General features: G+C 71.9%; 53 protein-coding genes and 4 tRNA genes (2 of these 57 running past the window's edge). 41 read left to right on the top strand and 16 right to left on the bottom strand.

The features are described from left to right. Window positions 1–27: the 3' portion of a hypothetical protein gene (locus tag AC4BG9_RS06835; RefSeq protein WP_490570333.1), read on the top strand. Its footprint begins 360 nt before the window's first position; the window shows 27 of its 387 coding nt (coding positions 361–387); the start codon falls outside the window, past its left edge; its stop codon occupies window positions 25–27. Window positions 28–103: 76 nt separating this feature from the next. On the opposite strand, the gene AC4BG9_RS06830 is transcribed toward AC4BG9_RS06835, so the two are convergent. Both AC4BG9_RS06830 and AC4BG9_RS06825 read right to left on the bottom strand, forming a co-directional pair. Next, on the bottom strand, window positions 104–1,210 hold the full coding sequence (locus tag AC4BG9_RS06830) for a 2-oxoacid:ferredoxin oxidoreductase subunit beta (protein WP_490570332.1): 1,107 nt from the start codon (window positions 1,208–1,210) through the stop codon (window positions 104–106). Further along, the gene (locus AC4BG9_RS06825; RefSeq protein ID WP_490570331.1) at window positions 1,207–3,156 is read right to left on the bottom strand and encodes a 2-oxoacid:acceptor oxidoreductase subunit alpha; all 1,950 of its coding nucleotides are present in this window, start codon (window positions 3,154–3,156) and stop codon (window positions 1,207–1,209) included. The genes AC4BG9_RS06830 and AC4BG9_RS06825 overlap by 4 nt, the downstream gene beginning before the upstream one ends. 285 nt (window positions 3,157–3,441) lie before the next feature. Here AC4BG9_RS06825 and AC4BG9_RS06820 point away from each other — a divergent pair, with 285 nt between their 5' ends. From AC4BG9_RS06820 to AC4BG9_RS06805, 4 genes are read left to right on the top strand one after another with little or no spacing between them, the layout of a single operon-like run. Further along, entirely contained in the window at window positions 3,442–4,479 is a 1,038-nt protein-coding gene (locus tag AC4BG9_RS06820; protein WP_490570330.1) for a sulfate ABC transporter substrate-binding protein, read from the top strand. Window positions 4,480–4,486: 7 nt separating this feature from the next. Further along, window positions 4,487–5,335 (top strand): sulfate ABC transporter permease subunit CysT, encoded by an 849-nt coding sequence (cysT, locus tag AC4BG9_RS06815; protein ID WP_490570329.1) that lies wholly within the window; start codon window positions 4,487–4,489, stop codon window positions 5,333–5,335. Further along, window positions 5,328–6,143, top strand: a complete 816-nt coding sequence (locus tag AC4BG9_RS06810; protein WP_490570328.1) for a sulfate ABC transporter permease — start codon at window positions 5,328–5,330, stop codon at window positions 6,141–6,143. The genes cysT and AC4BG9_RS06810 overlap by 8 nt, the downstream gene beginning before the upstream one ends. Beyond that, a complete protein-coding gene (locus tag AC4BG9_RS06805) occupies window positions 6,140–7,120 on the top strand; it encodes a sulfate/molybdate ABC transporter ATP-binding protein (RefSeq protein ID WP_490570327.1) in 981 nt (326 codons plus the stop codon). Before AC4BG9_RS06810 ends, AC4BG9_RS06805 begins: the two co-directional genes overlap by 4 nt. A 349-nt stretch (window positions 7,121–7,469) precedes the next feature. Here AC4BG9_RS06805 and AC4BG9_RS06800 read toward each other — a convergent pair whose 3' ends face one another. Continuing rightward, on the bottom strand, window positions 7,470–7,793 hold the full coding sequence (locus AC4BG9_RS06800) for a chorismate mutase (RefSeq protein ID WP_490570326.1): 324 nt from the start codon (window positions 7,791–7,793) through the stop codon (window positions 7,470–7,472). Window positions 7,794–7,806: 13 nt separating this feature from the next. Beyond that, on the bottom strand, window positions 7,807–8,298 hold the full coding sequence (locus AC4BG9_RS06795; RefSeq protein ID WP_490570325.1) for a YajQ family cyclic di-GMP-binding protein: 492 nt from the start codon (window positions 8,296–8,298) through the stop codon (window positions 7,807–7,809). A gap of 138 nt (window positions 8,299–8,436) precedes the next feature. Between AC4BG9_RS06795 and AC4BG9_RS06790 the strand changes: the two genes are divergently transcribed. From AC4BG9_RS06790 to AC4BG9_RS06755, 8 genes are all read left to right on the top strand, one after another. Next, window positions 8,437–8,519 (top strand) — tRNA-Tyr (locus tag AC4BG9_RS06790). Between the two features lie 154 nt (window positions 8,520–8,673). After that, window positions 8,674–9,501: an SDR family oxidoreductase gene (locus AC4BG9_RS06785; protein WP_490570324.1), complete on the top strand. Its 828-nt coding sequence runs from the start codon at window positions 8,674–8,676 to the stop codon at window positions 9,499–9,501. A gap of 25 nt (window positions 9,502–9,526) precedes the next feature. Continuing rightward, window positions 9,527–10,867 (top strand): MFS transporter, encoded by a 1,341-nt coding sequence (locus AC4BG9_RS06780; protein WP_490570323.1) that lies wholly within the window; start codon window positions 9,527–9,529, stop codon window positions 10,865–10,867. Window positions 10,868–10,963: 96 nt separating this feature from the next. Next, window positions 10,964–11,902, top strand: a complete 939-nt coding sequence (locus tag AC4BG9_RS06775; RefSeq protein ID WP_490570322.1) for an ABC transporter ATP-binding protein — start codon at window positions 10,964–10,966, stop codon at window positions 11,900–11,902. Further along, the gene (locus tag AC4BG9_RS06770) at window positions 11,899–12,681 is read left to right on the top strand and encodes an ABC transporter permease (protein ID WP_490570321.1); all 783 of its coding nucleotides are present in this window, start codon (window positions 11,899–11,901) and stop codon (window positions 12,679–12,681) included. Before AC4BG9_RS06775 ends, AC4BG9_RS06770 begins: the two co-directional genes overlap by 4 nt. A 22-nt stretch (window positions 12,682–12,703) precedes the next feature. Next, on the top strand, window positions 12,704–13,921 hold the full coding sequence (locus AC4BG9_RS06765; protein ID WP_490570320.1) for a sensor histidine kinase: 1,218 nt from the start codon (window positions 12,704–12,706) through the stop codon (window positions 13,919–13,921). Then, a complete protein-coding gene (locus AC4BG9_RS06760) occupies window positions 13,918–14,538 on the top strand; it encodes a response regulator (RefSeq protein WP_490570319.1) in 621 nt (206 codons plus the stop codon). Before AC4BG9_RS06765 ends, AC4BG9_RS06760 begins: the two co-directional genes overlap by 4 nt. A gap of 56 nt (window positions 14,539–14,594) precedes the next feature. Then, window positions 14,595–15,392: a GIDE domain-containing protein gene (locus AC4BG9_RS06755; protein WP_490570318.1), complete on the top strand. Its 798-nt coding sequence runs from the start codon at window positions 14,595–14,597 to the stop codon at window positions 15,390–15,392. A gap of 24 nt (window positions 15,393–15,416) precedes the next feature. Here AC4BG9_RS06755 and AC4BG9_RS06750 read toward each other — a convergent pair whose 3' ends face one another. The 4 genes from AC4BG9_RS06750 to AC4BG9_RS06735 all read right to left on the bottom strand — a co-directional run bounded on the left by AC4BG9_RS06750 (window position 15,417) and on the right by AC4BG9_RS06735 (window position 20,041). Then, window positions 15,417–16,094: a histidine phosphatase family protein gene (locus tag AC4BG9_RS06750; protein WP_490570317.1), complete on the bottom strand. Its 678-nt coding sequence runs from the start codon at window positions 16,092–16,094 to the stop codon at window positions 15,417–15,419. A 3-nt stretch (window positions 16,095–16,097) separates the two neighbouring features. Beyond that, window positions 16,098–17,930 (bottom strand): class I SAM-dependent methyltransferase, encoded by a 1,833-nt coding sequence (locus tag AC4BG9_RS06745; RefSeq protein WP_490570316.1) that lies wholly within the window; start codon window positions 17,928–17,930, stop codon window positions 16,098–16,100. Window positions 17,931–18,041: 111 nt separating this feature from the next. Beyond that, complete coding sequence (gene fahA / locus AC4BG9_RS06740; protein ID WP_490570315.1) at window positions 18,042–19,214, bottom strand: fumarylacetoacetase; 1,173 nt, start codon at window positions 19,212–19,214, stop codon at window positions 18,042–18,044. Beyond that, on the bottom strand, window positions 19,211–20,041 hold the full coding sequence (locus tag AC4BG9_RS06735; RefSeq protein WP_490570314.1) for a hypothetical protein: 831 nt from the start codon (window positions 20,039–20,041) through the stop codon (window positions 19,211–19,213). Before AC4BG9_RS06735 ends, fahA begins: the two co-directional genes overlap by 4 nt. An 81-nt stretch (window positions 20,042–20,122) precedes the next feature. Between AC4BG9_RS06735 and AC4BG9_RS06730 the strand changes: the two genes are divergently transcribed. From AC4BG9_RS06730 to AC4BG9_RS06720, 3 genes are read left to right on the top strand one after another with little or no spacing between them, the layout of a single operon-like run. Continuing rightward, a complete protein-coding gene (locus AC4BG9_RS06730) occupies window positions 20,123–21,319 on the top strand; it encodes a homogentisate 1,2-dioxygenase (RefSeq protein ID WP_490570313.1) in 1,197 nt (398 codons plus the stop codon). Window positions 21,320–21,341: 22 nt separating this feature from the next. Beyond that, window positions 21,342–21,869, top strand: coding sequence for an MOSC domain-containing protein (locus AC4BG9_RS06725; RefSeq protein WP_490570312.1), 528 nt, complete (start codon window positions 21,342–21,344; stop codon window positions 21,867–21,869). Continuing rightward, entirely contained in the window at window positions 21,866–22,873 is a 1,008-nt protein-coding gene (locus AC4BG9_RS06720) for a 5'-3' exonuclease (RefSeq protein WP_490570311.1), read from the top strand. Before AC4BG9_RS06725 ends, AC4BG9_RS06720 begins: the two co-directional genes overlap by 4 nt. Here AC4BG9_RS06720 and AC4BG9_RS06715 read toward each other — a convergent pair. Beyond that, the gene (locus AC4BG9_RS06715; RefSeq protein ID WP_490570310.1) at window positions 22,846–23,466 is read right to left on the bottom strand and encodes a methyltransferase; all 621 of its coding nucleotides are present in this window, start codon (window positions 23,464–23,466) and stop codon (window positions 22,846–22,848) included. The two genes, AC4BG9_RS06720 and AC4BG9_RS06715, sit on opposite strands and share 28 nt — an antisense overlap. Before the next feature lie 43 nt (window positions 23,467–23,509). Here AC4BG9_RS06715 and AC4BG9_RS06710 point away from each other — a divergent pair, with 43 nt between their 5' ends. After that, the gene (locus AC4BG9_RS06710) at window positions 23,510–24,799 is read left to right on the top strand and encodes a multidrug effflux MFS transporter (RefSeq protein WP_490570309.1); all 1,290 of its coding nucleotides are present in this window, start codon (window positions 23,510–23,512) and stop codon (window positions 24,797–24,799) included. Here the strand turns inward: AC4BG9_RS06710 and nemA are convergent. Beyond that, window positions 24,781–25,896 carry an N-ethylmaleimide reductase gene (nemA, locus tag AC4BG9_RS06705; protein ID WP_490570308.1) on the bottom strand — a complete coding sequence of 372 codons (1,116 nt, stop codon included), beginning with the start codon at window positions 25,894–25,896 and terminating at the stop codon, window positions 24,781–24,783. The genes AC4BG9_RS06710 and nemA overlap by 19 nt on opposite strands. Window positions 25,897–25,999: 103 nt before the next feature. Here nemA and AC4BG9_RS06700 point away from each other — a divergent pair, with 103 nt between their 5' ends. The 4 genes from AC4BG9_RS06700 to AC4BG9_RS06685 are packed head-to-tail and all read left to right on the top strand — an operon-like array spanning window position 26,000 to window position 28,668. After that, on the top strand, window positions 26,000–26,995 hold the full coding sequence (locus tag AC4BG9_RS06700) for a pirin family protein (RefSeq protein ID WP_490570307.1): 996 nt from the start codon (window positions 26,000–26,002) through the stop codon (window positions 26,993–26,995). A 55-nt stretch (window positions 26,996–27,050) separates the two neighbouring features. Then, entirely contained in the window at window positions 27,051–27,617 is a 567-nt protein-coding gene (locus AC4BG9_RS06695) for a DNA-3-methyladenine glycosylase I (protein WP_490570650.1), read from the top strand. Then, entirely contained in the window at window positions 27,617–27,967 is a 351-nt protein-coding gene (locus tag AC4BG9_RS06690; protein ID WP_490570306.1) for a CidA/LrgA family protein, read from the top strand. Before AC4BG9_RS06695 ends, AC4BG9_RS06690 begins: the two co-directional genes overlap by 1 nt. After that, entirely contained in the window at window positions 27,964–28,668 is a 705-nt protein-coding gene (locus tag AC4BG9_RS06685; protein WP_490570305.1) for an LrgB family protein, read from the top strand. The genes AC4BG9_RS06690 and AC4BG9_RS06685 overlap by 4 nt, the downstream gene beginning before the upstream one ends. On the opposite strand, the gene AC4BG9_RS06680 is transcribed toward AC4BG9_RS06685, so the two are convergent. Both AC4BG9_RS06680 and AC4BG9_RS06675 read right to left on the bottom strand, forming a co-directional pair. Continuing rightward, window positions 28,665–29,180 carry a GNAT family N-acetyltransferase gene (locus AC4BG9_RS06680; protein ID WP_490570304.1) on the bottom strand — a complete coding sequence of 172 codons (516 nt, stop codon included), beginning with the start codon at window positions 29,178–29,180 and terminating at the stop codon, window positions 28,665–28,667. The genes AC4BG9_RS06685 and AC4BG9_RS06680 overlap by 4 nt on opposite strands. 58 nt (window positions 29,181–29,238) lie before the next feature. After that, the gene (locus AC4BG9_RS06675) at window positions 29,239–29,868 is read right to left on the bottom strand and encodes a class I SAM-dependent DNA methyltransferase (protein ID WP_490570303.1); all 630 of its coding nucleotides are present in this window, start codon (window positions 29,866–29,868) and stop codon (window positions 29,239–29,241) included. A 204-nt stretch (window positions 29,869–30,072) separates the two neighbouring features. Here AC4BG9_RS06675 and AC4BG9_RS06670 point away from each other — a divergent pair, with 204 nt between their 5' ends. The 8 genes from AC4BG9_RS06670 to AC4BG9_RS06635 all read left to right on the top strand — a co-directional run bounded on the left by AC4BG9_RS06670 (window position 30,073) and on the right by AC4BG9_RS06635 (window position 35,154). Further along, complete coding sequence (locus tag AC4BG9_RS06670; protein WP_490570302.1) at window positions 30,073–31,251, top strand: hypothetical protein; 1,179 nt, start codon at window positions 30,073–30,075, stop codon at window positions 31,249–31,251. 55 nt (window positions 31,252–31,306) lie between these two features. Beyond that, window positions 31,307–32,707 (top strand): amidase, encoded by a 1,401-nt coding sequence (locus tag AC4BG9_RS06665; RefSeq protein WP_490570301.1) that lies wholly within the window; start codon window positions 31,307–31,309, stop codon window positions 32,705–32,707. A 49-nt stretch (window positions 32,708–32,756) separates the two neighbouring features. Further along, window positions 32,757–32,829: transfer RNA gene (locus AC4BG9_RS06660), tRNA-Thr, on the top strand. A gap of 42 nt (window positions 32,830–32,871) precedes the next feature. Next, a tRNA-Met gene (locus tag AC4BG9_RS06655) sits at window positions 32,872–32,945 on the top strand. 80 nt (window positions 32,946–33,025) lie between these two features. Next, window positions 33,026–33,196 (top strand): 50S ribosomal protein L33, encoded by a 171-nt coding sequence (rpmG, locus tag AC4BG9_RS06650; protein WP_056682466.1) that lies wholly within the window; start codon window positions 33,026–33,028, stop codon window positions 33,194–33,196. Window positions 33,197–33,279: 83 nt separating this feature from the next. Continuing rightward, window positions 33,280–33,684: an FAS1-like dehydratase domain-containing protein gene (locus AC4BG9_RS06645; RefSeq protein ID WP_490570300.1), complete on the top strand. Its 405-nt coding sequence runs from the start codon at window positions 33,280–33,282 to the stop codon at window positions 33,682–33,684. Beyond that, window positions 33,681–34,106 carry a MaoC/PaaZ C-terminal domain-containing protein gene (locus AC4BG9_RS06640; RefSeq protein ID WP_490570299.1) on the top strand — a complete coding sequence of 142 codons (426 nt, stop codon included), beginning with the start codon at window positions 33,681–33,683 and terminating at the stop codon, window positions 34,104–34,106. The genes AC4BG9_RS06645 and AC4BG9_RS06640 overlap by 4 nt, the downstream gene beginning before the upstream one ends. Then, a complete protein-coding gene (locus AC4BG9_RS06635) occupies window positions 34,099–35,154 on the top strand; it encodes a UDP-N-acetylmuramate dehydrogenase (RefSeq protein WP_490570298.1) in 1,056 nt (351 codons plus the stop codon). Before AC4BG9_RS06640 ends, AC4BG9_RS06635 begins: the two co-directional genes overlap by 8 nt. Here AC4BG9_RS06635 and AC4BG9_RS06630 read toward each other — a convergent pair. Beyond that, on the bottom strand, window positions 35,146–36,165 hold the full coding sequence (locus AC4BG9_RS06630) for an adenosine deaminase (protein ID WP_490570297.1): 1,020 nt from the start codon (window positions 36,163–36,165) through the stop codon (window positions 35,146–35,148). The genes AC4BG9_RS06635 and AC4BG9_RS06630 overlap by 9 nt on opposite strands. Window positions 36,166–36,176: 11 nt before the next feature. Beyond that, window positions 36,177–37,412 (bottom strand): pyridoxal phosphate-dependent aminotransferase, encoded by a 1,236-nt coding sequence (locus tag AC4BG9_RS06625; protein WP_490570296.1) that lies wholly within the window; start codon window positions 37,410–37,412, stop codon window positions 36,177–36,179. Window positions 37,413–37,531: 119 nt separating this feature from the next. On the opposite strand from AC4BG9_RS06625, the gene AC4BG9_RS06620 reads away from it, so the two are divergent. From AC4BG9_RS06620 to rplA, 5 genes are all read left to right on the top strand, one after another. Next, window positions 37,532–37,604: transfer RNA gene (locus tag AC4BG9_RS06620), tRNA-Trp, on the top strand. A gap of 56 nt (window positions 37,605–37,660) precedes the next feature. Next, window positions 37,661–37,927 carry a preprotein translocase subunit SecE gene (gene secE / locus AC4BG9_RS06615; RefSeq protein WP_490570295.1) on the top strand — a complete coding sequence of 89 codons (267 nt, stop codon included), beginning with the start codon at window positions 37,661–37,663 and terminating at the stop codon, window positions 37,925–37,927. 69 nt (window positions 37,928–37,996) lie between these two features. Beyond that, the gene (gene nusG, locus AC4BG9_RS06610; protein WP_490570294.1) at window positions 37,997–38,782 is read left to right on the top strand and encodes a transcription termination/antitermination protein NusG; all 786 of its coding nucleotides are present in this window, start codon (window positions 37,997–37,999) and stop codon (window positions 38,780–38,782) included. Window positions 38,783–38,873: 91 nt separating this feature from the next. After that, window positions 38,874–39,302: a 50S ribosomal protein L11 gene (gene rplK, locus AC4BG9_RS06605; RefSeq protein ID WP_489964422.1), complete on the top strand. Its 429-nt coding sequence runs from the start codon at window positions 38,874–38,876 to the stop codon at window positions 39,300–39,302. Window positions 39,303–39,387: 85 nt separating this feature from the next. Then, window positions 39,388–40,107, top strand: coding sequence for a 50S ribosomal protein L1 (rplA, locus tag AC4BG9_RS06600; protein WP_490570293.1), 720 nt, complete (start codon window positions 39,388–39,390; stop codon window positions 40,105–40,107). An 89-nt stretch (window positions 40,108–40,196) separates the two neighbouring features. Here the strand turns inward: rplA and AC4BG9_RS06595 are convergent, their stop codons facing one another. Next, window positions 40,197–41,180, bottom strand: coding sequence for a DnaB-like helicase C-terminal domain-containing protein (locus AC4BG9_RS06595; protein WP_490570292.1), 984 nt, complete (start codon window positions 41,178–41,180; stop codon window positions 40,197–40,199). Between the two features lie 282 nt (window positions 41,181–41,462). Here AC4BG9_RS06595 and rplJ point away from each other — a divergent pair, with 282 nt between their 5' ends. The 6 genes from rplJ (at window position 41,463) to AC4BG9_RS06565 (ending at window position 53,578) form a co-directional block, all read left to right on the top strand. Next, window positions 41,463–42,110 (top strand): 50S ribosomal protein L10, encoded by a 648-nt coding sequence (gene rplJ, locus AC4BG9_RS06590; RefSeq protein ID WP_490570291.1) that lies wholly within the window; start codon window positions 41,463–41,465, stop codon window positions 42,108–42,110. An 81-nt stretch (window positions 42,111–42,191) separates the two neighbouring features. Beyond that, the gene (gene rplL, locus AC4BG9_RS06585; RefSeq protein ID WP_490570290.1) at window positions 42,192–42,581 is read left to right on the top strand and encodes a 50S ribosomal protein L7/L12; all 390 of its coding nucleotides are present in this window, start codon (window positions 42,192–42,194) and stop codon (window positions 42,579–42,581) included. A 523-nt stretch (window positions 42,582–43,104) separates the two neighbouring features. After that, window positions 43,105–46,650, top strand: a complete 3,546-nt coding sequence (rpoB, locus tag AC4BG9_RS06580; RefSeq protein ID WP_490570649.1) for a DNA-directed RNA polymerase subunit beta — start codon at window positions 43,105–43,107, stop codon at window positions 46,648–46,650. An 88-nt stretch (window positions 46,651–46,738) separates the two neighbouring features. Further along, complete coding sequence (locus AC4BG9_RS06575; protein ID WP_490570289.1) at window positions 46,739–50,617, top strand: DNA-directed RNA polymerase subunit beta'; 3,879 nt, start codon at window positions 46,739–46,741, stop codon at window positions 50,615–50,617. 145 nt (window positions 50,618–50,762) lie between these two features. Beyond that, complete coding sequence (locus AC4BG9_RS06570) at window positions 50,763–51,614, top strand: DUF429 domain-containing protein (RefSeq protein ID WP_490570288.1); 852 nt, start codon at window positions 50,763–50,765, stop codon at window positions 51,612–51,614. A 47-nt stretch (window positions 51,615–51,661) separates the two neighbouring features. After that, window positions 51,662–53,578, top strand: a complete 1,917-nt coding sequence (locus AC4BG9_RS06565) for an LTA synthase family protein (protein ID WP_490570287.1) — start codon at window positions 51,662–51,664, stop codon at window positions 53,576–53,578. A gap of 6 nt (window positions 53,579–53,584) precedes the next feature. Here the strand turns inward: AC4BG9_RS06565 and ggt are convergent, their stop codons facing one another. Further along, entirely contained in the window at window positions 53,585–55,414 is a 1,830-nt protein-coding gene (gene ggt, locus AC4BG9_RS06560; RefSeq protein ID WP_490570286.1) for a gamma-glutamyltransferase, read from the bottom strand. A 111-nt stretch (window positions 55,415–55,525) separates the two neighbouring features. On the opposite strand from ggt, the gene AC4BG9_RS06555 reads away from it, so the two are divergent. Beyond that, window positions 55,526–55,556: the start of a geranylgeranyl reductase family protein gene (locus tag AC4BG9_RS06555; RefSeq protein ID WP_490570285.1), read on the top strand. The gene runs 1,217 nt beyond the window's last position; only the first 31 of its 1,248 coding nucleotides appear in the window; it begins with the start codon at window positions 55,526–55,528; its stop codon lies beyond the right edge, outside the window.

Below are 55,556 nucleotides of genomic sequence, written 5' to 3'. Positions count from 1 at the left end.
ATCGGCGTCATCCTGAAGAACCGCTGACGCGCCTGCCCTGAACAGCCCGAGAGCCCCACGCCATCGGCGTGGGGCTCTCGTGCTGTTGACGTGCGGAGTCTGCTCAGACCACGGTCCAGGTGTCGCCGCCGCCGATCAGCGAGGCGAGCCGGGCCTTCGGGTCCTCCTGGGCCGAGGAGCCGCCGGCGAGGGTGAGCTGTTCGCGGGCCTGGTCGTCGTAGGTGGGGCGTTCGACGGCGCGGAAGATGCCGATGGGGGACTGGTTGAGGTAGCCGGAGTCGGTGAGGCGGCTGATGGCGAAGGCGAGGGTGGGGTCGGGGTTGTGGGCGTCGTGGATGAGGATCTGGTCTTCTGCGACGTCGGTGGCGAGGGCGGCGCGGACGCCGCCGGTGACCTCGTCGCGGATGAGGACCTTGGTGCCGTGGCCGTTGTCGTCGTGGGGGCCGAAGCGGATCTGTTCGCCGTGGACCAGGGGGATGATGGCGTCGGCCTTGGTGTCGGGGTTCTTGATGGCGTCGAAGGCGCCGTCGTTGAAGATGGGGCAGTTCTGGTAGATCTCGACCAGGGAGGTGCCGCGGTGGGCGGCGGCGGCGGCGAGCACTGCGGTGAGGTGCTTGCGGTCGGAGTCGATGGTGCGGGCCACGAAGGAGGCTTCGGCGCCCAGCGCCAGGGAGACGGGGTTGAAGGGGTGGTCGAGGGAGCCCATGGGGGTGGACTTGGTGACCTTGCCGGCTTCGGAGGTGGGGGAGTACTGGCCCTTGGTGAGGCCGTAGATGCGGTTGTTGAAGAGCAGGATCGTCATGTTGACGTTGCGGCGCAGGGCGTGGATGAGGTGGTTGCCGCCGATGGAGAGGGCGTCGCCGTCGCCGGTGACGACCCAGACGGAGAGGTCTTCGCGGGCGGTGGCGATGCCGGTGGCGATGGAGGGGGCTCGGCCGTGGATGGAGTGCATCCCGTAGGTGTCGAGGTAGTAGGGGAAGCGGGAGGAGCAGCCGATGCCGGAGACGAAGACGATGTTCTCGCGTCGGAGTCCGAGGTCGGGGAGGAAGGACTGGACGGCCTTGAGGACGGCGTAGTCGCCGCAGCCGGGGCACCAGCGGACCTCTTGGTCGGAGGTGAAGTCCTTGCCGGTCTGCTTCTCGCCCTCGGCGATCGTGGGGACGCCGGCGGTGCCGGTGGTGGGGAACGGCAGGTCGGTGGTGGTGCTCATCGCAGGACTCCTTCGACGGACTCGGTCAGGTCGACGGGGGTGCCCTCGACCTCGCCGACGAGGCTGCCGATGACCTCGGCGAGCTCGGCGGCCTTGATGGGCATGCCGTTGACCTGGTTGTAGCCCACGGTGTCGACGAGGTACTCGGCGCGCAGCAGCAGCGAGAGCTGGCCGAGGTTCATCTCCGGCACCAGCACCTTGTCGTAGCGGGCCAGGACCTCGCCGAGGTCCCGGGGGAACGGGTTGATGTGGCGCAGGTGCGTCTGGGCGACGCGGCCGCCGGCCCGGCGGACACGGCGGACCGCGGCGCCGATCGGCCCGTAGGTCGAGCCCCAGCCGATGACCAGCACGTTGGCTCCGCGCCCTTCGGCGGCGCCGGGGTCGTCGACCTCCAGCGGGGGGAGGGCGTCGGCGATCCGCGCGATCTTGGCGGCCCGGGTGCGCACCATCAGGTCGTGGTTGGCCGGGTCGTAGGAGATGTTGCCGTGGCCGTCGGCCTTCTCCAGGCCGCCGATCCGGTGCTCGAGCCCTGCGGTGCCCGGCACCGCCCAGGGACGCGCCAGGGTGTCGGCGTCACGCAGGTAGGGCCAGAAGTCGGTCACCTCGCTCTGCTCGCCGGTCTTGGCGTCCTTGCGGGTCGAGGTGTGGTTGGGCTCGGTGGCGAAGCGGGGCTCGATGGCGGCCAGCTCGGAGATCTCGGGGATCCGCCACGGCTCCGAGCCGTTGGCCAGCATCCCGTCGGAGAGCAGCATCACCGGGGTGCGGTAGGTGATCGCGATCCGGCACGCCTCGAGCGCGGCGTCGAAGCAGTCGCCGGGCGACTGCGGGGCGATCACCGGCAGCGGCGACTCGCCGTTGCGGCCGAACATCGCCTGCAGCAGGTCGGCCTGCTCGGTCTTGGTGGGCAGACCCGTGGAGGGGCCGCCGCGCTGCACGTCGACGACGACCAGCGGCAGCTCGGTCATCACGGCCAGGCCGATCGCCTCGGACTTCAGGGCCACGCCCGGGCCCGAGGTGGTGGTCACCCCGAGGTGACCGGCGAACGAGGCGCCGATGGCGGAGCCGACGCCGGCGATCTCGTCCTCGGCCTGGAAGGTGGTGACGCCGAAGGACTTGTGCTTGCTCAGCTCGTGGAGGATGTCGGAGGCCGGGGTGATCGGGTAGGAGCCCAGGAAGACCGGCAGGCCGGACTGGACGCCGCCGGCCACCAGGCCGTAGGCCAGGGCCAGGTTGCCGGTGATGTTGCGGTAGGTGCCCGGAGCCATCGTGGCCGGCTTGATCTCGTAGGAGACCGCGAACGCCTCGGTGGTCTCGCCGAAGTTCCAGCCCGCCTTGAAGGCGGTGATGTTGGCGTCGCGGATGTCGGGGACCTTGGCGAACCGCCGCGAGAGGAACTCGACCGTGGTCTCGGTGGGGCGGCCGTACATCCACGACAGCAGGCCGAGGGCGAACATGTTCTTGGCGCGGGCGGCGTCCTTGCGGGAGAGGCCGAACTCCTTGACCGCCTCGACCGTCATGCCGGTCAGGTCGAGGGGGTGGACGGAGAACTCCGCGAGCGAGTCGTCGTCCAGCGGGGAGCCGACGTAGCCCGCCTTGGTCAGGTTGCGACCGGTGAAGTCGTGGGTGTCGACGATGATCGTCGCGCCCTTCGGCAGGTCGCCCAGGTTGGCGCGCAGGGCGGCGGGGTTCATCGCCACCAGCACGTCGGGGCGGTCGCCCGGGGTGAGGATGTCGTGGTCGGCGAAGTGGACCTGGAAGGACGAGACGCCCGGGAGGGTGCCCTGGGGGGCGCGGATCTCGGCGGGGAAGTTGGGGAACGTCGCCAGGTCGTTGCCGAAGGCGGCCGACTCCTGGGTGAACCGGTCACCGGTGAGCTGCATGCCGTCACCGGAGTCGCCGGCGAACCGGATGATGACGCGGTCCAGCTGCTTGACCTGCTTGGTCACTGCGGGCCTTCCTTCTGCATCTGCTGTGTGCCCTTGCGTGCGGGGGGGCGGAGGTGGGGTTGCCTCCGCATGCACGCGCCCCCGGGGGGAGGCGCGCGGATTCAACACTAACCCCGAGGCAAGCCGCGCGTCGTCGCGTCTTGAAGTCCCCCACGCGCAGAGATGTGACGCCCGACACGTGACAGGTAATGTCTCATATGCTGAGTAAGACACTAAAGTGCAGTACCTTACTCCTCAAACACCAGTTCACGCCGCCGCGAGGCGGCCGCCAGAGGGAGCAGCAACATGAGGTCGAGCACCAAGGGTCGAGGCATCGCCGCAGCAGGCATCGGGCTGGCCATGCTGGCGCTGAGCGCCTGCGGCGGCGGGTCGGACGCCGCCGATGGGGACGACAAGACGCTCAGCATCGTCGGGTTCGCCGTTCCCGAGGCGGCCAACAAGGCCATCGGCGAGGAGTTCGTCAAGACCGACGCCGGCAAGGGCTACCGGTTCAAGACGTCGTACGGCGCCTCGGGCGACCAGAGCCGCGCCGTCGAGGCCGGCCTCGACGCCGACTACGTCCACTTCTCGGTGGCCAGCGACGTGACCCGCCTGGTCGACGCCGGTCTCGTCGCCGACGACTGGGACGCGGGGGAGAACAAGGGTGTCGTCTCCCGCTCCGTGGTCGTCTTCGGCGTCCGCGACGGCAACCCCAAGGGCATCGAGGACTGGGACGACCTGATCAAGCCCGGCGTCGAGATCGTGACGCCCAACCCGGCCTCCTCGGGGGCGGCCCGGTGGAACGCGCTCGCGGCCTACGGACAGGTCATCCGCAAGGGCGGCACCGAGCAGGAGGCCACGGAGTACGTCGACAAGTTCTTCGCCAACGTCGTCTCCCTGCCCGGCAGCGGCCGGGACGCCACCACCGCCTTCCTCGGCGGCAGCGGCGACGTGCTGATGGCCTACGAGAACGAGGCGATCCTGGCCGCGCAGAACGGCGAGGAGTTCGAGTACATCATCCCGGAGACCACCCTGCTGATCGAGAACCCGGGCGCCATCCTGACCGAGGCCGACCCGGCGGCGGAGGACTGGCTGGAGTTCGTCCTCAGCGACGAGGGCCAGCGGCAGTTCGCCCTCACCGGCTTCCGCCCGATCCGCGACGACGTCGACTACGGCGGCACCGTCGAGGGTGCCAAGGACCCGTCCGACCCGTTCCCGGTCGTCCCCGACCTGATGACGGTGGCCGAGGACTTCGGCAGCTGGGACGACCTCTCCACCAAGTTCTTCGACGAGGAGGACGGCCTTGTCACCAAGGCCATCGCCGCGTCGGGCAAGGGCGAATGACCACTCCATGACGAGTGTCTCCATCGAGGCCGCTGGCCGGTCGGCGCGCAGGCGCCGGCCGGCCCTCGGCACGAACCTGACCGCCACGTCCGGCGTCGGCCTGGGCGTGGCCATGATCTGGTTCAGCCTGCTCGTCCTCATCCCTCTGTGCGCCGTGGTGGTGACCGCGGCCGAGGGCGGCTGGGGAGCGTTCTGGACCACGATCACCAACGAGCAGACGTCGGCCGCCATCAAGCTGACCGTCTCCCAGGCGGCCCTGGTCACCCTGGTCAACGTCGTCATGGGCACGCTGATCGCGTGGGTGCTGGTGCGCGACCACTTCTGGGGCAAGGGCGCCCTGGAGATCCTGATCGACATCCCCTTCGCGCTGCCCACCATCGTCGCGGGCCTGGTGCTCCTCTCGCTCTACGGTCGCGACAGCCCGTTGGGGTTCGACGTGGTCAACACCCGGGCCAGCGTCTTCCTGGCCTTCCTCTTCGTCACCCTGCCGTTCGTCGTCCGGATGGTGCAGCCGGTGCTCGCCGAGCTCGAGAAGGACGTCGAGGAGGCGGCCGCCTCCCTCGGGGCCAGCAGGATCACCACGTTCCGCCGGGTCATCCTGCCCAGCCTGGTGCCGGCGATCGCCGCCGGCGCGGCGCTCTCCTTCGCCCGCGGGGTCAGCGAGTACGGCTCGCTGGTCCTCCTCTCCGGCAACCTGCCCTTCAAGACCGAGGTCACCTCGGTGCGCATCCTCGGCAGCATCGAGAACGACAACGTCGCCGCGGCCGCGGCCACCGCCACCGTCCTGCTGATGATCTCGCTGACCGTGATCGTGCTGCTCGACGTGATCCAGAGGAAGGTGTCCAAGCGTGGTTAAGTACGTGCTCCGGCTCGTGGTCGTCGCCTACCTGTTCCTGCTGGTGGCGTGGCCGGTCTCGTTGGTCGCGATCAACACCTTCGACGGCGGGCCCACCGCGCTGGTCGAGGTGCTGCAGGACCCGGACGTCCAGGTGGCGCTGCGGCTCACCGTGGTCGCGGCCCTCACCGCGGTCCTCATCAACACCCTCTTCGGGGTCGGGATGTCCCTGCTGCTGGTCCGCTACACCTTCCCCGGGAAGCGGATCCTCAGCGCCCTGATCGACCTGCCCCTCTCGGTCTCGCCGATCGTGGTCGGCCTCGCGCTGGTCCTGGTCTACGGCGGCCAGGGCGGCTGGTTCGGCCCCTCCCTGGAGTCGGCGGGGTTCCAGGTCATCTTCTCCACCCCCGGCATCATCATGGCCACCGCCTTCGTCGCGCTGCCCCTGGTGATCAGGGAGGTGGTGCCGACCCTGGAGGAGATCGGCATCGAGCAGGAGCAGGCCGCCACCAGCCTGGGCGCCAGCGCCTGGCAGACCTTCTGGCGGATCACCCTGCCCGGCATCAAGTGGGCGGTCGTCTACGGCGTGGTGCTCTCACTGGCCCGGTCGCTCGGCGAGTTCGGCGCCGTCAAGGTCGTCTCCGGCAACGTGCTGGGGGAGACCCGCACCGCCACCCTCGTGGTGGAGGAGAAGTACCTCAACTTCGACCAGCAGGGGGCGTACGCGATGGCCTTCCTCCTCGCCATGGTCTCGGTCCTGTGCATCGTCATCGTCGCCATCCTCCGTCCCAGCAACGAGAAGTCAGCAAAGAAAGGCGCACGCGCATGAGCATCGAGGTCAAGGGTCTGCACAAGAAGTTCGGTGACTTCGTCGCGCTGCAGGACGTCAACGTCTCCATCCCCACCGGCCAGCTCACCGCGCTGCTGGGCCCCAGCGGCGGCGGCAAGTCCACCCTGCTGCGGATCATCGCGGGCCTGGAGAGCGCCGACTCCGGCACCATCGAGATCGAGGGCGTGGACGCCACCCGGCTCTCGCCGCAGAAGCGCAACGTGGGCTTCGTCTTCCAGCACTACGCGGCGTTCAAGCACATGAGCGTGGCCAAGAACGTCGCCTTCGGGCTGGAGATCCGCAAGCGGCCCAAGGACGAGGTCAGGCGCCGGGTCGAGGAGCTGCTCGAGCTGGTCCACCTCTCCCAGTTCGGCCACCGGCTGCCCTCGCAGCTCTCCGGCGGCCAGCGCCAGCGGATGGCGCTCGCCCGCGCGCTCGCGGTAGAGCCGACGGTGCTGCTGCTCGACGAGCCGTTCGGCGCCCTGGACGCCAAGGTCCGCAAGGAGCTGCGCGACTGGCTGCGGCGTCTGCACGACGAGGTGCACGTGACCACGGTCTTCGTCACCCACGACCAGGAGGAGGCGCTGGAGGTCTCCGACCAGATCGTGGTGATCAACGAGGGACGGGTCGAGCAGATCGGCACCCCCGACCAGCTCTACGACGAGCCGGCCAGCGACTTCGTGATGAGCTTCCTCGGCGACGTGACCACGCTGGGCGGGCACGCCATCCGCCCGCACGACATCGACGTCGCGGTCTCCCCGCAGGTGGCCGGCGTGGTCGAGGGCACGGTGGCCCGGGTGCTGCGGATCGGCTTCGAGGTGCGGCTGACCGTGCACACCCTGGACGGCGAGGAGGTCACCGTGCAGCTGACCCGCACCCACGCCCGCTCGCTGGGCCTGGTCGAGGGCGCCACGGTCTGGCTGAGCCCGGCCGAGGGCGCGACCGTGATGCCGCCGCGCCAGGTTGCCCTCTCCTAGTCAGGGCGGGGCGCCGGCGGGCACGCGGCGAGGGGTTCTCGGGCGTGTTCTTCGTCACGTGTGATCCGCCGGCGCAAGATGTCTAGTCCACGATCCCCTGAGCGGTCGCCAGATGGACCCACGTGGCATGTGCGTGCTATTCGCGCGGAATGAAGAGGAACGCCGTGCGGCGCATTTCTCTTGAATTCTGAATCAGCGTGGGCAAGTTTCCTTTTCCACTATTCCTCGTGGGCTGGCGCCGCCGTGGTGATGGGGGTGTGGGGTCTGTGCGCCTGGAGCCTCACGGTGCCGCAACAGCACCGACTCGTCTCCCTGGCCCCGGGAGTGCCCCCGTGGCGACCGCCGGCGCTCAGCTGCGGTGGACCTCGCGTTCGAATTCGATGAAGGACCCCACCATCGCGGCGTAGATCCGCCCCACGAGCGCGCCAGACCCGCCCGACTCCTCGGCCCGGCTCGCCGCACGCTCGACGACCGCTGCGGCGCGGGCGGGCGCGCGCACGGCCGCGTCGTCGGTCTTGAAGTCCGAGGCCCGGGCCACCAGGTGCTGGCGCGCCACGAGGAGACCCACCAGCCGGCTGTCGAGCTCGTCGATGGCCAGCCGCACGGCGGCCAGGTCTGGCAGGTCCGCCGGGTGCGGCTGGTCGGCGGGGGGAGGTGCGGGGCTCTCGGTCACGACGCCCCTGCCCTCAGCGGTAGTTGGTGAACTGGACCGCGAAGTCCAGGTCCTGGGACTTCACCAGCTGCTGCACGGCCTGCAGGTCGTCGCGCTTCTTGGAGGAGACGCGCAGCTCGTCGCCCTGGATCTGCGCCTTGACGCCCTTGGGGCCCTCGTCGCGGATGAGCTTGGAGATCTTCTTGGCGTCCTCGGAGGTGATCCCCTCCTTGAGGGTGATCGAGATCTTCGACTGCTGGCCCGAGGGGCGCGGCTCGGAGGCGTCGAGGATCTTCAGCGACTGCTGACGCTTGATCAGCTTGTCCTTGAAGACGTCGAGGACGGCGGTGGCGCGGTCGTCGGCCGAGGCGGTGATCTCGATGGCGTGCTCGCCCTGCCACTCGATGGTGGCGCCGGTGCCCTTGAAGTCGAACCGGGTGGCGACCTCGCGGGCGGTCTGGCCCAGCGCGTTGTCGACCTCCTGGCGGTCCAGCTTGCTCACGATGTCGAACGACGAGTCGGCCATGTTCTCTCCTGTGCTGGCTGGTGGCGTGCTGGCGCCGCGCTGGGGTCGGGGACCTGATTTGTCCCTGCACGCGGTGCTTGGGCTATTCTTCCTTCTCGTCGGCCAGGGGTTCAAACGGACTCCGGGTCGACGGTGTGAGGCAGGTTGCCCGAGCGGCCAATGGGAGCGGACTGTAAATCCGTCGGCTTACGCCTTCGAAGGTTCGAATCCTTCACCTGCCACATCCACAGACGCTGGCCCCCGCCTGACGGCGGGGGCCAGCGGCGTTTCCGGGGATGCGTCAGCCATGGCTAATTCATGCACATCATTGCTATGGTGTGGGCCACGGGAGCCCCGGCCGGGACCCGTGGAGACTACGCAGATTGGGAGATCACCATGGGACGCTTCGACGGCAAGACGGCCTTCATCACCGGCGGGGCGCGCGGCCAGGGCCGCTCGCACGCCATGCGCCTGGCGAGCGAGGGTGCGAACGTCGCCATCATGGACATCGCGGCCCAGATCGACACCGTCGCCTACCCGCTCTCGACGCCCGACGACCTCGCCGAGACCGAGCGCGCGCTCAAGGACCTCGGTGCCGAGGTGCTGACGATCCAGGGCGACGTGCGCGACCAGGCGGCCGTCGAGGCCGCGGTCGCCGCCGCGGAGGAGCGGTTCGGCGGGATCGACATCGTTCTCGCCAACGCCGGGATCATGGCCAGCTACGGCGACCGGAAGAACGACATCCAGGCGTGGCACGACTCGGTCGCCACGATGCTGAACGGCGTCTACTTCCTGCTCCGCGCGGTCACCCCGGGCCTGATCGAGCGTGGGCGCGGCGGTGCCATCTGCATCACCGGGTCGACCTCCAGCTTCATCGGGGTCGCCTACAAGGAGGAGATGCTCAACCCCGGCCAGATGGGCTACGGCGCGGCCAAGACCGGGGTCCTGTCCTTGATGAGGAACTTCGCCATGGTGCTCGGCAAGCACGGCGTCCGGGTCAACACCGTGATCCCCGCCGGCGTCTCCACGAAGATGATCGTCAACGACTTCTTCAGCTCCGACCTCTCCGGCGACGCCCCCGGCGGGTGGATGGCCAACGTGATGGAGCGGGGTCCCGTCGAGCCCGAGGAGATCACCCACGCCGTGGCGTGGCTCTGCTCCGACGAGGCGCGCTTCGTCACCGGGCAGACCCTGGCGGTCGACATGGGCACCCTCCTGCTCTGAGGCCCGGGTGGGGCAGACTCGCGGCATGCCCCCCGAGCAGCTCCACCGGATAGGACGGCGGCGGGCCTGGAGCATCTGGCTGGTCGCCATGGCGGTCTACGTCCTGGCGATCTTCCACCGCAGCTCGCTGGGAGTGGCCGGGCTGCTGGCCTCCGAGCGGTTCGGCATCACCGCGACCGAGCTGGCGTTCTTCACCGTCCTCCAGCTCGTCGTCTACGCCGCGATGCAGGTCCCGGTCGGGGTGCTGCTGGACCGCTACGGCTCCCGCGCGCTGCTGCTCGGCGGGCTCGCGCTGATGACGCTGGCGCAGCTCGTCTTCGCCTTCGCCACCTCCTTCGGGGTGGCGGTGCTGGCCCGCGCCCTGCTCGGGGCCGGCGACGCCATGATCTTCGTCAGCGTGATCCGGCTGGTCGCCGTCTGGTTCCTGGTCCGGCAGGCGCCGATGGTCACCCAGGTGACCGGGTGGGGAGGCCAGCTCGGGGCGGTGGTCGCGGCCGCCCCGCTGACCCTGCTGCTGGAGCACCTCGGCTGGACCCGGACGTTCGCGGCCGCCTCCAGCCTCGGGGTGGTGCTGCTGGTCGCCGTCGCGCTGCTGGTCAAGGACACGCCCTACCGCTCCGAGGGGGTGGTCCGGGTGAAGTTCCGCGCGCTCGCCTCGTCGGTGCGCACCGTCTGGGGCAACCCCGGCACCCGGCTGGGCATGTGGACCCACTTCACCGCGCAGTTCTCCGGGACCGTCTTCGCGTTGCTGTGGGGCTTCCCGTTCCTGGTCCGCGGCCAGGGCTGGTCCGAGGTCGCCGCCGGCACCCTGATGATGCTGATGACCGGCTGGGTGGTGGTCAGCGGCCTGCTGCTGGGCGCCGCGGTCGCGCGCTGGCCCTGGTACCGGTCGTGGCTGGTCCTCGGCATCGTCGCGGCGATGGCACTGGCCTGGGGCGCGGTGCTGCTGCACCCCGGGCCGTCGCCCGCCTGGTTGCTGGTGGTGATGGCCTTCGCGACGGCCAGCGGGGGTCCGGCGTCGATGATCGGCTTCGACCTGGCCCGCACCTTCACCCCGGTGCGGGCCCTGGGCCGGGCCAACGGGATCGTCAACGTCGGCGGCTTCGTGGCCAGCCTGCTGACCATGGCGGTGATCGGGGTGGTCCTCGACCTGCGCGAGCCCGGCGGCATGGGCGCCTACGACCTGGACGACTTCCGGTGGGCGATGGCCACCCAGTACCTCTTCTGGGCCTTCGGGGCCTGCCAGGTGCTGCGGTTCCGGCGCCGGGCGGTGACCCACCTGCAGCGCGTGCACCCCGGCGCGGTGGCGCAGATGAAGGCCGGTCGCCCCTTCGTCCATCCCGGGGTGGGCGACGACGGCGTCTAGGGCGTGACAGGTGTCATGCCCCGCCCGTGCGTTCCGGCGACCCCTCCATGACGCCCGACACTGGTGAGCCCCCCGGACCCGGGAGACGGTGGAGCCATGAACCAGACGACACAGGCAGCGCTGGAGGTCCGCGGGCTGCGCCGGACCTACGGCACCGGCGACGACGCCTTCGAGGCGGTCCGCGGCATCGACCTCACCGTGCCGGCCGGCAGCATCCACGCACTGCTGGGGGTCAACGGGGCGGGCAAGACCTCGGCGCTGGAGGTGATCGAGGGGCTCTCGCCCGCCAGCGCCGGTGAGGTCCGGGTGCTCGGTCTCGACCCGGTCGCCGACCGCGCCGAGGTGCGTCGCCGTACCGGGGTGCTGCTGCAGCGCAGCGGGTTCGTCGGCGACCTGACGGTCCGCGAGACGCTCACCATGTGGGCGGCGACCGTCACCGGCGCCCGCCCGGTCGAGGAGTCGATGGAGATGCTCGACCTCACCCGGCACGCCGACTCGCGGATGCGCGCCCTCTCGGGCGGCGAGCACCGCCGGGTCGACCTGGCGTGCACCCTCACCGGGCACCCCGAGCTGGTGATGCTCGACGAGCCGACCACCGGGCTGGACCCGGAGAGCCGCCGCGCCGTCTGGGAGCTGGTACGCCGGCTCCGCGACGAGGGGGCCACCGTGGTGCTGACCACCCACTACCTGGAGGAGGCCGAGGCGCTCGCCGACCACGTCTCGATCATGCGAGCCGGCGAGATCGTGCGGGCCGGCACCCTTCCCGAGATCGTCGCCGGGCACCCGGCCGAGATCTCCTTCCGCACCCCGAGCCAGCCGCTCATGGTCCCCGACGGCGTCGAGGAGTCCCGCGACGGCGACCGCACCGTGCTGCGGACCGCGGAGCTCCAGCCGGCGCTGACCCGGCTGCTCCTCGACGCCCGCGACCGCGGCGTCACCCTCGACCTGCTGGAGGCCCGCACCGCGACGCTCGAGTCGGTCTTCCTCGCCCTCGCCTCCGATCCCACCTCCGACCTGCAGGGAGCCACCCGATGAGCACCGCGACCCAGATCCCCGCCGTCTCGCGCACCCTGGGCCTGGCCCGCTTCAACGCGATCCTGATGATCCGCAACCGGACCACGATGCTCTACGCCTTCCTGGTCCCGCTGGTCCCGCTGGGGCTGCTCTTCCTCGCCCCGGAGCCGGACCCGATGGCCGGCACCGCCACCATCGGCATCGCACTGCTGATGGCGCTGCTCTTCCCGGGCTACTACAACCTGCTCTCCATGTTCGTGACCCGGCGCGACGAGCTGGTGCTCAAGCGGCTCCGGACCGGGGAGACCCGCGACGTCGAGCTGGTCGCCTCGATGGCGATGCCGGGCGCCGTGCTGACCCTGGTGGTGACGGCGCTGACCGTGCCCATCGCCGCGCTCGCGGGCTTCGACCTGCCGGCCAACCCCCTTCTGCTCCTGCTCGGCGTCGCGCTGGCGATCGTCACCTTCGCCGCCCTGGCGCTCTGGACCGCCGCCTGGACCAGGACCGCGGAGTCGGCCCAGCTGACCAGCGGCCCGGTGATGATCATCGCGATGGCCGGCTTCATGGGCCCCGCCGTCCCCGACAGCGTCGCGCGCTACCTGGACCTGCTGCCCGGTGCTGCGGTCAACGAGCTCATCCGCGCCGGCTGGTTCGGGCTGGCCCGGGGCTCCGACGAGCAGGTCGTCGGCTTCTGGCAGACCTGGGTGGAGGCCGCCCCGGGGATGGCCATCCTCCTCGGCTGGACCCTGCTGGCCCTGGCCCTGGCGGTCCGGTCGATGCGGTGGGAGCCACGTGGCTGACCCGCTCCTAGGATCAGCGGCGATGAGCCCGCCCGGAGAGTCCATGCAGCGCGGTCTGCGCATGCCCCGGCCCGCCCGCGGACAGCTCAGGTTGCCGGGGTGGACCGGGCGCGGCGACGTGGAGCGGGTCGACCTCTACACCCGCGGCTCGCTGCACGTGCTCTTCTGGTTCACCATCGCGATGATCACCCTCAACTCGGTGGCGATGCTCTCCACCTCGTTCGACCGGGCCGCGGCGGTGCTCGCGGCCCTGGCGGTCGCCGTGCCCGCCGTCCGGGTGCTGAAGGCGGCCTTCGTCCTGTATCCCGCCTCGGGGCCGATCCCGTGGCGCCTGCTGGCCCCGGTGCTGCTGCTGAGCGTGCCGGTGCTGGCCTGGCTGCTCACCCTGGAGGGCGACACCGGCGTCTCCCCGGCGCTGGTGCTGGTCGGCACCCTCGCCTGGACGTTGGGTGGGCTGCGGGACCGCCGGGTGATCTGGGTGCTGACGGCGTTCGGCGCCCTGGTGCTCGGCGTGGTGGGGGGACACCCGGCGATGGCGGTCTACGGGGCGGTCGTGGCCGCCTTCTTCGCCTTCACCGTGCAGAGCTCGCTGTGGCTGCTCGGAGTCGTGGTCGAGCTCGACCACGCCCGCAGCTCCGAGGCGGCCCTGGCGGTCGCCGAGGAGCGGCTCCGCTTCTCCCGTGACGTGCACGACGTGATGGGCCGCCACCTGTCGACCATCGCGGTGCAGGCCGAGCTGGCCGCCACCCTCGCCGAGCGCGGCGACGCCCGGGCGCCGGAGCTGGTGCGCGAGGTGCGGAGCACCGCCCACGAGGCGCTGCGCGAGGCCCGCCAGCTGGCCCGCGGCTACCGGCCCCTCGACCTGGCCCAGGAGCTCGAGGGGGCGGTCGCACTGCTCGCCTCGGCGGGGATCGAGGCCACGGGCGACCTCGACGGGCTGCCTGAGGCGTGGCACCCCCCGGTCGCCCGGCTGGTGCGCGAGGCGGTCACCAACGTGCTGCGCCACTCGCAGGCGAGCCGGGTACGCATCGGGTACGACGGCGCCGTGGTGGAGGTGCGCAACGACGGCCTGCCGGCCCGGGCTGCGGAGCGTCCCGGCGGGGGCGACGGCACCGGGCTGGCCACGCTGGTCGCCGAGACGGCGGCGCTGGGTGCGCGGCTGACCCACGAGGTGGAGGGCGAGGAGTTCGTGGTGCGCCTGCGGCTGCGCGCCGACGGCAGGGACGGCGAGGGACGATGACCGAGGACCGACCGATCCGGGTGCTGCTCGCCGACGACGAGAACCTGATCCGCAGTGCGCTGGCGCAGATGCTCGACCTCGAGGACGACCTCGAGGTGGTCGCCGAGGCGGCCGGCGGCGAGGAGGCCGTGGCGGCGGCGCGGGCGCACCAGCCCGACGTGGCCGTCCTGGACCTGCAGATGCCCGACCTCGACGGGATCGAGACGGCGGCCCGGATCGCGGAGGTCGCCCCCGGCTGCGCCTGCATGATCGTCACCAGCCACGGCCGGCCCGGCTACCTCAAGCGGGCCCTGGCCGGCGGCGTCCGCGGCTTCCTGCCCAAGACGACGTCGGCGGCCACCCTGGCGCGGGTGGTGCGGATCGTGCAGGCGGGCGGCCGTCACGTCGACCCCGAGCTGGCCGCCGAGGCGATCGCCGCCGGGGACTCCCCGCTCACCCCGCGCGAGGCCGACGTGCTGGAGGCCGCGGCCGACGCCGCCCCGGTGGAGGAGATCGCGCGGCGCGTCCACCTCTCCGCCGGGACGGTGCGCAACCACATCTCCAACGCGGTCACCAAGCTGGGCGCCGCCAACCGCCACGAGGCGGTGGCCACCGCACGACGGATGGGCTGGATCTGACTCTGCTTGGATGGTGCTGCCGCACGCAGGGCGCGTCGGCACGAGGGGGGGACGAGATGGTCTGGTTGGCAGTGGGGCTCGGGGTCGTGGCGGTAGGAGCGGCGGTCGTCGCCCACCTGGCCCGCCGGCAACGGCGCGAGCTGCTCGGCAACGAGACGTTGGCGGCCGCGGAGCTGCGGCAGCTGCACGCCGCGGCGAAGGAGGCCGCCGGGCCTGACGCGTTCCGTCAGGCGGTCGAGCTCAAGGGCCGCAGCGCGGCGCACGTCGACGGCCTGCTCACCTCCGAGCTCACCTCGACCCCCTGCGTCTGGTACCGGCAGAGGGTCACGCGCAAGTACGAGGAGGTGCGCCGCGACTCCGACGGCGACCGCACCACGGTGCAGCGCGAGGAGGTGATGAGCGACAACCACTCCGACAAGGCCTTCTTCGTGGTGGACGAGACCGGCCGGATCCCGGTGGTGCCGGGCAAGGACGTGCAGGGCGCCCGGAAGGTGCTCAGCGAGTTCCGGCAGGCCGAGCGCGGCGCCGGCTCCTCGAAGCTGGAGCTCGGCTCGCTCAAGCTCAGCCTGCCGACCGGCGGCGGCCGGGGCGGGACGCTGGGCTACGAGTACGAGGAGTGGGTGCTGCCCGAGGGTGTGCAGCTCTTCGTCTGCGGCGAGGCCGTGGACCGCGGGGGCAGGCTCACGGTGCGCGAGCCGCAGGGCAAGGGCTCCCTGCTGATCACCACGAAGTCCGAGGAGGAGCTGCTGGAGGGCGCCCAGAGGCGCTACCAGATCGCCGTCGCGACCAGCGTGGTGGCCGGGATCGCCGCCGTGGTGGCCGCGGTCGTGGCGGCCGTCTCCGCTCTCGCCTGAGCCGGCTGGGCCGGCTGAGCCGCCCTACTCGTCCACCGGCTCGCCGGTGGGGTCCGGCGCGGCCTCGTCCTCGAGCAGGTGGCCGCCGAGCGGGTCGGCGTGCCACTCCACCAGGCGCCACCCCCGGGTGGGGTGCCCTTCCACGGTGACCAGGCCGGTGTTGTGCAGGGGGCTGGTCGCCTCGGGGGTGCCGGCGACCTCGGGCACCCGGGCGGCGACCCAGGTCCGGATGGCCGCGCCGTGGCTGACGACCAGCGCGGTGCGGGCGCCGCTCTGCGCGACCCGGGCGACGTCGGCGTCGTAGCGCTCCAGGAACTCCTCGCCGGTCTCGCCGCCGGGCATCCGGGCGCCGAGCTCGCCGTGCACCCAGCGGTGGACGGTGGTGAGGTAGCCGTGGACGGAGTCGCGGTCGGTCGCCATCTCGTAGCGGCCGGCGGAGATCTCGTGGAGCCCCGGCAGCACGCGCTGTGGCAGGTGGACGCTCTCGACCAGCGGCTGGGCCGTCTGCTGGGTCCGCACCAGCCGGGAGACGAAGACGCCCTCGACCCCGGCGTCGCCGAGGACCCGCGCGGCCGCCGCGGCCTGCGCGCGCCCTCGGCCGGTGAGGTCGAGCCCCGGCTCGCCGGTGTCCAGCGCCCCGGCCACGTTGGCGTGGGTCTGGCCGTGCCGCAGCAGCAGGAGACGCAGGGAGGGGACCGCCATCCCTCAGACCTCGGCCGCCGGGGTCGGAGCGTCGAGACGGGCGAGCACCCGGAAGGCGTTGCCCGGCTGGTCCAGGCCCTCGCGCCAGGCCGAGAGCTGGGCCACCGCCGCGGCGACGGCGCCGACCGGCAGGGCCGCGGCAACGACCGCGGCGCGCGCCAGGCGCTGGGCGCGGGTGGGCCGGGGCAGCCACGGCATCCACGGTCGCGGCACCACCTGGCCGGCGGCGAACCAGACGGCTGGGAGGACGTCGATGCCTCGTGTGGACGGCTCGCGGTAGCGGTCGAGCACGGTGAACCCCCGCTGCTCCAGGGCCTGCTCGAGGCGCGCCATGGAGAGGAAGTGCTGGTGCTGGGGCTGGAGCCAGGGCATCCAGTAGGGCCCTAGCAGGCGCCCGGAGGCGCAGTCGGGGTCGGGCACCTCCACCATCAGCAGGCCATCGGGCTTGAGCGCCGTGACCGCCGCGTCGAGCTCGGCGAGCGGCTCGCGGGTGTGCTCGAGGTAGTGCAGCATGCTGACCACGTCGAACTGGCCGGCCAGGTCGTCGGCCACGTCGGGGAAGAACCCGCGGTGCGCCCGGTCCACCCAGCCGCGGAGCGCGGCGTCGTCGATGGCCTGGCTCTGCTCGACCCCCTCGAAGGAGGTGGTGGGGAACCGCTCCTTGGCGATCAGGCAGAAGTGGGCGTGCCCGCTGCCCACGTCGAGCCAGCGGTCGGGCGCGGCCGTGGCGTGCGCCGCGACCATGCCGACCCGCCCGGCGTAGGCGTCGTCGGAGGAGGCGAAGACCTTCTCCATCTCCGCGCCCGCGAACCCGTCGTAGTAGTCGCGGTAGTAGAAGTCCAGCCCGTCGGGGCTCAGGCGCGGGTTCTGGAAGACGTGCCCGCAGGTGGCGCACTCGTCGAGGGTGAAGGTCCCCGGCTTGTGCTGGATCATGTCGGGCGAGGTGACGCGCGGCGCCACGTCGGGGGAGCCGCACCACCGGCACGAGTCGACCCGCTCCTCGAAGAACCGCTCGGTCCCGCGCTCGAGCTCCTTGGCATAGAGCGGTCGCAGCTCGTCGGAGAGGCGGACCGTGGGGGGCGGCGGCGCCGGCGCCCGCATCAGGGCGACCGAGCGACGCGCCTCGTGGAGCCACCTCCCGGCGCGACCGGCGGTGCGGCCGCGGCCGACCAGCCGCGGCTGGAGCTGGTGGACCAGGAGAGCCGGGAGACCTACGCCGGGCGCCACCACGGCAGCGGCACCCACCGTGGCGAGCGCGGCGGCCGTCCACACCTGGTGGCTGGTGGCGTAGCGGTCGAGCACGGTGCGCAGCACCGTGAGCTCCTCGGAGGGCGACAGCGGGACCGACCGCTCCTCGGGTGCCACCGCGAAGTCGGTCGTGCGCGGGGCGAATCGCTTCACCTGCCGGCTGGCCTCGACGAGCTCGGCGGCGCTGAGGGGCCCGGTGGGCAGCTGCGCCCGCTCGGCCAGCTCGGCGCGGACCAGCAGGGCGTGCCCGGCACTGTGCCCCTCGCAGAGGGGGTCGTCCCGGAAGGTCCGGGTGTCGGCCTGGCGCAGCAGCCCGAGGACCCGGTCGGCCGCGAGGTCGCCGGGGACGAGGTCGACCGCGTCGAGCCCCTCCCGCTCCGCCCAGGCGACGGCCGCGGCCAGCGTCGACGGCCGCGGCTCCACGCCGTGGGCGGCGAGTCTCACCCAACCCTCGGGAGCGCCGGCGTCGCTGGGCGGCAGGGTGGCCAGGCCCTCGCCGCGGCCGCGCAGCCGCAGGCCGTTGAGCACCATCCCGGCGGCGGTGGCGGCGGTGATGGTCCGGGCGGCTCGGGTGAGGCTCTTGGGCATGACTGGTCCCTGACTCGTAGCGCTGGCTGTTCGGCGTCCCACCGCCTCGGCGGGTCCTGAGACCCTAGCGAGGTGGGGCCCCGGGCGGGAGGCGTTCCGAGTGCTGGCGGGTCACGCCCGGGCGGGGACGATCCGGCCGGCCACCTCGCCCAGGGTGATCCGTCCCCCGCCGGTCCCGGGCGCGGTGCAGCGGAGCACCACCTCGTCGCCGTCCTGGAGTGCGAGCCGTTCCTGGTCGCCCACGGCGACGGGCTCGCGCCACCCCCAGGTGAGCTCGAGCAGCGAGCCGAGCTGGTCGCGACGGCTGCCCGAGACCGTGCCCGAGGCGAAGAGGTCGCCGGGGGCCAGGGAGGCCCCGTTGACCGTCAGGTGGGCGAGCATCTGGGCCGGCGACCAGTACATGGCGGCGTACGGCGGCCGGCTGACGACGTGGTCGTTGACCACCACCTCGAGGGCGAGGTCGAGGCCGCGGGTCCGCCCGGGGGCCAGGTAGGGCAGCGGGGTCGGCTCCTGCCGGGGCAGGTCGGTCCAGGCGGCCGTCAGGGCCGCCAGCGGCGTCACCCAGGCCGAGACGCTGGTGGCGAAGCTCTTGCCGAGGAAGGGGCCGAGCGGGACGTACTCCCAGGCCTGGATGTCGCGGGCGCTCCAGTCGTTGAGCCCGACCACCCCGAAGACGTGGTCGGCGAAGGCGTCGGCGCTCACCCGCTCGCCGAGCGCGGTGCCGGTGCCGACCACGAAGCCGATCTCCGCCTCGAGGTCGAGGCGCGCGGTCGGCCCGAAGACGGGGGCGGGGTCCGAGGGGCTCTTGCGCTGACCCAGGGGCCGGATGATCTCGGTGCCGCTGACCACCACGGTGCCGGCCCGGCCGTGGTAGCCGACCGGCAGGTGCTTCCAGTTGGGCAGCAGCGGCTCGGCGTCGGGGCGGAAGATCCGCCCGACGTTCGAGGCGTGGTGCTCGGAGGCGTAGAAGTCGACGTAGTCGCGGGGCGCGAAGGGCAGGTGCAGCGTCACGTCGGCCAGTGGCAGCAGGTGCTCGGCGACCCGGTCCGGCTCGTCTCGGAGCAGCGCGGTCACCGCACCGCGGGCCGCCTCCCACGAGGCCCGGCCGGTGGCCAGGAAGGGGTTGAGGGAGTCCGCGCGCCAGTGCGGCTCCGGCAGCACGGCGGCGAGGTCGAGGACCCGGTCGCCGTACCGCACCCCCACCCGCGGTGCGGGGTCCTGCGCGGTGGAGAGGACGCCGTAGGGCAGGTGGTCGAGCCCGAAGCCGTCGTCGGTGGTGCTCACCCCAGCAGGCCCAGCGCGCGCAGGTCGGCCAGCGGCTCGGCGACCGAGCAGGAGCCGAACGAGGTGAACCAGCGCCGGGCGCCGGCGAGCGACTCCTCGGCGCGCAGCGCGTCGGCCAGCGCGGCCGGGTCCCGCTCGGCCAGGGTCGCGACCACCTCCTCCCGGGCGGCGCCGTCGAAGGCGCGGCGGGTCGCCAGCAGCACGTTGGCGAAGCCGTGCTGGTCGTCGTGGCGCACCGCCCGGTGCAGCCCGGCGGTGCACTTGAAGGGGGTCTCCCGGTCCAGGGCGGCGTCGATCCGCGCGGCGAGGTCGGCCTCGTCGGCGGGCAGCGAGCCGTCGGGGGCGCCGGTGCGGAGCTTGAGCCGCAGCTCGGCGGCGGCGAGCTCGTCGGCGGCCCGGAGCCAGGAGGCGCCCACCCGGCCGGGGACCTCCACGTGGACCGGGGTCTCCTCGTCGAGGACCCCCTCGCCCCGGGCGGCGTCGACCGCGGCCAGCACCCGCCGGGCGTTGCCCGCCAGGTCGTCGAGGTCGCGCAGCGCGATCTCGACCCCGGCGACGTCGAGGCCGGTACGGGTGGCCAGCGCCAGCGGGCCGGCGAGCTGGCCGGCACCCCCGGTGACCACGACGGAGAACCGCGCGTCCGCGTCGCGGGCCTCGGGCAGGTCGGTGTCGCGAAGCACGAAGGTGCCGACCAGGCCGGTGGCGCGGTGGGCCGGGTGCGCGGCGAGGGCCTCGCCCAGCGGGGCGTTCCCGGGCGGGAAGATCGCGGCGTCGTCGACGATCCCGGCCCAGGCGGGAGGCAGGGTCTCTGGCGTGGTGGCGGTCACGGGGTTACTCTAATCAAGCGATATGCGAACGCAAGTGTTCGATCAGCGAACAGGCGAGTCCATGGCAGGGAGGCGTGCGCGATGGCCCACTACCGGAGCGTGGGAGACGTCCCGCCCAAGCGGCACACCCAGCACCGTGACCCCGGCGGCGCCCTCTACCGCGAGGAGCTGATGGGGGAGGAGGGCTTCTCCTCCGACTCCTCGCTGCTCTACCACCGCGGCGTGCCGTCGGCGATCGTCGACAGCCGGGTCTGGGAGCTGCCCGACCAGACGCGCACCCCCCACCACCCGCTCAAGCCGCGCCACCTGCGGCTCCACTCCCTCTTCGACGCCCCGGGCGAGGGCGCCGGTGCCGACCCGGTCACCGGCCGGCGCCTGGTGCTGGGCAACAACGACGTGCGGATCGGCTACGTCGTCACCGGGGTGGAGCCGAGCCCGATCTACCGCAACGCGATCGGCGACGAGTGCGTCTTCGTGGAGTCCGGGAGCGGCGTCGTGGAGACCGTCTTCGGGGTGCTGCCCTACCGCAGCGGCGACTACGTGATCCTGCCTCGGGCCTGCGACCACCGCTGGGTGCCGGCGGAGCCGTCGCGGCTCTACGCGATCGAGGCCACCGGTCACATCCACCCGCCCAAGCGCTACCTCTCCCGCTTCGGGCAGCTCCTCGAGCACGCGCCGTACTGCGAGCGGGACCTGCGCGGGCCCACCGAGCCGCTGCTCGCCGAGGGCACCGACGTGGAGGTGCTGGTCAAGCACCGCACCTCGGCCGGCATCGTCGGCACCCGGCTCACCTGCGCCACCCACCCGTTCGACGTGGTCGGCTGGGACGGCTGCCTCTACCCCTGGACCCTCAACGTCGCCGACTTCGAGCCGATCACCGGCCGGGTGCACCAGCCGCCGCCGGTGCACCAGGTCTTCGAGGGCCACAACTTCGTGGTCTGCAACTTCGTGCCCCGCAAGGTCGACTACCACCCGCTGGCGGTCCCGGTTCCCTACTACCACTCCAACGTCGACTCCGACGAGGTGATGTTCTACGTCGCCGGCGACTACGAGGCGCGCAAGGGGTCGGGGATCGGCGTCGGGTCGATCAGCCTGCACCCGGGCGGCCACCCGCACGGCCCGCAGCCCAGCGCCATCGAGGCCTCGCTGGGCGCGGAGCGGTTCGAGGAGCTCGCCGTCATGGTCGACACCTTCGCGCCGCTCGAGCTCGGCGAGGGCGGGCTGGCGGTCGAGGACCCGGCCTACGCCTGGACGTGGGCGGGACGGGGCCCCGCCTGAGCCGTCCTGTCAGGATGGGAGGGTGCCCAGCCCCTCGGTCCTGTCGGTCTCGCGCGACGAGCTCCACCGTTTCAGCAAGCTGCCCTGCGCCGAGATCACCCTGGTCGCGGGGCTCGGCGTCGTGGGCGACGCGCACGCCGGGACCCTGGTGCAGCACCGCTCCCGGGTCCGGCGCGACCCGAACCAGCCCAACCTGCGGCAGGTGCACCTGGTGCACGCCGAGCTCTTCGCCGAGGTGGCCGAGGCCGGGCACGCCGTCGCCCCGGGGGATCTGGGGGAGAACGTCACCACCAGCGGCGTCCCGCTCCTGGATCTGCCCACCGGCACCCGGCTGGCGTTCGGCGACGCGGTGGTGCGGCTCACCGGCCTGCGCAACCCGTGCCGGCAGATCGACGCCTTCCAGCCCGGCCTGCTCAAGGCGGTGCTGCCGCACGGCGAGCGGCGGGCCGGCGTGATGGCGGTCGTCGAGCAGGGCGGCACGGTCCGCCCGGGCCAGCCGATCGAGGTCAGGCTGCCCGACGGCCCGCACGAGCCGCTGGAGCCGGTGTGAGCCGGCGCCGCCTGCTGCTGGCCGTCGACGCGCCGTCGCTGCTGCACCGCCACCACCACGCCCGCGCCCACTCCGACCTCCGCGACCGGAACGGGCGGCCGGCCTGGGCGCTGCACGGGATGCTGCGCCAGATCCTGGAGGCGATCGACGCCTTCGCGCCCGACGCGGTGATCTTCGGCCTCGACGACCGGACGACGTCCGTGCGCGAGTCGCTCTACCCCGACTACAAGGCGGGCCGGGCGGCCAAGGACCCGGCGCTGGTCGAGCAGCTCGAGCGCACCGGCGCCCTGCTGGACGCGCTCGGCCTGGCCGCGGTCACCCCGCCGGGGCTGGAGGCCGACGACGTCAACGCCTCCGCGGCGGCCTGGGCGGTGGCCCACGACTGGGACTGCGTGCTGGTCACCTCCGACCGCGACTCCTTCGCCCACATCAGCGACCACACCCGGGTGCTGCGACTGATCAACGGCGGGATGGCCGGCTCGCCGCTGCTCACCCCGCGGGCGCTGCGCGCGATGTACGGCGTCACCCCGGCGCAGTACCTGGAGTTCGCCGCCCTGCGCGGCGACGCCAGCGACAACCTGCCCGGCGTGACCGGGCTGGGGGAGAAGACGGTGCCGGTGCTGCTCTCCCAGATGGGCTCGATGCAGGCGGTCTGGGCCGACATCGACCACAGCGAGGGGCGCCACCTCGTCGCCACCTTGGACTCGTGGGCCGAGGAGACCGGCCAGCGCCGGCTCGGCGCCGGGCTGCTGAAGCGGCTCACGGCCCCCGGCGCCCGGGAGCGCTACGAGTTCAACCTCGCCCTGATGTCGGGTCGCGACGACCTCGACCTGGGGCTGACCCCGGACGTGCCGGGCACGCCGGGCCTCCTGCCGCTGGACCCGCTGCGGGTCTCCCGGGTGGTGGGGCACCTCAACGTGGAGTCCACCACCGCCCTGGCGCTGCGGGTGCTGACCGAGCCGCCCGCCTCGACCGGTCAGCTGGCGGGGTTCGCCGCCAGGTGAGCCAGCGCGCCGCGCTCGAAGCGGCGTACCTCGACCAGTCCGACCCGCTCGGGCCGCACGGCCGAGACCAGGGCCTCCACCTGCTCGGTGGTGCCCAGCTGGAGCACGGCGTGGCCGCCGTCGGCCAGGTGCCGGTCGACCAGCGCCAGGCACTGCGCGGCCACGTCCAGGCCGTCGGGCCCGCCGTCGATCGCCAGCTCGGGGTCGTCGGGGTAGCGGGTGATCTCGGCCCGGGGCACCCACGGCGGGTCCGCCAGGATCAGCGGGAACCGCTCGTCGGGTCGCAGCACCTGGTCCATGTAGCCCTGCCGGATCTGTGGTGCGAGCCCCGCCGTGGCGGCGTTGGCGGCCGCGAACTCGCACGCCGCGGGGTTGGCGTCGACCATCACCAGGTCGCGCCCGGTCAGCCTCTGCAGCACCAGCCCGATGTGCCCGGCGCCGCTGCACAGCTCCAGCGCCGGCCCGGCCGGCGCCCCGTCGGCGAGGGCGGCGAGCCACTCGGCCTGGGCGGCCGTCCACGGGCGCGGCTCGAGGACGCGGCTGTCCCAGGCGATCCGCAGGCCGCCGACCACGCTCTCCCTCACTGTCTCCATGGGCCCTGATCATGCCAACCCCCGCCCAGCGCATACTCGTGCGGTGACCCAGCCCTCGCTCGACCCCCGCAGTCGGCGGGCCCTGGTGGTGATCCCGGCCGTGCTGGCGATGCTCTCGATGATCGGCCCGTTCAGCATCGACACCCCGTTCCCGGCGTTCACCCAGATGCGCACCGACTTCGGCGTGGGCGCCCCGGAGATGCAGCTGGTGGTCACCGCCTACCTGGCGTCGTTCGCGGCGATGAGCATCTTCCACGGGCCGCTCTCCGACGCGGTGGGCCGCAAGCCGGTGATCATCGGCTCGCTCGCCGTCTACGTGGGCGCCTCGATCGGGGCCGCCTTCTCCCCGGACCTCGGGGTGCTGCTGGCCTTCCGGGTGCTGCAGGGGCTGAGCGCCGGCGGGGCCACCATCGTGAGCCGCACCGTGATCCGCGACCTCTTCGACGGCGCCCAGGCGCAGGTCCTGATGAGTCGCGTCGCGATGATCTTCGGCCTCGCCCCGGCCATCGCCCCGGTGGTCGGGGGAGTGGTGCTGCAGCTCGGTCCCTGGCCCTGGGTCTTCGCCTTCATGGCGGTGCTGGGGGTGGTGCTGGTCGCGGCGACCGCGTGGGTGCTCCCCGAGAGCCACCCCCCGTCGCGGCGGGTGCCGCTGCACCCGGCCTCGGTGCTGGGCGGGTTGGTCGAGGTGGCGCGACTGCCGGGGTTCCACCGGGTCGCGTGGGCGGCGACCTTCGCCTTCGGCGGCCAGTTCCTCTACATCGGCGGCGCCGCGCTCTTCGTGGTCGACCTGCTCGGGCTGGGCGAGCTCGACTTCTGGGTCTTCTTCGTGCCGATGATCGGCTCGATGGTCGTCGGCTCCTGGATCTCCGGACGCGCCGCCGGCCGGATCACCGGACGCCGCCTGGTCAGCGCCGGCTTCGTCGTCTCGGTGACCGGGGCGGTGGTCGGCGTGGCGTTCTCCCTGACACCGTGGTCCACCGACCTGCCGTGGGCGGTGGTCGGGCCGAGCATCCTCGCCCTGGGCAACGGGATGTCCTACCCGACGCTGCAGCTGATGCTGCTCGACCTCTTCCCCGAGCGTCGGGGCGCCGTCGTCTCCGGCAGCTCCTTCCTCACGCTCATGCTCAACGCGACCGTCGCGGTGCTGGTCACGCCGCTGATCGCGGTCTCGGCGCTGGGCTTCGCCGCCACCGCGCTGGTCATGGTCGTGCTCGGCCGGCTCTGCTGGTGGTGGCACTGCGCGGTCGAGGACCGCGACGCGCCCGTGCCGGCCGGCGCCGAGCCGATGGGGCCGGACGGACCTGCTGTGAGGCCTCAGCCGAGGGCGGGGTAGTCGGTGTAGCCCTCCGCGCCGCCGCCGTAGAAGGTCTCGGGCCGTTGCTCGTTGTGCGGGGCACCGGAGGCCAGACGCGCGGGCAGGTCGGGGTTGGCCAGGAAGGTCCGGCCGAAGGCGACCGCGTCGGCCCACCCGCCGGCCAGCACCCGCTCGGCCTTCGCCGCGTCGTAGGCCCCGGCGACCACCAGGGTGCCCGGGTACGCCGCGCGCAGCGCGTCGCGGTAGTCGTCGTCCAGGGCGGGGCCGCCGGCCCAGTCGGGCTCGGAGAGGTGCAGGTAGGCCAGGTCGCGCTCGGCCAGCGCCCGGGCCAGGACCAGGCCCTCGGCGCCGCCGTCGGGGTCCTCGAGCCCGTTGAACCGGCCGGTCGGCGAGATCCGGATGGCGACCCGGCCGGGGCCCGCCTCCGCGACGCAGGCGTCGACGACCTCGAGCACCAGGCGCATCCGGTTCTCCAGGGAGCCGCCGTAGGCGTCGGTGCGCCGGTTGCTCGCCGCGGAGAGGAACTGGTGGAGCAGGTAGCCGTGGGCGGCGTGGATCTCGACCAGGTCGAAGCCCGCCCGCCGCGCGTTCGCGGCTGCGCGCCGGTAGTCCTCGACCAGGCGCGGCAGCTCGTCGGTCTCCAGCGCCCGGGGGACCGGGACGTCGGCGCGCACGACCCGGCCCTGCTCGTCCTTGAGGCTGGTGCGGGCGCGCACCTCGATCGCCGAGGCCGAGACCGGGAGCGCGCCGTCGTGCAGCGACGGGTGGTCGACCAGACCGGTGTGCCACAGCTGGGCGGCGATCAGCCCGCCCTCCTCGTGCACCGCGTCGGTGACCCGCCGCCAGGCCTCGACCTGCTCGGGGCTGTGCAGCCCCGGGGTGTCGGCGTACCCCTTGCCCTCGGGGCTGATCTGGGTGCCCTCGCTGATCACCAGGCCGGCGGCCGCGCGCTGGCGGTAGTACTCGACGTGGAGGTCCCCGACCAGGTCGCCCGGCTGCTCGGCGCGCATCCGGGTCAGCGGCGCCATGAAGACCCGGTTGACGGCTTTCACGGCGCCCAGCGTCAGGGGGTCGAGCAGGGCGACGGCCGGGGCGGGTGGCTGGTGGTCGGTCATGCCGTGCCCCAACCGGGCCGTCCGGGGGGCTATTCCCCCGGGCCCTCGTCTCGCGTGTCGACACCCTGGCGCGAGCCTTGCCAAGGTGGACAGTATGGGGACCATGACCAATCCGGAGCCACGCCCGCGCGAGCAACGGATCGCCCCCGGCGACACCGAGGTGCCGCTGGAGCTCCTGCCGCCCCGGGAGGTGCCGCTGGGCGGGCCGCGCGGGATGCGGGTGCGCCGGACGCTGCCCCAGCGTCACCGCTCCCTGATCGGGGCCTGGTGCTTCCTGGACCACTACGGGCCCGACGAGGTGGCGGCCACCGGCGGCATGCGGGTGCCCCCGCACCCGCACACCGGGCTGGCCACGGTCAGCTGGCTCTTCACCGGCGAGATCGAGCACCGGGACTCCTCCGGCGCCCATGCCATGGTGCGCCCCGGCGAGTTCAACCTGATGACCGCGGGGCGCGGCATCAGCCACTCCGAGATCTCCACCCCCGAGACCGACGTGCTGCACGGCGTCCAGCTCTGGCTGGCGCTCCCGGAAGGCGCCCGCGACGTCGAGCCCCGCTTCGAGCACTACGTGCCGCGGCCGGTGCGCGGACCCGGCTGGGAGGGCCGCGTCTTCGTCGGGTCGCTGCTCGGCGACCGGTCCCCGGTGCGCACCCACACCCCGCTGGTCGGGGCCGAGGTGATGCTCGCCGACCGGGCCGCCCTCGGGGTCGACGTCGACCCCGGCTTCGAGCACGGGGTGCTGGTCGACCTCGGGCACGTCTCGGTCGACGGCCAGGAGATCAAGCCCGGCGAGCTGCTCTACCTGGCGCCCGGACGCTCCCGCCTCGAGCTGGAGTGCCACGACGAGGCGCGGCTGATCGTGATCGGCGGACCTCCCTTCGGGGAGGAGATCATGATGTGGTGGAACTTCGTGGGCCGCACCCACGAGGAGATCGTGGCCTACCGCGAGGACTGGCAGGCCCAGCTGCACCCCGACGGCGCCCTGGTGACCGACAGCACCTTGGTGGGGCCGGGGCGCTTCGGTGTCGTGGCCGGCCAGCACCTGCCGCCGCTGCCCGCGCCCACCCTGCCCAACGGCCGCCTCAAGCGCCGCCGCTGACACCTCCCGCGAAGCGCCCCCCTGCGCGGCGCTGGCAGACTGCTGGACCGTGAGCGTGCCTGAGGCGGTGGTCGGCGAGGACGGCGTGCCGCGCTGCCCGTGGGCGGTCGGCCACCCGGTCAACCTCGTCTACCACGACACCGAGTGGGGCGTCCCGATCCACGGGGAGGCCGCCCACCTCGAGCGCCTCGCCCTGGAGGCGTTCCAGTCCGGTCTCTCCTGGCTGACCATCCTCAACAAGCGACCGGCCTTCCGGGCGGCGTTCGCGGGCTTCGATGCGGACGCGGTGGCGGCGTACGACGAGCGCGACGTCGAGCGCCTGATGGCCGACGCGGGCATCGTGCGCAACCGGCGCAAGATCGAGGCGGCCGTCACCAACGCCCGGGCCACGGTGGCCCTGCGGGAGCACGGCGGGCTGGAGGAGCTGATCGGGCGGTACCGCCCCGCGGGCCCGGTGGAGCCCCAAGCGGCCACCACCTCGGCGGAGTCGCTCGCTCTCTCGAAGGCGCTGAAGCAGCGCGGCTTCGTCTTCGTCGGGCCGACCACCATGCATGCCCTGATGGAGGCGATCGGCCTCTTCGACCCGCACCTGCCCGGGTGCCACCGGCGCGGGGCCTGCTGATGCTGCGCGGACTGACCGTCCTGCTGGCCTGCCAGCTCGCCGGGGAGGTGCTCGTGACCCTGACCCGGCTCCCGGTGCCGGGCCCGGTGGTCGGGATGGTGCTCCTCTTCCTGCTGCTCCAGGCACGCCCGCCGGAGGCCGGCGCGGGCACCCTCCGGGCCGCCGACGTGCTGCTGCGCCACCTGCAGCTCCTCTTCGTGCCGGCCGGGGTCGGCGTGGTCGTCTACCTCACCGTGCTCCGCGAGGACGCGCTGCCGATCACCGTCGCCCTGGTGGGCTCCTGGCTGGCGGGCCTGCTCGTCGTCGGGTGGACGGTCTCCTGGCTCGGACGACGGCGAGGCGTCCGGTGAGCGGGGAGTGGCGCGAGCTCGCCTCCTCGCCGCTGGCGCTGGTGCTGGTCACCCTGCTCGGCTACCGGCTCGGCCTCCTGCTGCGCGACCGGAGCGGCGGGCACCCGGTCGCCCAGCCCGTGCTGGTCGCGGTGGTGGTGGTCGCGGTGGCGATCACGCTCGCCGACGTCGACTACGCGACGTACGCGGACGGCGCGGCGCTGATCAGCTTCTGGCTCGGGCCGGCGACGGTGGCCCTCGCGGTCCCGCTGCACCGTCAGGTCCGGCGGCTGCGCGGCGTCGTGGGGCCGATGCTGGTGGCGATCCCGCTGGGCGCCGCGGTCTCGATCCTCAGCGCCTACGGCCTCGTCACGGCGCTGGGCGGCGGCGAGGAGCTCGCGCTGACCATGTCGCCGAAGGCGGCCACCACCCCGGTCTCGATCGCGCTGTCGGAGGAGATCGGGGGGATCCCCGCGCTGACCGCGGTGGTGACCGTCACCGCCGGGGTGCTCGGCGCGGTCGCGGGCCCGACCCTGCTGACGGTGGCCCGGGTGCGGAGCCGGGAGGCCAGGGGGCTGGCCCTGGGCGCCTCCTCGCACGGGATCGGCACCGCTCGGGCCCTGCACGAGGACGAGACCGAGGGCGCCTTCTCGGGGCTCTCGATGGGGCTGACCGCCCTGGCGACCAGCCTGCTGCTGCCGGTGCTGCTCTGGCTGCTCTAGGAGGCGGAGTCGTCGAGGTCCTTGAAGTAGCGGGCGACCGGCCAGCGTTCGAAGCCGAGGGACTCGTAGGCCAGACGAGCCGGCGCGTGCCCGGTGTCGGCGCCGGTCTCCACCATCACCATCGTCATGCCGGCTGCCTTCGACCGGGCGAACGAGCGCTCCAGGAGGGCGCGTCCGACGCCCCGCTGCTGGTGGTCGGGGTCGACGACGACGACGTACACCTCGCCCATGCTGTCCTCGGGGTGCAGTCGCGTGCAGACCCAGCCGATCGGCCGGTCGCCGTCGAGCGCGACGTCGACGTTCTCGGGCTCGCTCTGCAGGATCTCCGCGAGGTCCTGGTGCTGCCGGTCACGCCAGCCCGTGGGGTAGAAGGCGGCGTAGACGAAAGAGGGAACCTCCTGCTCGACCGCCGGAAACACGGGCTCCCAGGCCCGCAGTGCGAGCTCGAGCAGGGCGGCGTGGTGGCCCGGGGCGTACGGCACGAGAACCGGAGGAACGGGGTGGGAGGTCACCCCGGAAGTGTGGACCATCACGTGTGGTCAGGGGACCGGTGAGAAGCGTTCGTCGGCGTCACGCCCCCCGCGCGCACGCCAGGTGACAGGTCGGGAAGCGGTTGGAGTCGTCCCGCTGGGCCACCACCCGCCACCGCTCGGCAAGGCCGGCGTCGGCCAGGGCCGAGGCCATCGCGTCGGGGTGCCAGCGCCACGCCCTGGCGACGGCGTGGTCGAACTCGAGCACGGGGCTGCCCGGGTCCTCGCTGACCTGGAACGCCACCAGGACGTGGGCGCCGGACCGGAGCCGGGCGGCCCACGCCGCCAGCACTCCCGGCACGGACGCGGGGGCCACGTGGATCAGGCTGAACCGAGCCAGGATCCCGGCGAGGGGGACGAGGTCCCTGGGCAGACGCCCCAGGCCCGCGTCGTCCTGGTGCCAGCCCAGCTGCGGGTAGCGCCGACGTGCGAGGTCGAGCATGCCCGTCGAGGGATCGACCCCCAGCACCTCCAGCCCGCGCGTGGCGAGGTCGTGGGTGATGTGTCCCGCACCGCACCCGACGTCCACCACCGGTCCCACCGGCCCGTCGGCCAGGAGCTCGTCGGCGAAGAGGGCCACGGCGTGCCGCTCCACGGGTGTGGCGTAGCCGCTCGGGAACGTCTCGTCGTACGCGCTCGCGAGGGCGTCGTAGCCGGGCTGGGTCTGCACGCGGCTCATCGTGGCAGCCGCGTCGACTCGCGGACCAACCGCGAGAGCGAAGCCTCACGTGCGGAGGTCGACGGGAGGGGCCCTGCAGGTGAGCTGCGCCTCGCCGCGCAGTGGGCGCTGCTGCACGGCAGCGATCCACGAGACGATCCCACGGCCTCGCCGTTCGAGAGGCTCGTCCCGTTCGGCGGGGAGGGCGCGCCCTGGGTGCGCGACCTGTGTCCCGGTGAGCTCGCGCTCGTCCGGCAGGTCGGCTGGATGACGGCGCGAGCCGCGATCGCTGACGTGCTCGACCTGCAGCACCGGCTGCCCCGGGTCTGGGCGCGGGTGGAGGCGCTGGAGGCCGAGGCCTGGGTCGCGCGCAAGGTGGCCGTCATCTCCCGCACGCTCGCGCTGCGCGACGTCGGCATGGTCGACGCGGCCGTCGCCCGGGCGATCGCGGGAGAGGCGCCCAGTCGGGTGCTGGAGCTGGCGAGGGCCAAGGTGATCGAGGCGGACCCCGAGGCCCACGCGCACCGGGTGGCGGTCGAGCGAGGACGGCGGCACGTCACCCTCTCCCGCACCGACGAAGTCGGTCTGAGGCACGTGATCGCCCGGGTGGAGGCTGGCGACGCGGTCTACGTGGACGCGATGGTCGCGCGGGTCGCCGAGATCCTCCGCGAGCGGTTGCACGCATCCGGGGTGCCGCCTCGCGAGCAGCCGACGGGCGACGTGCTGCGCTCCGAGGCTTTCGGCTGGCTGGCCCGCCCCGCCGAGCTCCTGCGGCTGCTCCTGGAGCACGCCGAGGGGGCGGACCCCGGCGACCCGGACCCGGACCCGGACCCGGACCCGCCAACGTCCCGCACCACGGCGTTCCCCGTCGACCTGCTGGCCGCCCTGCGATCGATCGACCCCACCCGCCTGCGTCCCCGAGCCTGCCTCTACGTCCACGTGACCGCCGATGCGCTCGCCGACGCCGACCGGGCCGTGGTCCGGCTCGAGGAGCACGGCCCCCTCCTGGCCGCCCAGCTCCGGAGCCTGCTCCGGCACGCCCATGTCGAGCTCAAGCCGGTGGTCAATCTGGCCGAGGACGTGCGGGTCACCGCCTACGAGCACCCCGAGTCGCTCCGCGAGCGCGTCTGGCTCCTCGCCGGCGGTGGCGACAGGTTCCCGTGGTCCGGCTCGAGCAGCCGGCACGTCGACCTCGACCACGTGCGCCCCTGGACCCGCGGCGGACCACCTGGGCAGACCGGCACCCACAACTCCCACCCGCTGCTGCGACGCCACCACCGCTGGAAGACGCACGCCCGGGGTGGGGTCTGGCAGGTGGGCCGAGCCCGATGGCTCTGGCGCAGTCCGCACGGCAGGTACGTGCTCGTCGGACCGGAGGGAACGGCGGCCCTGTGACGCGATGGCGACGTGTCCTCGACTCGCGTGGTGACGGAGGTTACTGTCCGGTCGCATGACGCGACGCCATGCCTACGCCGAGGACGCCCTGCTCGACCACGACGCCGTCGGCCTGGTCGAGATGCTGCACCGGGGCGAGGTCTCGCCCGTCGAGCTGGTCGAGGCCTCGATCGCCCGGACCCTCGAGGTGGACGAGCACCTCGGCACCCTCGCGGTGGAGATGTTCGACCTGGCGCGCCACCGGGCGCGGGACCCGCGCGGCGGCTACTTCTCGGGGATCCCGACCGTCATCAAGGACAACGCCGACGTGGCCGGCGTCCCGACCCAGCACGGCACCGACGCCTTCGTCTCCCCGCCGGCCACCCGGGACGGCGACTTCGCGCGGATGTTCCTGGCCACCGGCGTCATCCCGCTCGGCAAGTCCCGGCTCTCGGAGTTCGGGTTCTCCGGCGCGGTCGACCACCCGCGGCTCGGCCCGGTGCGGAGCCCCTGGCACCACGACCACTACGCCGGAGCCTCCTCCGCGGGCTCGGCCGCGCTGGTCGCCGCCGGGGCCGTGCCCCTGGCCCACGCCAACGACGGGGGAGGGTCGATCCGCATCCCGGCGGCCGTCAACGGACTGGTCGGCCTCAAGCCCACCCGGGACCGGGTGCCCCAGGACAAGCTCAACCGCAGCATGCCGGTGCGGATCGTCGCCGACGGCGTGCTGACCCGCACGGTGCGTGACACCGCAGCCTTCCTGCGCGAGTCCGAGCGCATCTACCGCAATCCGGCCCTCCCGCCGGTGGGCGACGTGAGGGGGCCGTCGGGCCGACGGCTGAGGGTCGCGGTCGTCACCGAGGGGGTGGGGCGCAGCGCGTCGCCGGAGGTGCGGGAGCTCACCCTGAAGACGGCCGCGCTGCTGGAGGAGCTGGGCCACCAGGTCGAGCACGTCGACCCCCCGGTCCCGGACTGGTTCGCCGACCACTTCCTGCTCTACTGGTCGATGCTCTCGATGTTCCTGGTGCGCACCGGCCGCTCCACCCACGGCGGCTCCTGGAACCCGGCCAACCTGGACAACCTCACCCTCGGCCTCGCCCGGCACTGCCAGCGCAACCTGCACAAGCTGCCGGTGGCCATCGCGACCATGGCGGGCTCGCAGCTGATCTCCCGCAAGCACTACGAGCGGTACGACGTCACCCTCACCCCGACGCTGGCCACCGAGACCCCGCGCGTGGGGCACCTCGACCCGACCCGGGACTACGAGGAGGTCATCGACCGGATGATGGACTGGGTCGCGTTCACGCCCCTGCAGAACGCCACCGGCGAGCCGGCCGTGAGCCTGCCGCTGGCGACCACCGCCGCGGGGCTTCCGCACGGCATGCAGCTGGCCGCGGGCAAGGGGCAGGAGGCCCTTCTCCTGGACCTCGCGTACTCCCTGGAGGAGGCGCAGCCGTGGCCTCGGATCCAGGATTGAGGGCCCGATTTCACGCCCGGCTCAGCCCTGTGTATTCTCTTCCGACGTTGCCCCTTTAGCTCAGTCGGCAGAGCGTCTCCATGGTAAGGAGAAGGTCTACGGTTCGATTCCGTAAAGGGGCTCTGGGACGGGTCCCGTACTCTTGAGTGCGGTGCCTCCCCGGTGGCGGGGTAGCTCAGGTGGTTAGAGCACACGACTCATAATCGTGGTGTCGCGGGTTCGAGTCCCGCCCTCGCTACGAGAACGACCCCCTGGACGAAGCACCACGCCGGACCAGCCGGTACCGCATCACACCAAGCATTCGACGAAGGACTTCCCGTGGCCAGCAAGAGCTCTGACGTTCGCCCCAAGATCACGCTTGCGTGCGTGGACTGCAAGGAGCGCAACTACATCACCAAGAAGAACCGTCGGAACGACCCCGACCGTATGGAGATGAAGAAGTTCTGCCCGCGCTGCCGCACGCACACCGCGCACCGCGAGACCCGCTGACGGCTCGCTCTCCAGCGTCTCGACGCCCCGCGTCGCCGACCCGCCCGGTCTCACCGGGCGGGTCGCTCGCTATTTTGGCTGCCATGCCCCTCGACCAGTCCCTGGTGGGACGCAGCTTCCCGCCCACCGCCCCCTACGTGGTGACCCGCGAGGCGGTCTCCGCCTTCGCCGCGGCCACCGGCGGGGCCTACGACGGCGGCCCGGCGCCGGTGACCTTCCCCATCGTCCTCGCCTTCGACGCCATGCAGGACTTCCTGGACGCCCAGGGCTTGGCGCTGCACCGCGTCGTCCACGGGGAGCAGCGGTTCGCCTACGAGCGGCCCGTGCTGGTGGGTGACACCCTCACCGCCACCCTGACGGTCAGCTCGCTGCGCCACATCGGCGGCAACGACATCATCGGCACCACCAGTGCCCTCGCCGACGCCGACGGCACCCTGGTCTGCACCGCGCACGCCACCCTGGTCCACCGGGGCGAGGAGGAGTCATGAGCACGCTGACCGCCGGGCAGGCGCTGGAGCCGCAGACCTACACGATCGTCCGGGACGACCTGGTCCGCTACGCCGCGGCCAGCGGCGACCACAACCCGATCCACCAGGACGAGGCGGTCGCTCGCTCGGTCGGCCTGCCCGGGGTGATCGCCCACGGCATGTACACGATGGCGCTGGTCGGCCGCGCGGTGCGGGAGTGGACCGGCGGTGGCGAGGTGCGTCAGCTGGGCTGCAAGTTCTCCAACCCGGTGGTCGTCCCGGCCGACGCCGGCGTCGAGGTGCGGGTGGCCGGCACCGTCAAGGAGGTCGTGCCGGAGGCCGACGGCTCCGCGTCCGTCACCCTGGCGCTCGAGGTGACCAGCGCGGGGCAGAAGGTGCTGGGCATGCCCCGCGCCGTGGTGAGGCTGGCACCCGTTGGCTGAGCCCGCGCCGCGGCCCCTGCTGCGCGACCACACCACGCTGCGGCTCGGCGGACCCGCCGACGAGCTGCTCGTCGCCACCACCGAGGCCGAGCTGGTCGAGGCGGTCGCCGACGCGGACGCCGCGGGCGTCCCGGTGCTGCTGCTCGCCGGCGGCTCCAACCTGGTGGTCGCCGATGCGGGGTTCGCGGGGCGCGTGGTCAAGATCGCGACCTCCGGCGTCGTCGCCGACGTCGAGGGGGACGCCGCGGCCTGCGGCGGCGTCCTGGTGAAGGTGGCGGCGGGGGAGTCGTGGGACGGCTTCGTCGCCCGGGCCGTCGCCCGGGGCTGGAGCGGCGTGGAGGCCCTCTCCGGCATCCCCGGCTCGGTGGGTGCCTCCCCGGTGCAGAACGTGGGCGCCTACGGCCAGGAGGTCTCCCAGACGATCGCCTCGGTGCGGACCTGGGACCGCGTCGAGCGGCGCCAGCGCACCATCGCCGCCGCCGACTGCGGCTTCGCCTACCGCGACAGCCGCTTCAAGGCAGACCCGGAGCGGTACGTCGTGCTCGAGGTGACCTTCCAGCTGCCGCTCGGGTCGCTGTCGGCCCCGGTCGGGTATGCCGAGCTCGCCCGCACCCTCGGCGTCCAGGTGGGTGAGCGCGCCCCCCTCGACGCGGTGCGCGAAGCCGTCCTCGCGCTGCGCCGTGGCAGGGGGATGGTCCTCGACGACGCCGACCACGACACCTGGAGCGCCGGCTCGTTCTTCACCAACCCGCTGCTCAGCGCCGAGCAGGCGGCTGCCCTGCCGCCCGAGGCGCCGCGCTTTCCGCAGCCCGACGGCAGGGTCAAGACCAGCGCCGCCTGGCTCATCGAGCACGCCGGCTTCGCCAAGGGGCACAGCCTCGGCGCCCCGGTCAGTCTCTCCACCAAGCACACGCTGGCGCTGACGAACCGCGGCGGAGCCACCACGGCCGACCTGCTCGCCCTGGCCCGCGAGGTCCGCGACGGGGTCGAGCGGGCCTACGGCGTGCGCCTGGTCAACGAGCCGGTGCTGGTCGGCGCCTCACTCTGAGAGCCAGGCGTCGATCTCGGCGAGCACCCGGGTGCGCAGGTCCGACGGCGCCCGGGAGGCGCGGACCGACATCCTGGCCAGCTCGGCGAGCTGCTCGTCGGTGAGCTCGTGGGCGGCCCGCATGGTGGCGTACTGCCCGGCCAGCTGCGACCCGAAGAGCAGCGGGTCGTCCGCGCCGAGGGCGACGGTGGCGCCGGCGGCCATCAGCTGGGGGAGCGGCACGGAGGTGAGGTCGGAGTAGACCCCCAGGGCCACGTTGGAGACCGGGCAGACCTCCAGCGCGGTCCCGCTCGCCACGATCCGCTCCAGCAGGCGCGGGTCCTCGGCCGCCCGGACGCCGTGGCCCAGCCGGTCGGCGTGCAGCTCGTCGAGGCAGACCCGGACGTGCTCGGGCCCGCGCAGCTCGCCGCCGTGCGGCACCAGCAGCAGGCCGGCCCGCTCCGCGATGGCGAAGGCGGGGGCGAAGTCGTGGGTCTGTCCGCGGCGCTCGTCGTTGGAGAGCCCGAAGCCGACCACGCCCCGCCCGGCGTACTGGGCGGCCAGCCGGGCCAGGGTGCGGGCATCCATCGGGTGCCGGGTCCGGTTGGCGGCGATCACCACGGCCATGCCCAGCCCGGTGCGCACCGAGGCGTCCGCCACGGCGTCCAGCACCAGGTCGGTGAAGGCGGTGATGCCGCCGAACCGGGCCGCGTAGCCGCTGGGGTCGACCTGGATCTCCAGCCAGCGGCCGCCGTCGCGCACGTCGTCCTCGGCGGCCTCGCGCACCAGCCGCCGGACGTCGCCCTCGGTGCGCAGCACCGAGCGCGCCACGTCGTAGAGACGCTGGAAGCGGAACCAGCCCTTCTCGTCGGCCGCGGACAGCTGCGGCGGCCACTCCGAGACCAGCGGGTCAGGCAGGACGATGCCGTCACGCTCCGCCAGCTCGAGCAGCGTGGTGTGCCGCATCGAGCCGGTGAAGTGCAGGTGCAGGTGCGCCTTGGGAAGCGTGAGCAGGTCGCGCCTGACCCGCATGGTCGCGGAGGTCAGGAGAACAGCTTCTGGATCCGGGAGACGCCCTCGACGAGGTCGTCGTCTCCGAGGGCGTAGGAGAAGCGGAGGTAGCCCGGGGAGCCGAACGCCTCACCCGGCACCACGGCCACCTCGGCGTTCTCGAGGATGTACTCCGCCAGCTCGGCGGAGGTCTCGATCATCCGGCCCCCGTGCTCGCGGCCCAGCAGGCCCTTGACCGAGGGGTAGGCGTAGAAGGCGCCCTCCGGGGTGGGGCAGTAGACGCCGTCGATCGCGTTGAGCATCTCCACGATCCGCCGGCGGCGCCGGTCGAAGGCGACCTTCATCTCGTCCACGGCGCTCAGGTCGCCGGCGATGGCGGCCAGGGCCGCGCGCTGGGAGACGTTGGCGACGTTGGAGGTGGCGTGCGACTGGAGGTTGGCGGCGGCCTTGACGAGGTCCTCGGGGCCGAGGATCCAGCCGACCCGCCAGCCGGTCATGGCGTAGGTCTTGGCGACCCCGTTGACCACGACGCAGTTGTCGGCCAGGAAGGGGCACAGGACCGGCATCGAGCCGGTCTCGACGTCGTCGTAGACCAGGTGCTCGTAGATCTCGTCGGTCAGCACCCACAGGTCGTTGTCCTCGACCCAGCGGCCGATCGCCCGGATCTCGTCGCTGGTGTAGACCGCGCCGGTGGGGTTGGAGGGGGAGACGAAGAGGAGCACCTTGGTGCGGTCGGTGCGCGCCGCCTCCAGCTGCTCCACGGTGACCTTGTAGTCCTGGGTCTCGTCGGCCAGCACGGGCACCGGCACGCCGCCGGCCAGGGCGATCGCCTCCGGGTAGGTGGTCCAGTACGGCGCCGGGACGATCACCTCGTCGCCCGGGTCGAGCATCGCCGCGAAGGCCTCGTAGATGGCCTGCTTGCCGCCGTTGGTCACCAGCACCTGGGCCGGGGTGACCTCGTAGCCGCTGTCACGGCGGGTCTTCTCGACGATCGCCTGCTTGAGCTCCGGGAGCCCGCCGGCGGGGGTGTAGCGGTGGTTGCGCGGGTCGCGGCAGGCCTCCACCGCGGCCTCGACGACGTAGTCGGGGGTGGCGAAGTCCGGCTCGCCCGCACCGAAGCCGATCACGGGGCGCCCCTGCGCCTTCAGCGCCTTGGCCTTGGAGTCGACCTTGAGGGTCGCCGACTCGGCGATGGCACCGATGCGACGGGAGATGCGACGCTCGCGGGGGTTGCCGGGGGACGGGGTCGAGGTGGGAGACTCACTCATGTGGCCATGGTAGGCGTTTGGACGAGAGGTCCGGGGCCCCGTACACTCCTCGTCTGGTGGCTTCTCCACATGCTGCGGCCTGCCCTCCGGGGTGGCTCGTCGCGGAGAAGCGGAACCGGAGGGCACTAGCTCAACTGGCAGAGCATCGGTCTCCAAAACCGAAGGTTGGGGGTTCAAGTCCCTCGTGCCCTGCAAGGCGCACCACGTCTGCAGCAGAACTCGTCACACATTCCGATGGAGGCCCGAACGTGTCTGACACGAAGGCGGCTCCCGAGCCACGCGGTGGCAAGGGCCCCGACAAGGCCCCGGGAAGCACCCGCACCGACCCGGTGACCTTCATCCGGCAGGTGATCGCCGAGCTCCGCAAGGTCGTGTGGCCCACCCAGTCGCAGCTCGTCACCTACTTCATCGTGGTGATGGTCTTCGTGCTGGTGATGATGACGCTGATCGCAGGCCTCGACCTGGCGTTCGGCAAGCTGGTCTTCGAGATCTTCACCGGCGACAGCCAGTTGTGACCGGCGCCCCGGACGGGGCCCACGACAGTCCAGCGAGAAGCAACGGAATCCCAAGTGACGGAGCAGCACGTGTCTGAGCAGAACGACTCGACCGAGGCCGAGCAGGCCGACATCGAGGCGACCGAGCCCATCGAGACCGAGCCGGCCGAGGAGACCGAGGCCGAGCAGGTCGAGGCCGAGGACGCCGCGACCGCCGAGTCCGACGATTCCGACGCGGACGCCGACGCCGACGACCCGCTGGAGCGGTTCCGCCGCGAGCTGTGGGCCAAGCCCGGCGACTGGTTCGTGGTGCACACCTACTCCGGCATGGAGAAGCGGGTCAAGGCCAACCTGGAGAACCGCATCCAGGCCCTCGACATGGGTGAGTACATCCACGAGATCGTCGTGCCGACCGAGGAGGTCGCCGAGATCAAGAACGGCCAGCGCAAGATGGTCACCCGCACCGTGCTCCCCGGCTACGTCCTGGTCCGGATGGACCTCACCGACGAGTCCTGGTCGGCCGTGCGGCACACGCCGTCTGTGACCGGCTTCGTCGGCCACAGCCACAACCCCGTCCCGCTCTCGATGAGCGAGGTCGAGTCGATGCTGGCGCCGAGCGCCGTGGCGGTCGCCGAGGCCGAGGCCGAGGCCGCCAGCGGCAAGACCGGTGGCGCCACGTCGGCGTCCAAGAAGCCGGTCGAGGTGGCCGACTTCGACGTCGACGACTCCGTCATGGTGGTCGACGGCCCGTTCGCCACGCTGCACGCGACGATCACCGAGATCAACGCCGAGTCCCAGAGGGTCAAGGCCCTCGTCGAGATCTTCGGCCGGGAGACCCCGGTCGAGCTGAGCTTCAGCCAGATCCAGCGGGTCTGAAGCACAGCACAGCAACACCCGAGGTGGCAGAGCCGGGATCGTGCCCGGCTCGACAAGACCACGACGTACGAATCGAAGGAAGCACCTAGAGATGCCCCCCAAGAAGAAGATCGCTGCCCTGGTCAAGGTGCAGCTGCAGGCCGGCTCCGCGACCCCGGCGCCGCCGGTGGGTACCGCGCTCGGCCCCCACGGCGTGAACATCATGGACTTCTGCAAGGCCTACAACGCGCAGACCGAGTCCATGCGCGGCAACGTCATCCCCGTCGAGATCACCATCTACGAGGACCGCTCGTTCACGTTCATCACCAAGACCCCTCCGGCCGCCGAGCTGATCAAGAAGGCCGCCGGCCTGGCCAAGGGCTCGGGCGTCCCCGACAAGGAGAAGGTCGGCAAGCTCACCAAGGACCAGGTCCGCGAGATCGCGCAGACCAAGCTGCCGGACCTCAACGCCAACGACATCGAGGCCGCCATGAAGATCGTCGAGGGGACCGCCCGCTCCATGGGCGTCACCACCGACTGATCCCCCGTACGGCCCACCTGATCGACACCCCGTGGCAGAGCCGCGCTGGCTCAGCGACCACACTGGAGAGAAACGAGTACCAGACATGCAGCGCAGCAAGACCTACCGCGCGGCGGCAGAGAAGTTCGACAAGGACGAGCTCTACGCCCCGCTGACCGCGATCAAGATCGCCAAGGACAACAGCAAGAAGAAGTTCGACGAGACCCTCGACGTCGTGATGCGTCTCGGTGTCGACCCCCGCAAGGCCGACCAGATGGTGCGCGGCACCGTCAACCTGCCCCACGGCACCGGCAAGACCGCCCGCGTCCTGGTCTTCGCGAACGCCGAGAAGGCCGAGGCCGCCCGTGAGGCCGGCGCCGACTACGTCGGTGGCGACGAGCTGATCGAGAAGGTCAACGGCGGCTGGCTCGACTTCGACGCCGTGGTCGCGACGCCCGACATGATGGGCAAGGTCGGTCGTCTGGGCCGGGTGCTCGGCCCGCGCAGCCTGATGCCGAACCCGAAGACCGGCACCGTGACCCCGGACGTGGCCAAGGCCGTGTCCGAGATCAAGGGCGGCAAGATCGAGTTCCGCGTGGACCGTCACGCCAACCTGCACTTCATCATCGGCAAGGCGTCCTTCTCCGAGGTCCAGCTCGCGGAGAACTACGCCGCGGCGCTCGAGGAGGTGCTGCGGCTCAAGCCGGCCAGCTCCAAGGGCCGCTACATCCGCAAGGTGACGGTCTCCACCACCATGGGCCCCGGCATCCAGATCGACCCGGCTCGTACCAAGAACGTCGCCGTCGAGGACGAGGGCCAGGCCTGATCGCCTGATCCACCCGCCACGGCAGACAGGGCCGGTCACCCCCACGGGGTGACCGGCCCTGTCGCATCTCCCGCGGGCCGCGGCGGGGATCAGTCGAGGAAGACGCGCTCGTCGACCAGCTTCTCCGCGACGACCTCGCCGTCGGCGATGAAGCGCCCGTAGGCGAAGTGCTTCTTGAACTCGATCTCCGCGCCGGTGCGGCCCGAGCGGTTCTTCTCGACCGTGAGCACCGACCACTCCTTGAAGTGGTCGCCGTTGTTGGCGGCGTACATCAGGTGGTGGCGGGCCACGATGTCGGCCTTGTTGGCCAGGATCAGCACCACGTCGGCCTCGTAGGCCAGCGCGGTGGAGCCCTTCATGTTGCGCGCCCGCATCCGCGCACCCGGCTCGAGGCCGGCGCGGTCGGAGGCCGAGATGGCCAGCACCGGGCAGTCGAACTCGATGGCCACGTCCTTGAGCCGCTCGGTGACGTGGGTGATGGCCTGCTCCTCCTCCATCGCCACCGGAGGGTGCACCTTCTGCAGGTAGTCGACGATCACCAGCGGGGACTCCCCGCACTCGGCGACCACCTCCTTGACCGCCGCGGAGATCACGTCGAGGTTGGTGTGGGTGCTGGTGGAGCGGTGGATCGTCAGCCGCGGCGCGTAGTCGCTGACCGTGGCCAGCGCGTCGAGCCCGCCGGGGTAGCGCCCGAGCCGCTCGGGCAGCCCGCCCTCGACGCCGTCGCTGGCCTCGAAGGCGGCCCGCACCTGGTAGACCGAGATGGGGCCGGGGACGCCGGAGTCCGCAGCCTCGGCGGCGATCACCTTCTGCAGCAGCACCTCCGCCTCGAGCTCGTAGGAGAAGAAGAGGACCGGCCGGCCCTGCCGGGCGCACTGCCGGGCCACCTGCAGGGCGAAGGTCGTCTTGCCCTCGCCCTGGGAGCCGGCCAGCAGGTTCAGGGCTCCGGCCCGCAGCCCGCCGCCGAGGGCGTCGTCGAGGAGGGGGAACCCGGTGGACCAGATGCGCACGTCGGTCCCTGGGGAGAGGAGGCGGGCGTCGACACGCTCGAGCACCTCGTCGAGGGAGTTCATCGATTCCACCTGCGGATTCCATCACAGGGGGCGGGTACAGGAGACGGGAACGAGGATTTGGCAGGCCCCTCGCCGACCCCTACTCTTGTCGGAGTAACCAGAGACCGCCGGTGACCGGCTCTCCCTCGTGGGGTGTCGGTCGAAGGTTCCGTGAAGCGGACGGCCAGCGCAGGTTCCAGAGTCACCCGGAGCGATCCGGGTCCACGCCCTGGGCCTTGCGCCCGGGGCGTTCGTCTTTGTGGATCCGCCCGACTGTCTTCGACGTAGTCCGGAAGGAGACCCATGGCGCGGCCAGAGAAGACAGCAGCCGTCGCGGAGATCGTTGAGTCGTTCAACGAGTCCGCCGGTGCTGTGCTGACCGAGTACCGCGGTCTCACCGTGAAGCAGCTGCAGGACCTGCGGCGCTCCCTCGGCGAGAACGCCAACTACGCCGTGGTCAAGAACACGCTGGCCAAGCTGGCCGCCAACGAGGCGGGCATCGAAGGCTTCGACGACCTGTTGACCGGTCCCACCGCCATCGCCTTCATCAGCGGTGACGTCGTGGAGGCGGCCAAGGGTCTGCGTGACTTTGCCAAGGCGAACCCCGCCCTTGTGATCAAGGGTGGTGTCCTGGACGGCAACACGCTGGACGCGGCAGAGGTGGCCAAGCTGGCCGACCTCGAGTCGCGCGAGGTGCTCCTGGGCAAGATGGCGGGCGCGATGCTCGCCTCGCTGTCCCAGGCCGTCTACCTGCTCAACGCCCCGCTCGCACAGGCTGCCCGGCTCGCCGGCGCCCTGCAGGCGAAGGCGGAGCAGGACCCCTCGATCCTCGCAGGTGGTGCCGGTACGCCGGCCCCGGAGGTCGCTGCCGACGAGGCCGCAGCCCCCGCTGCCGAGGAGGCCCCCGCCGAGTCGTCCGACGACGAGGCGACCGAGGCCACCGACGCCTGAGGGCGTCACACCACCACCACCTGAAACCCCAGGACGGCCCGGGAACCCCGGTCGTCCACCGAATGGAAGGAAACGCCAACCATGGCGAAGCTCAGCACCGCTGACCTCCTCGACGCGTTCAAGGAGATGACCCTCATCGAGCTCTCCGAGTTCGTGAAGGAGTTCGAGGACACCTTCGGCGTGACCGCCGCCGCCCCCGTCGCCGTTGCCGCCGCCCCGGCTGCCGGTGGCGCCGCCGGCGCCGAGGCCGCCGCCGAGCAGGACGAGTTCGACGTCATCCTCGAGGCCGCTGGTGACAAGAAGATCAACGTCATCAAGGAGGTGCGCGCCCTGACCTCCCTCGGTCTGAAGGAGGCCAAGGACCTCGTCGAGGGTGCCCCCAAGGCGATCCTGGAGAAGGTCGACAAGGCTGCCGCCGAGAAGGCCAAGGAGTCCCTCGAGGGCGCCGGCGCCACCGTCACCCTCAAGTGACCCCCGCCCCCTCGGGGGCAAGCACCACCGCGGAGGCGGCCACCCCATCGGGGTGGCCGCCTCTGTGCGTCCCGGGCCCGCTCACGCGACGTACGGTCGTCGGCCTCGACTCCGGCGTCGTCGAGCCAGACGGTGCGGTGGGAGTCCGCGAGGCGCTTCGTCCTCGAGCTGCGCACCCCGCGCGGTTCGGTCGGTGGTCAGGTGTCGGCTCGAGGGCGGGTGCGAGCGCGCCTCGGACTACGGCGGCAAGATCACCACACCGTACGAGACGTTCATGTGGTGGTGAGCGCCGCCGGCCGAGCGGGCCGGTCCCGCGGCCGGGTGGCTTGACCTTCGGCTTCCGGCGAGCCATCATCTTCGCAACCGCACGGAGTTTCTGGACCCCCATCGGGGGTTTGTCCTGCGTGCGTCTCTGCGCTAGCATCATGAGTTGCGTCTGCCCTCATATGCTCTCACCCTGACCGGACGGGTGATGTAGTGGTGGGTGACGCCACTTCACCTTCAGCGATGATTCGAAGGACGCATCTTGGCCGCGCGCAGCTCTGCTGGAAACCCCCGCCGCATCTCTTTCGCAAAGATCAAGGAGCCTCTCGAGGTTCCCCCTCTGCTTGCTCTTCAGACCGACAGCTTCCACTGGCTGATCGGTGACGAGAAGTGGGAGGAGACCGTCGCCGCCCGCCGCGCCGCCGGCGACGACGTCTCGGAGAAGTCGGGCCTCCAGGAGATCTTCGAGGAGATCTCTCCCATCGAGGACTTCAACGACACCATGTCGCTGTCCTTCGAGAACCCGGTCTTCGTCGACCCCAAGTACACCGAGGAGGAGTGCAAGGAGAAGGACTTCACCTACTCCCGCCCCCTCTACGTCTCGGCCGAGTTCATGAACAACACCACGGGCGAGATCAAGGCCCAGACCGTGTTCATGGGCGAGTTCCCGATGATGACGAAGAAGGGCACCTTCATCATCAACGGCACCGAGCGTGTCGTGGTCTCCCAGCTCGTGCGGTCGCCCGGCGCCTACTTCGAGCGCACCGCCGACAAGACGTCCGACAAGGACATCTACACCGCCAAGGTCATCCCCTCGCGTGGTGCCTGGCTCGAGTTCGAGATCGACAAGCGCGACCTGGTCGGCGTCCGCCTCGACCGCAAGCGCAAGCAGAACGTCACGGTCCTCCTCAAGGCGCTCCAGGCGCTGGCCCAGGAGGAGGGCTACGAGGGCGAGCCCTACGACTACGAGTCGGTGATGGCCGAGCTGCGCCAGTACGAGTCGATCCAGCTCACCGAGGAGAAGGACAACACCCAGGGCCCCGACGACGCCCTCCTCGACATCTACCGCAAGCTGCGCCCGGGCGAGCCGCCCACCCGCGAGGCCGCGCTGACCCTGTTGAAGAACTACTACTTCAACCCCAAGCGCTACGACCTGGCCAAGGTCGGTCGCTACAAGATCAACAAGAAGCTCGGCCTGCACGAGCCGTTCGACCAGCAGACGCTGACCATCAACGACGTCGTCAACGCGATCCGCTACATCGTGCAGCTGCACGCCAGCGGCGCGCCGAGCGAGCCGGTCGACCTGGTCGACCCGTCGGGCGCGGTCGTCATCGGCTCCGACGACAAGCCGGTCAAGGTCTACGCCGACGACATCGACCACTTCGGCAACCGCCGGATGCGCACGGTCGGCGAGCTCATCCAGAACCAGCTGCGCACCGGCCTGGCCCGGATGGAGCGCGTGGTCCGGGAGCGGATGACCACCCAGGACGTCGAGGCCATCACGCCGCAGTCGCTGATCAACATCCGTCCGGTCGTCGCGGCGCTGAAGGAGTTCTTCGGGACCTCCCAGCTCTCGCAGTTCATGGACCAGACCAACCCGATCGCGGGCCTGACGCACAAGCGCCGGCTCTCCGCGCTGGGCCCCGGCGGTCTCTCCCGTGACCGCGCGGGCATGGAGGTCCGTGACGTCCACACCTCGCACTACGGCCGGATGTGCCCCATCGAGACCCCGGAAGGCCCCAACATCGGCCTGATCGGCTCGCTGGCCTCCTACGGGCGGATCAACCCGTTCGGCTTCGTCGAGACGCCCTACCGCAAGGTCGAGAACGGTGTGGTGACCGACCAGATCGACTACCTCACCGCCGACGACGAGGACCGCTACGTCATCGCCCAGGCCAACGCGCGCCTCGACGAGGACAACCGGTTCCTCGAGGAGCGGGTGCTGGTCCGGCAGAAGGACGGCGAGGTCTCCGAGATCCTGGCCGCCGACGTCGACTACATGGACGTCTCCCCGCGCCAGATGGTCTCGGTCGCCACCGCGCTGATCCCGTTCCTGGAGCACGACGACGCCAACCGCGCGCTGATGGGCGCCAACATGCAGCGCCAGGCCGTGCCGCTGATCCGCAGCGACAGCCCGCTGGTCGGCACCGGCATGGAGTACCGCGCCGCGGTCGACGCCGGCGACGTGGTCGTGGCCGAGAAGGCCGGTGTGGTCAAGGCGGTCTCCGCCGACGCCATCGAGACGATGAACGACGACGGCACCTACCAGACCTACCGGATGGCCAAGTTCAAGCGGTCCAACCAGGGCACCTGCATCAACCAGCGTCCGCTGGTCGTCGAGGGTGACCGGGTCGAGGTCGGCTCGCCGATCGCCGACGGTCCGTGCACCGACAACGCCGAGATGGCACTGGGCACCAACCTGCTCGTCGCCTTCATGCCGTGGCAGGGGCACAACTACGAGGACGCCATCATCCTCAGCCAGCGCCTGGTGCAGGAGGACGTCCTCACCTCGATTCACATCGAGGAGCACGAGGTCGACGCCCGCGACACCAAGCTCGGCCCCGAGGAGATCACCCGGGACATCCCGAACATCTCCGAGGAGGGCCTGGCCGACCTCGACGAGCGCGGCATCATCCGCATCGGCGCCGAGGTCACCACCGGCGACATCCTGGTCGGCAAGGTCACCCCCAAGGGCGAGACCGAGCTGACCCCGGAGGAGCGCCTGCTGCGCGCGATCTTCGGCGAGAAGGCGCGCGAGGTCCGCGACACCTCGATGAAGGTGCCGCACGGCGAGTCCGGCACCGTCATCGGCGTCCGGGTCTTCGACCGCGAGGACGGCGACGAGCTGCCGCCCGGCGTCAACCAGCTGGTCCGCGTCTACGTGGCCCAGAAGCGGAAGATCTCGGTCGGCGACAAGCTGGCCGGCCGCCACGGCAACAAGGGCGTCATCGCCAAGATCCTGCCCGTCGAGGACATGCCGTTCATGGAGGACGGCACCGCCGTCGACGTGGTGCTCAACCCGCTGGGTGTGCCGCGACGGATGAACATCGGCCAGATCCTCGAGCTCCACCTGGGCTGGCTGGCCAAGCAGGGCTGGGACCTCGACCTGCACGCCGACCGTGGCTCCGAGGAGTGGCAGGACCGGCTCATGTCGATCCACGCCGAGAAGAGCGAGGCCGGCACCAAGGTGGCGACCCCGGTCTTCGACGGTGCCCGTGAGGACGAGATCACCGGCCTGCTGGGCGCCACGCTGCCCAACCGTGACGGCGTGCGGCTGATCGACGAGACCGGCAAGGCCAACCTGTTCGACGGCCGCTCCGGCGAGCCGTTCCCGGACCCGGTCTCGGTCGGCTACATGTACATCCTCAAGCTCCACCACCTGGTCGACGACAAGATCCACGCGCGCTCGACCGGTCCGTACTCCATGATCACCCAGCAGCCGCTCGGCGGTAAGGCCCAGTTCGGTGGCCAGCGCTTCGGTGAGATGGAGGTCTGGGCGATGGAGGCGTACGGCGCGGCCTACGCCCTGCAGGAGCTGCTGACGATCAAGTCCGACGACGTGCCTGGTCGCGTCAAGGTCTACGAAGCCATCGTGAAGGGTGAGAACATCCCCGACTCCGGTATCCCCGAGTCGTTCAAGGTGCTCATCAAGGAGATGCAGTCGCTCTGCCTCAACGTGGAGGTGCTGTCGCAGGACGGCTCCACCATCGAGATGAAGGACGCCGAGGAAGACGTCTTCCGCGCGGCCGAGGAGCTCGGCATCGACCTGTCCCGTCGCGAGCCCAGCTCCGTCGAAGAAGTCTGAGTCGTGAGGCGGCGCGTCCGACGGACGCGCCGCCCGCCTCAGTCACCGTCTTGATTCAAAGAGAACTAACGAAGGAATTGAAGCCAACGTGCTCGACGTGAACTTCTTCGACCAGCTTCGGATCGGCCTGGCCACCGCGGATGACATCCGCACGTGGAGCCACGGTGAGGTCAAGAAGCCGGAGACCATCAACTACCGCACGCTCAAGCCCGAGCGTGACGGCCTCTTCTGCGAGAAGATCTTCGGTCCCACCCGGGACTGGGAGTGCTACTGCGGCAAGTACAAGCGCGTGCGCTTCAAGGGCATCATCTGCGAGCGCTGCGGCGTCGAGGTGACCCGCTCCAAGGTGCGCCGTGAGCGGATGGGCCACATCGAGCTCGCCGCCCCGGTCACCCACATCTGGTACTTCAAGGGCGTGCCCTCGCGCCTGGGCTACCTGCTCGACCTGGCGCCGAAGGACCTCGAGAAGGTCATCTACTTCGCCGCCTACATGATCACCTCGGTCGACGAGGACGCGCGTCACCGCGACATGGAGACCCTGGAGAACAAGGTCGGCCTGGAGCGGGAGCGCCTGGAGAAGCGCCGCGACTCGATGGTCGACGAGCGGGCCAAGAAGCTCGAGGAGGACCTCGAGGCCCTCGAGGCCGAGGGTGCCAAGGCCGACCAGCGCCGCAAGGTCAAGGACGGCGCCGAGCGCGAGATGGCCGCGATCCGCAAGCGTGCGGACAGCGAGCTGGCCCGGCTCGAGGAGATCTGGTCGACCTTCAAGTCGCTCAAGGTCCAGGACCTGCTCGGCGACGAGATCCTCTACCGCGAGATGAAGAACTGGTTCGGCAAGTACTTCGAGGGCTACATGGGCGCGACCGCGATCCAGAAGCGCCTCCAGGACTTCGACATCGAGGCCGAGGTGGAGTCGCTGCGCGACACCATCGCCAACGGCAAGGGCCAGCGCAAGGTCCGGGCGCTGAAGCGCCTCAAGGTCGTCGACGCCTTCCGCAAGACCGGCAACCAGCCGATCGGCATGGTGCTCGACGCCGTCCCGGTCATCCCGCCGGACCTGCGCCCCATGGTCCAGCTCGACGGTGGCCGCTTCGCCACCTCCGACCTCAACGACCTCTACCGCCGCGTGATCAACCGGAACAACCGCCTCAAGCGGCTGCTGGACCTCGGCGCGCCGGAGATCATCGTCAACAACGAGAAGCGGATGCTCCAGGAGGCCGTCGACTCGCTGTTCGACAACGGCCGTCGTGGTCGCCCCGTCACCGGCCCGGGCAACCGGCCGCTGAAGTCCCTCTCCGACATGCTCAAGGGCAAGCAGGGTCGCTTCCGTCAGAACCTGCTCGGCAAGCGCGTGGACTACTCGGGCCGTTCGGTCATCGTGTCGGGTCCGCAGCTCAAGCTGCACCAGTGCGGTCTGCCCAAGCAGATGGCGCTCGAGCTCTTCAAGCCCTTCGTGATGAAGCGGCTCGTCGACCTCAGCCACGCCCAGAACATCAAGTCCGCCAAGCGGATGGTCGAGCGCGCCCGCCCCGTGGTGTGGGACGTGCTGGAAGAGGTCATCACCGAGCACCCGGTGCTGCTCAACCGTGCACCCACCCTGCACCGACTCGGCATCCAGGCCTTCGAGCCCCAGCTGATCGAGGGCAAGGCCATCCAGATCCACCCGCTCGTCTGCAGCGCGTTCAACGCTGACTTCGACGGTGACCAGATGGCGGTGCACCTGCCGCTGTCGGCCGAGGCCCAGGCCGAGGCGCGGATCCTGATGCTCTCGACCAACAACATCCTCAAGCCGTCCGACGGCCGGCCGGTCACCATGCCGACCCAGGACATGATCATCGGTCTGTTCTTCCTCACCACCGACCGTGAGGACCAGCCGGGCTCGGGGCGCGCCTTCTCCTCGCAGGCCGAGGCCATCATGGCCTTCGACCGCGGCGAGATCTCGCTGCAGAGCAAGGTCCGGATCCGGCTCGACGGCATCGTCGCGCCGATGGACCTCGAGGGCGCCGCCGACCTGGAGGACGGCCAGCCGGTCCTCCTCGAGACCACGCTCGGCCGGACGATCTTCAACGACTGCCTGCCCGGCGACTACCCCTTCGTCAACTACGAGGTGGGCAAGAAGGCGCTCGGCCAGATCGTCAACGACCTGGCGGAGCGCTACACCAAGGTCGAGGTCGCGGCGTCCCTGGACGCCCTGAAGGACGCCGGCTTCCACTGGGCCACCCGCTCGGGGGTCACGGTTTCCATCGACGACGTCACCACGCCGCCGGAGAAGGCCCAGATCCTGTCGGGCTACGAGACCCAGGCCGCCAAGGTGCAGACCCAGTTCGAGCGCGGTCTGGTCACCGACGACGAGCGTCGCCAGGAGCTCATCGAGATCTGGACCCAGGCCGCGGCCGAGGTCGGTCGCGCCATGGAGAAGACCTTCGACCGGGCCAACCCGATCTACATGATGGTCGACTCCGGCGCGTCGGGGAACATGAACCAGATCCGTCAGGTGGCGGCCATGCGAGGACTGGTGGCCAACCCGAAGGGCGAGATCATCCCGCGGCCGATCAAGTCGAACTTCCGCGAGGGCCTGACCGTCCTGGAGTACTTCATCGCCACCCACGGTGCGCGCAAGGGTCTCGCCGACACCGCGCTGCGTACCGCCGACTCGGGCTACCTGACCCGTCGTCTGGTCGACGTCTCGCAGGACGTCATCATCCGCGAGGAGGACTGCGGCACCGAGCGCGGTCTGCCCAAGCAGATCGGTGAGCGTCGCGAGGACGGCACGATCGTCAAGCACCCGCACTCCGAGACGGCGGCCTACGCCCGCTCGGCGGCGGTCGACATCGCCCACCCGGAGACCGGGGAGGTGCTCGCCGTCGCCGGTGAGGACCTCGGTGACGTCAAGATCGGCGAGCTCGTGGCGGCCGGCATCGAGGAGGTCAAGGTCCGCTCCGTGCTGACCTGCGACGCCAAGACCGGTACCTGCGCCAAGTGCTACGGCCGCTCGCTGGCCACCGGCAAGCTGGTCGACATCGGCGAGGCCGTCGGCATCATCGCGGCCCAGTCGATCGGTGAGCCCGGCACGCAGCTGACCATGCGTACCTTCCACACCGGTGGTTCGGCCTCGGCCAGCGACATCACCCAGGGTCTGCCCCGCGTGGTCGAGCTCTTCGAGGCGCGTCAGCCCAAGGGTCTGTCGCCGATCTCCGAGGTCGCCGGCCGGGTCGAGATCGAGGAGACCGACAAGGCCCGCAAGGTCATCATCACCCCCGACGACGGCTCCGAGGTCGTCGAGTACCCGGTCTCGAAGCGGTCGCGGCTCAACGTCGCGGACGGCGAGAGCATCCAGGTCGGCCAGCAGCTGACGGTCGGTACCCCCGACCCGAAGGAGGTGCTGCGGATCCTCGGCATCCGCCGGGCGCAGCAGCACCTCGTCGACGAGGTGCAGGAGGTCTACCGCAGCCAGGGTGTGTCGATCCACGACAAGCACATCGAGATCATCGTGCGGCAGATGCTGCGCCGCGTGACGGTCATCGAGTCGGGCGACACCAACCTGCTGCCCTCCGACCTGGTCGACCGGGCCCGCTTCGAGGAGGAGAACCGTCGGGTCGTCTCCGAGGGCGGCACGCCGGCCTCGGGTCGCGCCGAGCTGATGGGGATCACCAAGGCCTCGCTGGCGACGGAGTCGTGGCTCTCCGCGGCCTCCTTCCAGGAGACCACCCGGGTGCTCACCGACGCCGCGATCCACGGTCGCTCCGACTCGCTGCTGGGTCTGAAGGAGAACGTGATCATCGGCAAGCTGATCCCGGCGGGTACCGGCCTCGAGCGGTACCGCAACGTCCGGGTGGAGCCCACCGAGGAGGCCCGCGCCGCGGCGTACTCCGTCACCGGCTACGACTCCTACGACTACGACTTCGGCCAGGGCTCCGGCCAGGCCGTCGCGCTGGACGACTTCGACTTCGGCTCCTACCAGAGCTGATCGAGCAGTCGCCGAGGCGACGTAGTCACCCACGAGGGTCGGATCCCGCACAGGCGGGGTCCGGCCCTCGTGCCATGCCCCCTGCCATGCCCCTGCCATGCCCGCGTGTCTTCACGGCGCGGTTCCTGCTGGCAGGATGACGCGCATGGGCGAGCAGGACGAGCGGGCGGTCGCCGCCCGGGCCGAGCGGCTGCTCGCCGAGCTCGGCGGCCTCGCGGATCAGGCCGGGCTCGACGTCTCCCGCGAGCTGGCGGCCCTCGCCGAGCGGTTCGCCGCCGCCCCCGCGGCCGCGACGGCCCTGCCCGCTGACGTGCCGCCGGTGCTCGGCGTCGACGCCGGCAAGGGCAGCTGGGTGGGGGTGCTGCTCGCCGGCGGCCGGAGCCGGGTGCTCGCCGCCCCCACCCTGGCCGGTCTGGTGGAGCTGGCCCGCGAGGCCGAGCCGGTCCAGGTGGTGGGGGTCGACATCCCGATCGGGCTGCCCGACACCGGGCGCCGGCAGGCCGACGTCCTGGCACGTCGCGAGCTGGTGGGGAAGTCCTCCTCGGTCTTCACCACCCTGACCCGGGCGGCCTACGAGGCGGGCAGCTACGCCGAGGCCCGCGCGGCGAACGTCGCCGCCACGGACGGGCAGAGCGCCTCCGCCCAGGCCTGGGCCCTGCGGGAGCGCATCCTCGACGTCGACGGCTACGTGCGGGGCACTCCGCCGGTCCGGGTGGTGGAGGTCCATCCGGAGCTCTCCTTCGCCCGCCTCGCCGGTGCCCCGGTGCCGGCCGCCAAGCGCACCCCCGAGGGGCAGCAGGCGCGCGAGGCCGCCCTCCGGGCGGCCGGCTTCCCGCTGCCCTGGCTCGCCGCCGGGCCGGGCTACGCGGTCGACGACCTCCTCGACGCCTGCGCCGCCGCGTGGAGCGCCGCCCGGTACGCCGTGGGGGTGGCGGAGTCGTTCCCGGCGGAGCCCGAGGTCTTCTCCGACGGCGTCCCGGCCGCGATCCGCGTCTGAGGCCCGACGGTTCGGCGATGCTCCGGAGGCCGACATAGCCTGTCCCCGTGAACGGCGATCCGGGGTTTCAGGAGGGGCAGCAGGACAGCAGGACCCGAACGGATCGGCCGGATCGAGCGGCCTGGTCCCGGCGCCAGCTGCTGGTCGATCTCGGCGTCACCGCCCTGGCCGCCGTCGGCTGCGTCCTGGTCGCCGAGCACCGGTTCCGTGGCCTGTTGCAGGGCGACGTCGGCGGGATCGGCGAGCTGCCCTGGGTGGTGCTGGCCCTCAGCGCGGTCGTCCTGTGGCTCCTCTCCCTGCTGGTGCTGGGCCTGCTGGGGTCGCGGGTGGCCGCCGTCCTCGCCCTGGGCCTGCTCACCGGCGTCACCGTGGTGGCCAGCGACGAGAAGGCCAGGCTCCGCCTCGAGCCGCTCTTCCCGACCGACGTCGCCTACCTCGACCAGACCGGGTTCCTGCTGGACAACGCGGGGATCCCGGTCTGGCAGCTGGGGCTCGCGGGCGTGCTCGCCGTGCTCGCCCTGGCCGCCGCCACGTGGGCCGCGGCGCGACGTCGCCGGACGACAGGGGTGCGCGGCGCCCCGCCGCTGCTCCGCGTCGGGTACGTCGTCGTCGGAGCCCTGGTCCTCCACGCGACGCTCACCTTCAACGACGAGCGCAACCTGCTGCGCGCCGGCTACGAGGCGGGCGGCGCCGAGTGGGTGGCCTGGGACCAGTGGGACAACTACCGGGCCAACGGGTTCCTGCCGGCGCTGCTCTACAACATGCCGGCGAAGCCGATGAAGCGCCCCGACGGCTACGACGAGGAGACGATGTCGGCGCTCGCCGACAAGTACGTCGCCCGGGCCCGGGAGCTGAACGCCTCCCGCGATCCCGCCGCGCTGAAGGACACCAACATCGTGGTGGTGCTGAGCGAGTCGTTCAGCGACCCCACCTGGCTGGACGGCCTCGAGCTGGAGGAGGACCCGATCCCGTTCACCCGCGAGCTGATGGGGAGCAACCCCTCGGGGCGGATGGTCAGCGTCGGGTACGGAGGCGGCACCTCGACCATGGAGTTCGAGGTGCTCACCGGGCTCGCCGCCGCCAACCTCCAACCACAGGCGCGCACGCCGTTCCAGCAGCTCCTCCCCGGCCACGCCCGCTTCCCGGGATTCGTCAACGCCCGCGTCGAGACCAAGCGGGCCAAGCTGGCGATGCACTCCTTCGGCGGGAGCTTCTACCGGCGCGGTACCGCCTATCCGGCTCTGGGGTTCGACCGCACGAAGTTCTCGGACCAGATGCGCCGCAAGCAGACGCTGGGGCGGTGGCACTACGTCAGCGACCGGGCCCTCTACCGGGAGGTGCTCGACGAGCTCGAGGAGACCGAGGAGCCGATGCTCATCAACGCGGTCTCGATGCAGAACCACGCGCCGTACGAGGACCGCTACCCCGACCCGATCGGGGCGCGTGTCGCGGGGGAGGAGCTCTCTGCGGGGGTCGGCCAGTACCTGCGCGGCATCAAGCACTCGGACGAGGCCCTGGCCGACCTGGTGGCGGGTGTCGCGGCCCTCGACGAGCCGACGGTCGTGCTCGTCTACGGCGACCACCTCCCCGCGATCTGGCCCGAGGGGCTGCTCCGCAGGAACGGTGAGGTGAGGCGCTACGAGACGCCGTGGGTGGTCTTCGGCAACGTCCCGCTGAGCCGGACCGAGCAGGTCGACCCCGTCGGTCCGACCCACCTCTGGCCGCTGCTGCGCGAGGCGACGGGGGCCCCCGTGACGCCGATGTCGGCGCTCCTCACCGACCTGCGCCAGGAGCTCCCGGTGCTGACGCCGCAGCTCGTGCAGGACCGCCACGGCGCCGAGGTGGACCCCGACGAGCTCACCGGCCGGGCCCGAGAGCTGCTCGAGGAGTACCGGCTCGTCCAGTACGACCAGATCGAGGGGCGCAGTCGCTCGACCGAGCGCTTCTACGCCCTCCCGGACTGAGGCGCATCAGTCGGCCGAGCGTGGGGTGACCACCCCCGCGGCGCCGCCGCCGCGGCGGACCGGCTCGGAGACCGCGGTCAGCCGGCGTCCGGAGAGCTCGATCGCGGTGGCCGCGCCGATCTCGGCCTGACTGGTGAACGCGTCACCGGCCGCCACCAGCGTGTGCCCGTAGGCGGTCAGCCCGGCCCCGAAGGCGGTGATGAACTCGGGCTCCGCGGTCGTGCTGGCGCCGTTGCGCTGCGTCGCCCGCGGGGCGGCGATCGCCTGCTCCAGGGTCATCCCCAGGTCGATCCGGTTCACCAGCATCTGCAGCACGGTGGTGATGATCGTGGACCCGCCGGGGGAGCCCAGCGCCAGGAACGGCTTGCCGTCCTTGAGCACGATGGTCGGCGCCATCGAGGAGCGCGGCCGCTTGCCGGGCTGGATCCGGTTGGGGTCGCCCGCGTCGTAGACGGTGGAGAAGTCGGTCAGCTCGTTGTTGAGCAGGAAGCCGCGGCCGGGCACGGTGATGCCGGAGCCGCCGGTCTGCTCGATGGTCAGCGTGTACTCCACGACGTTGCCCCACCGGTCGGCGACGGTCAGGTTGGTGGTGGAGATGTTCTCGGTGTCGGCCGCGTCCTCGCCGGCGTCGGGGGCGGCGGTGCAGATCCCGTCGTAGTCCGCGACGTTGCCCGGGGCGGTCGGCTTCGCCAGCGCCCTGCCGGGGGTGATGGCGCACGCCCGCTCGGCCGCGAAGGCGTCGCTGAGCAGGTCGCGCAGCGCGACGTCGACGTAGGCGGGGTCGCCGACGTACTTGTTGCGGTCCGCGAACGCCAGGGCGCTGGCCTCCAGGTAGTGGTGCAGCGCGTCGGTGACCGACATCGACCGCAGGTCGTAGCGCTCCAGGATGTTGAGCGCCTCGCCGACGGTGGAGCCGCCCGAGGAGGAGGGCGCCATCCCGTAGACCTGGTAGCCGCGGTAGTCCACCTTGGACGGCCGCTGGGCGACCACCCGGTAGCCGCGCAGGTCCTTGCGGTCGAGCGTGCCGGCCGGGACCGGGAGCGTGGTCCCGCTGACCCGGTCGGGCCGGCGGACCGCCCGGACGACCTGCTTGGAGAGAGGGCCGTCGTAGAAGGCGCGGATGCCCCGGCGGGCGATCAGGTCGTAGGTCTCGGCGAGGTCGCGGTTGCGGAAGACGGAGCCGACCCGGGGTGCGTCCCCGCCGGGCAGCCAGAGCCGCCTGGACTCCCTGGTGGCGCGGAACCGCTCGGCGTTGTCCAGGGTCTGCTGGCGGAAGGTCTCGTCGACCTTGAAGCCCCGGCGGGCGATCTCGGTGGCCGGGGCCAGCGCCTCGTCCAGCCCCCAGGTGCCCCACCTGCGCAGCGCCTTGTCCCAGGTCGCCAGGGTGCCGGGCACGCCGACGCTGACGCCGCTGGTGACCAGCTCGGGGGTGAAGTTGTACGGCGCCCCGGTGGCGGGGTCGATGAAGGCGTCGCGGCGCATCTTGCGCGGGGCGGTCTCGCGCCCGTCCAGGGTGCGCACCTTGCCGGTCGCGGCCTCGTAGAGCACGAAGTACCCGCCGCCCCCGATGCCGGCGCTGTAGGGCTCGGTGACGCCGAGCGCGGCGGCCGCGGCGACGGCCGCGTCCACGGCGTTGCCGCCGGCCCGGAGCACCCGCAGACCCGCCCGGGTGGCCTCGGGGTCGACGGTGCTGACCGCGCCGCCCCGGCCGACCGCCGTGGGCACCTTGGTGTCGTCCCGGGGGGCGGCGTGGGCCGGCCCGGTCGCGACCAGGGCGGAGGCGCCGAGGGCGAGGGCCCCGACGGCGGTGGCGAGGGTGCGTGCTGGTCCTGGCATGGGTCCTCCCGAGACGTGTGCCGGCTGGCTGGGTCCGTTCACCCTCCTCCACCTCGGCGCCGCTGTCGAGGGGGGTGCGCCGCCTCACCGGGGGCCTGAGAGAATCGCGGCGTGCCCGACCCCTTGCCCGCCCAGACCGACG

This window comes from Nocardioides sp. Z40_12, assembly GCF_058215795.1.
Note: the sequence above shows the minus strand (reverse complement) of the source record. Positions and strands in the feature narration are given on the sequence as shown.

What these genes read in the sequence shown, in the direction of transcription:
- AC4BG9_RS06830 (WP_490570332.1), bottom strand. Translation starts at nt 1,210, where the DNA reads ATGAGCACCACCACCGACCTGCCGTTCCCCACCACCGGCACCGCCGGC.
- AC4BG9_RS06820 (WP_490570330.1), top strand. Translation starts at nt 3,442, where the DNA reads ATGAGGTCGAGCACCAAGGGTCGAGGCATCGCCGCAGCAGGCATCGGG.
- cysT (WP_490570329.1), top strand. Translation starts at nt 4,487, where the DNA reads ATGACGAGTGTCTCCATCGAGGCCGCTGGCCGGTCGGCGCGCAGGCGC.
- AC4BG9_RS06805 (WP_490570327.1), top strand. Translation starts at nt 6,140, where the DNA reads ATGAGCATCGAGGTCAAGGGTCTGCACAAGAAGTTCGGTGACTTCGTC.
- AC4BG9_RS06795 (WP_490570325.1), bottom strand. Translation starts at nt 8,298, where the DNA reads ATGGCCGACTCGTCGTTCGACATCGTGAGCAAGCTGGACCGCCAGGAG.
- AC4BG9_RS06785 (WP_490570324.1), top strand. Translation starts at nt 8,674, where the DNA reads ATGGGACGCTTCGACGGCAAGACGGCCTTCATCACCGGCGGGGCGCGC.
- AC4BG9_RS06780 (WP_490570323.1), top strand. Translation starts at nt 9,527, where the DNA reads ATGCCCCCCGAGCAGCTCCACCGGATAGGACGGCGGCGGGCCTGGAGC.
- AC4BG9_RS06775 (WP_490570322.1), top strand. Translation starts at nt 10,964, where the DNA reads ATGAACCAGACGACACAGGCAGCGCTGGAGGTCCGCGGGCTGCGCCGG.
- AC4BG9_RS06770 (WP_490570321.1), top strand. Translation starts at nt 11,899, where the DNA reads ATGAGCACCGCGACCCAGATCCCCGCCGTCTCGCGCACCCTGGGCCTG.
- AC4BG9_RS06765 (WP_490570320.1), top strand. Translation starts at nt 12,704, where the DNA reads ATGAGCCCGCCCGGAGAGTCCATGCAGCGCGGTCTGCGCATGCCCCGG.
- AC4BG9_RS06760 (WP_490570319.1), top strand. Translation starts at nt 13,918, where the DNA reads ATGACCGAGGACCGACCGATCCGGGTGCTGCTCGCCGACGACGAGAAC.
- AC4BG9_RS06755 (WP_490570318.1), top strand. Translation starts at nt 14,595, where the DNA reads ATGGTCTGGTTGGCAGTGGGGCTCGGGGTCGTGGCGGTAGGAGCGGCG.
- AC4BG9_RS06750 (WP_490570317.1), bottom strand. Translation starts at nt 16,094, where the DNA reads ATGGCGGTCCCCTCCCTGCGTCTCCTGCTGCTGCGGCACGGCCAGACC.
- AC4BG9_RS06745 (WP_490570316.1), bottom strand. Translation starts at nt 17,930, where the DNA reads ATGCCCAAGAGCCTCACCCGAGCCGCCCGGACCATCACCGCCGCCACC.
- AC4BG9_RS06730 (WP_490570313.1), top strand. Translation starts at nt 20,123, where the DNA reads ATGGCCCACTACCGGAGCGTGGGAGACGTCCCGCCCAAGCGGCACACC.
- AC4BG9_RS06715 (WP_490570310.1), bottom strand. Translation starts at nt 23,466, where the DNA reads ATGGAGACAGTGAGGGAGAGCGTGGTCGGCGGCCTGCGGATCGCCTGG.
- nemA (WP_490570308.1), bottom strand. Translation starts at nt 25,896, where the DNA reads ATGACCGACCACCAGCCACCCGCCCCGGCCGTCGCCCTGCTCGACCCC.
- AC4BG9_RS06700 (WP_490570307.1), top strand. Translation starts at nt 26,000, where the DNA reads ATGACCAATCCGGAGCCACGCCCGCGCGAGCAACGGATCGCCCCCGGC.
- AC4BG9_RS06690 (WP_490570306.1), top strand. Translation starts at nt 27,617, where the DNA reads ATGCTGCGCGGACTGACCGTCCTGCTGGCCTGCCAGCTCGCCGGGGAG.
- AC4BG9_RS06665 (WP_490570301.1), top strand. Translation starts at nt 31,307, where the DNA reads ATGACGCGACGCCATGCCTACGCCGAGGACGCCCTGCTCGACCACGAC.
- AC4BG9_RS06645 (WP_490570300.1), top strand. Translation starts at nt 33,280, where the DNA reads ATGCCCCTCGACCAGTCCCTGGTGGGACGCAGCTTCCCGCCCACCGCC.
- AC4BG9_RS06640 (WP_490570299.1), top strand. Translation starts at nt 33,681, where the DNA reads ATGAGCACGCTGACCGCCGGGCAGGCGCTGGAGCCGCAGACCTACACG.
- AC4BG9_RS06630 (WP_490570297.1), bottom strand. Translation starts at nt 36,165, where the DNA reads ATGCGGGTCAGGCGCGACCTGCTCACGCTTCCCAAGGCGCACCTGCAC.
- AC4BG9_RS06625 (WP_490570296.1), bottom strand. Translation starts at nt 37,412, where the DNA reads ATGAGTGAGTCTCCCACCTCGACCCCGTCCCCCGGCAACCCCCGCGAG.
- rplK (WP_489964422.1), top strand. Translation starts at nt 38,874, where the DNA reads ATGCCCCCCAAGAAGAAGATCGCTGCCCTGGTCAAGGTGCAGCTGCAG.
- rplA (WP_490570293.1), top strand. Translation starts at nt 39,388, where the DNA reads ATGCAGCGCAGCAAGACCTACCGCGCGGCGGCAGAGAAGTTCGACAAG.
- AC4BG9_RS06595 (WP_490570292.1), bottom strand. Translation starts at nt 41,180, where the DNA reads ATGAACTCCCTCGACGAGGTGCTCGAGCGTGTCGACGCCCGCCTCCTC.
- rplJ (WP_490570291.1), top strand. Translation starts at nt 41,463, where the DNA reads ATGGCGCGGCCAGAGAAGACAGCAGCCGTCGCGGAGATCGTTGAGTCG.
- rplL (WP_490570290.1), top strand. Translation starts at nt 42,192, where the DNA reads ATGGCGAAGCTCAGCACCGCTGACCTCCTCGACGCGTTCAAGGAGATG.
- AC4BG9_RS06570 (WP_490570288.1), top strand. Translation starts at nt 50,763, where the DNA reads ATGGGCGAGCAGGACGAGCGGGCGGTCGCCGCCCGGGCCGAGCGGCTG.
- ggt (WP_490570286.1), bottom strand. Translation starts at nt 55,414, where the DNA reads ATGCCAGGACCAGCACGCACCCTCGCCACCGCCGTCGGGGCCCTCGCC.